This window comes from Bacillus sp. AFS037270 (assembly GCF_002585305.1).
In genome coordinates, this window is record NZ_NUNF01000032.1 from 115,344 (window position 1) to 173,014 (window position 57,671).

The window sequence follows — 57,671 nt, forward strand, 5'->3', positions numbered from 1 at the left end:
GGTGTTCATAACAAATACGGGCCAGGAAATATGCCCTGTTATTCAAGTTGACGAGTATAAAATTGGTAAAGAAACACCTGGAGTCTATACTCGACTGTTACAATCCGCCTTTGAAGCATTGTTAGGTTCTGTAATCTCTATCTAAAAGGTAGATTGACTTAAATAAGTATTTGAAATCGACAACTTACTTTTAGGAGGTATTATTTTGACAACCTTAAAAGAATTTACCTATTCAAAACGATTTCCCAATCTACCTTTAATCGCGGCTGCGTTTGCGGATCAGCACCCTGACTTAATTCCCCTCGCTTTTGGTTTGCCTGCGAAAGAATCTTTTAATCTATCGCTTATGGAGGAGTCTTCTGTTGTGGCCATCCAAAAAGGGGGAGTAAAACCGCTTGAATATGGAGGCGGAAATGGTCCTAAGATGGTTGCCGAATGGATTAAACAAAGATCGCTGTTACGTTCGGTTCGTGCGGAGACGAATGAAATACTCGTTACGGCCGGCTCAAGTCAGGCTATTGATATCGCTACTAGGACATTAACAGACCCTGGAGACCATGTATGGGTGGAAGGGCCATCTTTTTTCGGAGCGATTCGGCAGTTTTTATTGGCGGAAACAAAGTTAACTTCATTTCCGGTCGACGAAGATGGAATAAGGGTAGATTTAGTTGAGGATAAGCTGAAGGAAGCTAGAAAAAATGGCCGTCCAATGCCAAAAGTGCTTTATGTTATGCCAAACTACCATAATCCGACAGGGGTTAGTCTTTCGCTTGAAAGAAGAAAAAAACTGGCCGAGTTGGCCTATGAATATAACTTTTATGTGCTTGAGGATGACGCCTATGTAGAGTTAAGCTTTACGGGAGAATACGTCCCTTCCATTTATTCTTTTGGACCCGAACGTGTGATTTATTTAAGTACCTTTTCTAAAATAGTTGCCCCAGGTATCCGAATGGGCTGGGCTGTTGCGAGCGAACCGTTAATTAATAAAATGCGGATGTTAAAATCGGACGGTTCGACGAGTGTGTATGTTCAAGAAATCGTTTCGCAATTTTTAAAAACGATTGATTTTGATCAGCATGTAGATTTCCTGAATTCTATCTATCGTTCAAGGATGGAAGCCATGGTGGTGGCGATCGAGGAAGCATTTGATAGAGACGTCTCTTATATTGTGCCAGAAGGGGGATTTTTCCTATGGTTAACCTTTCCACAAGGTACTGATACGAGTATGTTTATGCGGCAATCACTACAAAAGGGTGTCAGCTATTTAGACGGGGCACATTTTTATTTGAATGCAGATGAAAAGAATCATATCCGCCTCGGTTTTACCTACTGCAACGAGGAAGAAATTAAACGGGGAATTGAGCGTTTGGCGGAGTCCTATCAAGAACACAAGCAAAAAAACTTCGTCTTAGAGGGGGTAAAAGAATGAAGGTAATGACCCCAAAAGTTTCACCTTCTATATATATCCGCTACAACCTTCCGGAGGTGTACCTTAAACAATTTAAGGAGATTTGCCCTAATATTGTGGTGGAACCATGGAATTTTGATGAACCCGAACCAGAGGTAACCGTCGATTTATCAGAATGTGAGATTCTTTTAACCTTAGGCATGCGAGACAACCTGAATATTCTCAAAAAGGCTAAAAACGTAAAATGGGTTCATTCCATTAGTGCTGGGTTGGATGCGATGCTCACCGATGTGGTGAAAAACAGTGACGTCATCATTACCAATGCTAAAGGATGTACCTCTGTTCCAATCGCAGAACATACAATTGCTTTAATTTCAGCATTTGCTAGGGATATACCGACGATGGTAAAAAAACAAAGAACGCAGGAATGGTGCAAAATGCTGCCAGTTAGAACTCTCGCAGGCTCTACAGTGGGGATTATTGGCTACGGGGAAATCGGCTATGAAATTGCCAAACGTTGTAAAGGTTTAGAAATGAAGGTGATTGGCTGCCGCAGAAACCCTGATAAGAAAAACAAGAAACATGAACCAGCAGATGTAGTGATCGGTATGGACCAAGTAGATGAAGTGCTCGCGAAATCAGATTATGTCGTAGTGGCCCTCCCTTCCACAAAAGATACCATCCATTTTATGAATAAAGAGCGTTTTAGCAAAATGAAAAAAGATAGTTACTTGATCAATGTCGGACGTGGGAATACAGTTGCCGAAAAGGATTTAGTCGATTGCCTGAGAAACGGCAAAATCGCTGGGGCAGGGCTTGATGTGTTTGAGGTCGAGCCGTTACCGAAAGATCATCCGTTTTGGTATATGGACAATGTGATTGTCTCACCGCATAATGCCTATAACTCGAGTAATCATTCAGAACGGGTTATGAAGTTGATTTTAGAAAACCTTACGCGTTTCTATAAGGGGATCCCACTTCTTAACGTCGTTGATAAAAAATTAGGTTACTAAGATAGTTTTTTCTGAACAATAGTATGAGATCAAAGTGCCAGGTTCAAAGTGGAACCTGGTATTTTTAATATATTAAAGAATTTTCAAATAATTATTAACTAATAAGTATTTTTCATGTATAATGTTTCAAACAAGATTGTGAGGTTTAAGATATGAATGCATTTATTAAAGAGCAAATTGAATTATTTCAAGAACAAAATAAAAATCGTGGACGTCTTCTCGTTAGTTGTCCGGACCAACCAGGAATTGTTTCGGCGATATCAAAGTTTTTATTCTCCTATAACGCCAATATTATCGAATCCAGTCAGTATTCTACCAATCCTGAGGGAGGCATCTTTTTCATTCGGATTGAATTTGAATGCCCTGGACTAAAGGATAAAGCAAAAGAAATGGATACACAGTTTTCTGATATTGCTGAGGATTTTTCAATGGAATGGAATTTTACGCATGTTTACAATCTTAAGAAAGCTGCCATCTTTGTCTCTAAAGAACTACACTGCTTGCTCGAACTTTTATGGGAATGGCAAAGCGGAGATTTAATGGCTGATATTGCCCTTGTCATCAGTAACCATGAAAACGCGAGAGAGGTTGTTGAAGGACTTAATATTCCGTTTTACTATATTCCGGCCAATAAGGATATTCGTCAACAAGCAGAAGCCGAGCAGCTTAAGCTTTTAAAAGAGTATGATGTTGATTTCATCGTATTGGCACGTTATATGCAGATTTTAACGCCGAATTTTATTAAGGAAAATCCTAATAAAATTATTAATATTCACCATTCGTTTTTACCTGCCTTTGTGGGGGCAAGACCGTATGAACGTGCCTTTGACCGCGGGGTGAAATTAATCGGTGCGACTTCACATTATGTGACCAATGATCTTGATGAAGGGCCGATTATCGAACAGGATATTAGCAGGGTAGGTCATCATGATAATGTGGATAGTCTTAAAAAGATTGGACGGAGAATTGAACGAAGCGTGTTGGCTCGTGCAGTAAAATGGCATATCCAGGACCGAATTATCGTTCATCAGAATAAGACGATCGTTTTCTAATAGAGCAAAAGAACAGGCACTATTCATAAGTGCCTGTTTTTATGTACTCAAATTCTTTTTATTTAAAAATTGTCACATTATTTTAACAATTCCTATAATTGAGATATTGAATTTTCATTTAATACTTTATATATTTAAGTTAATATTAGCATTCTATCTAATCAAGTTTACCAAACTATTTTTGATGATTATCGTAACTTATTTTTTGAAACTTTTTGAAGAATATCAAAGGGAGGAATTGTTATGATTGCGTTGGAAAATGTTTGTATTTATTGTGGAGAACCACTTTCTGTATGGGAAAGAACCAGATGTTACTGTTGGAACTGTAATGAATTAACGACAGCTGAAGCTTTCAACGAAGATACTGACGATTATTGGATCAACATTATCTTTCAAGAGCCTTAATCACCAGTATCAATAGCCGTAAATCAGGATTCTGATTCGGCTTTTTTCTTTTTAAGATTTAATTAAGATAGTCATACTATACTCTTACTTGTTAGGCATTTAGAATTTCAATGCCAGTCAACCTCAAATTTGAATAGAAGAGAGGGGATACTATGAGTAAGAGATTAGATTGGTTAGATATTGGGAAGGGATTAGGAATGCTGCTAGTCATGTTAGGGCATGCAGATATCCCAACTCCACTTAAAACGTATATCTATACATTTCATATGCCGTTATTCTTTTTCCTATCAGGATATTTATATAATAAAGATAAGTTTCCGAGCCTAAAAGTGTTTTTAACAAAAAGGACAAAGTCACTAATACTCCCGTACTTGTCTTTTTCATTTGTGGCATACCTTTGGTTTTTACTATTAAATTATTTTGGACTGGTCAATTATAAAAACAATCTATTAACCCCGTTATTGGGTTCTGTCATAGCTGAAAGAAAATCGATCTGGACCGTTCATACCGGTGCTTTATGGTTTGTAGCCTGTTTATTCTGTACGGAATTACTTTTTTATTTTATTGCAAAAATAGGACGGACGAAAAAGGCAATCGGATTCTTTTTACTAGTCATCTCGGTTGTTGGATGTTTTTATAACAAGATGGTTGGACAACCGCTGCCTTGGAATATAGACGTGGCCATGATTAGCGTTGGTTTTTATGGAGCAGGTTATTTATTCAAAGAATATAATAAGAATTTGGAACGGTTTAATCATCTAAAATCTCTTGTCCTTTTATTGATCGTTAATCTCTTCACAGGTTACCTAAATTATGTACTTACAGGAGAAAGAGTAGATTTTTATAATAGCAGCCTAGGAAATATTGTTCTTTTCTATCTATCAGCATTTTCTGGAATTGGAGCCTTTGTTATTTTAATTAAACATATGAAGAAAAATAAGGTTCTCCAGTATATTGGAAAGAATTCATTCATCTATTTAGCTTTCCACCAAAAAATCGTGTTCTTTGTCTTTAGTTTACTGATTCAAAAATCTATTTTTAATTTTGAAAGCATAATCAATCATCCCATAGTAGAAGGGGTCCTATACACACTTATAACGGTCGTTATTTTGATACCCGCCGTTTATACCATTAATCATTACTTTCCGTTTATGTTGGGAAAAACAACAAGAAAGAGTATGAGAGAAGTTTCATTGAATGCATATTAATTTAACAATTTGTTCATAATTTGGTCATAATTCATGGGCATCCTACCATCTGTAAAACTAAAACCAATTTTTAGGAGGAAGTTACAAGATGAGAAAGATGCTGATGAATTATTTTTTTAACTTTGCATTACTGATTGGAGTTTTTGGACCAATTCAAGCGTTTGCAGCTGCACAGCCAAATGAACAAAATCAATCCTCAGAGGTCCATGGCTATGGTCATGGTCACTTCAGACAAAATCCTGAATTTATTAAAAAACAGGCGGAATCGCTGGGAATTAAAACAGATGGTAAAGATACAGAGACGCTTGCAAAAGAAGTTAGGGAAGCCATGATTAAAAAGAGAGCGGAGGAACTTGGGATTAGTACGAAAGGGAAAGAGATTGATTCACTAGCGAAAGAGGTCTTTGAAACTACCATGAAAAATGAGGCCAAAAAGTTGGGGATTTCAACAGAAGGAAAAGACCTTCGTGATGTAGCTCGAGAGATTCATGAGACCCAAATAAAAAAAGAGGCGAAAGAGCTGGGAATTTCGACGGATGGGAAGGACCTCCGTGATATAGCCAGAGAAGTCCGTGAGACCCAAATAAAAAAAGATGCTAAAGAACTAGGGATTTCAACTGACAATAAAGATTTTCATCAAATAGCCCATGAAGTCCGTGATAAAAAAATCTTCCAAGCAGCAGAAAAGTTGGGAATAGATACAAAAAATAAGTCTGCGGACGAGCTTTTCAATGAAATCATGACTAAACATGCAGATAAGGTAAAGGAGTTAGATTTCTTTCCTCATAAAGGACGCGGAATGCACTTTTTCTTTAAAGGACCAAAAACAGAATAACACCAGTAAGAAAATCCAAATATAGAGGCTTGTCATTTTGGGAGACAGCCTCTCTTTTGTACGAAAAACATTGATGAAAATTGTGTTTTATTCAAAATTTATTATAGAATTAAGGGACAAACTGGAAGTTAACGTCTTAGATAAGATTAATTATAAAATCGGAGGTAATCATGGGAAGATTAATACATTTCGAAATTCATGTGAATGATATGGATCGGGCAAAAAAGTTTTATGGGGAAGTATTCGGCTGGTCTTTTCAAGATTGGAGTGATTATGCAGGAATGCCTTATTTTGGAGCAGTTACTGGTAATGAAGATGAGCCTGGTATCAATGGTGCTTTAATGCAGCGTCAAAGTGCTCCGCCAGAAACAAATCAACCTTTAAATGCATATTCTTGTACAATGGGTGTGGAAAATTATGATTTAACGGAAGCAAAAATTATTAAAAATGGCGGCAAGGTGGCATTGGCCAAATACGCTCTGCCTGGAATGGCGTGGCAAGGATACTATCAGGATACAGAGGGCAATATTTTCGGAATTCATCAACCTGATGTGAATGCAAAATAGAATCCATGATTAATAATATGAAATCACAAGAGGCGGCAGAAATGCTTGAAAATGTCCGCAATATCTGTCTTGCACTACCCGAGGCTGTTGAACTTATCGACGGTTTTGGGCATCATACTTTTAAAATCAATAGAAAATCCTTCGTAATATCAGGTGAAAGCGAGACAGGATTCAGCTTGTCGTTTAAGTCAGATCGGGAAACTCAAGAATTATTGCTTCAGAAAGAGTATTTTTTAAAAACTCCGTATATAGGACATCACGGCTGGGTGTCCATTCAAAATCCGGCTAAGGAAAATTGGGATGAATTAACCGATCTAATTCAAGAAGCCTATTTACGTGCAGCACCAAAGCGTTTGGTTAAGAAATGGAATGAGGAGTTTATCAATGGAAGAAAGGTGGAATAATCTGCCTTTTTTTATTTAAAGAAAAGAGAGTATAATGAAGGTGATCTTTTCTATAACCAATCAAGTTTCGTATCTATTAATGTTTATTAATATTAAGATAGTTTAATTTATTACAAGAAACTAGGTGTATTTTTTAGGACTTGTGGACTGAAATTCTCACTTTTTACTATATTTTAATACAATTTATAATTATAATATAATAGTAGATATTTTAATTTTATAAATAATTGTAATAGATTTATTATTGAGACAGAAAGGTGTTTGATTAGGTCATCCCTATGTTTGTGTGAGACCTACATCTATTCTGCAAATTTTAGGGGAAAAGGTTGGTAAAAATGAGCAACAGTGAAACTAAAACAGACGTCATTTTAATTGGTGCCGGAATCATGAGTGCGACGTTAGGGACACTCTTGAAGGAATTAGTACCGGAATGGGAAATTACAGTGTTTGAGAAGCTCGAAAGCGCAGGTGAGGAAAGCTCTAACGAATGGAATAATGCGGGGACGGGGCATGCGGCACTGTGCGAGCTTAACTACACAGTCGAAAAACCAGATGGATCTGTAGATATTAGTAAAGCGATAACAATTAATGAACAGTTTCAGCTTTCAATGCAGTTTTGGTCTTATCTTGTAAACAGCAAGCTGATAGATAATCCACAGGATTTTATCATGCCATTACCTCATATGAGCTTAGTACAAGGTGAACAAAATATAACGTTTTTAAAGAAGCGTTTTGAAGCATTGTCAAACAATCCACTATTTCAAGGGATGGAATTTTCCGATGACTCGGAAAAATTGATGGAATGGATTCCACTTATCATGGAAGGCCGTAAATGGAATGAACCAATAGCGGCAACAAAAATAGACTCTGGAACGGATGTCAACTTTGGTGCTTTAACGCGCATGTTGTTTGACCACTTAAAGAGTAAAAACGTCGAGCTAAACTACAAGCATAGTGTTGAGGATGTAAAACGAACAAGCGACGGCTCGTGGGAAGTAAAAGTACGGAATCTAGATAGTGGTACGGTCGAACGCCATACTGCAAAATTCGTCTTCATCGGAGGCGGAGGAGGAAGCTTACATTTACTACAAAAATCCGGTATTCCTGAAGGAAAACATATTGGCGGATTTCCGGTAAGCGGTCTATTTATGGTATGTAATAATCCGGATGTGATAGAGCAGCATAATGCAAAAGTATATGGCAAAGCTAAGGTTGGTGCTCCGCCAATGTCTGTTCCACATCTTGACACAAGATTTATCGACAATAAAAAATCGCTGCTATTTGGACCATTTGCCGGCTTCTCACCTAAGTTCTTAAAAAATGGTTCCATGTTGGATTTAGTAACTTCCGTAAAACCAGATAATCTCGTAACTATGTTGGCGGCAGGTGCAAAAAATATGTCATTGACTAAATACTTGATTGAGCAAGTGATGTTATCGAAAGAACAGCGCATGGAAGAGTTACGTGAATTTATCCCCTACGCAAAAAGTGAGGAATGGGATTTAGTAGTAGCGGGCCAACGTGTGCAAGTGATTAAAGATACGGAAGCGGGCGGAAAAGGTACACTTCAATTTGGTACGGAAGTGATAACTGCAGCTGATGGCTCAATCGCAGCCTTACTAGGTGCTTCTCCTGGTGCTTCTACTGCTGTTCACGTTATGTTAGAGGTATTCAAAAGATGCTTCCCGCAATTTATCAAAGAGTGGGAACCGAAAATTAAGGAAATGATTCCTTCTTATGGTTTGTCACTAATGGAAAACCCAGAGCTTCTGGAGGAAATTCATACTTCAACAGCACAAACGCTTGGTCTACGCGAAAAAGAGCTGGTTTTTAGTTAATTTGTTGGTGTAGTAACCAAGGTATTAGTTGGAAAAACAAGTATATAAAATTTTTTAAGGAATTGAGTAATAATTGAATATGGATGGTAACAAAACACAGAACCTTTGATCTAGCTTTGGATTGAAGGTTCTTTTTTTAAAATTAGCAGAATGATAAAATAGAGCGAGTTAAAATATTTTAAATTTAAGTTAAAGGAAGTAACAAATGGATTGGAAACCTGATCGAATATCAAAAACACCGATTTACAAGCAACTTGCTATATATATCGAGAACGGAATTGCTGATGGGACTTTTCCTCCTGATAAACCTTTACCCTCGGAAAGAGGTTTGGCAAAAGAACTTGGAATCAATAGGAGTACGGTTATTGCTGCATATGACGATTTGGAATCAAATGGGCTCATTAATCGGAATAGAGGCAGCGGAACAACCATCAGTAAAGACATTTGGGGAATTACAAAGAAACGGATACCAAGTTGGAATAGGTATATTGAGGCCGGCTCCTTTTTGCCTAACTTGCCTGTAACACAAAGAATTCATAAAGAAATGGCAGAGCATAAACTCATCAATCTAGCCAGTGGGGAATTGTCTCAGGATTTATTTCCATTGACCTCACTTAGAGAAATTACATCGAATAGGTCTTTTATTGGATCGTTAGGGTATGACCATCCGCAAGGAAATGCGATTCTCCGGGAAACACTTACCAAACATGTTAAACAGTTTCGTGAAATAGAAACGGACTCATCTTCGATTTTAGTAACATCAGGGGCACAGCAGGCATTGCATCTTGTCGTTCAATGTTTGTTAAAACCAGGAGACTCAGTGGCAATTGAAAATCCTTCCTATCATTACAATCTGCCAGTTTTTAAATCTGCAGGAATTAAAACTTATTTTTTACAAGTGGATAAGGACGGAATAAACCCAGAGGAAATTACCGCTTTATATAAAAAACATAGAATTAAAATGATTTTTTTGAGTCCTATTTTTCAAAATCCTACTGGTACTCTATTGGACTTGGACAAGCGGAAAAAGGTACTTGAAATATCATCTGAATATGGCATTCCTATAGTGGAAGACGATCCGTACAGTTTAACATCTTTTAGCGGAGAAAAGATGAAGACGCTTAAATCACTGGATCATAATGGGAATGTTTTATATATTAGCTCATTAACAAAAATAGTGGCTTCCGGATTAAGGATAGGCTGGATTATAGGACCCAGAGCGGTGATTGAAAGGTTATCAGATGCAAAGCAGCAAGTTGATTTTGGACACGCCAGTTATAGTCAATGGATTGCTAATGACTTTTTAGAATCACGTGATTTTACATCACATATCAAGAATTTGGCTAAACAGTTAGAAAGCAGAAGAGATCAAATTGTTGTTAGTCTTCAGACCTTTTTAAAGGAAGAGGTTGATTTTACGATTCCTAATGGCGGCATTCATATTTGGTGCAGGTTAAAAAAAGCGGTGAATGAAATTCAATTATTAGAAGAGTCCATTAAAAGGGGCGTAATTTTTGTCCCGGGTTCTACAATGGGTTCTGAGAAGGGATTTGTACGATTTACCTTTTCTAGGGAGAATGAAGAAAATATTCATGAAGGAATCAAAAGATTTGCAGATGCCCGTTATGCTATAAAAAAATTAAGTTAAAAGGATAGCTGCTATAGGGCAGCTATCCTTTTCTATTAAAACGTTTGAATGATTTTCCTTGCTGAATCTATCCCATTTTGGATACAGTCTGGGATACCGACTCCGTAATAGGAACAACCGGCCAGGATAATTCCTGGATAATCGGCTGCCATTTTGCTTTCAAGCGTCTCTACACTTTTAGGATGGGAAATTAAATAATTGGGCATTTGATCGGGCCATTTCGTGACCTCACTCGCAACTGGGTTGGCGCTAATCCCAAGACTTTTGTGAATATCGCCAAGTGCAATCTCAAGCAGTTCCTCATTTTCCATTTTCTCTAACGAAGCGTAGGAAGGATGGCTGTTTTTATAAAAGAGTCTAACAAGCAGGTTGCCAGATTTTGAAGTATGCTCCCATTTCCGGCTTGTCCAAGTACAGGCGTTGCAGGACAACTCATCTGTATTTGCAGTAATAAACCCCGTTCCATCTGCGGGAAGTACGCTGTCAGGCACGTCAAAGCCCACATAAACACTAATTAGTGAACTATTTTTAAATCTTGAAAATTCGTTTTTAAGGTCCGGATCATCGATTAAGTTTTCGGCAGCTATATTCGGAATACTAAGTACTACGAAATCTGCTTCGATGATTTCCTGATTGTTAAGAAACACTTGATATCGACTGTTGTTTTTTTCAATTTTGGTCACTTTTGTATTTTTTAAGATTTCAGCATCAGCAAGCTTTTCTTCCAACGCATTAATCACTGAGCCTAAGCCATTTTGAAAGGAGAGAAACTTTCTTTCTCCGCCTTTGAATTTCTGTTTATTCGCTTCAAGCCCTTTTATGATGCTTCCATATTGTTCCTTATAATCGATCAAATATGGAAGGGTTGATGCCAATGTTAAGTCACTGAGTTTCCCAGAATAGACGCCGGAAAGGACAGGGGCAATTTGTTTTTCCACCAATTCCGTCCCAAGAAAATGCTCAAGAAAGGAACCGATGGAATCGTTTCTGGTGAACGTTTCATTTTTTGTATAAAAATCCTGCAGTGCCGCCACTTTTCCTTCTGCAGACACGAGTGTACTCTTCGCCAACGATTCAATGCTTGCAGGGATTCCGAAGACAGCATCCTCCGGGATCAGTTTCAATTCACCATCTGTGTAGATAAAGGAACGGCCAGTTGCATTGTAAACAACTTCCTTTTCTAAACTAAGTTCTTCGAATAATGTCATTTCTTCCATTTTACGGGCAACAATCGAATCCGCTCCACTTTCCATGACAAATTCATCTTGAATTATGGTTTGAATTTTCCCTCCGAGTTGATTGGATGCTTCTGCCAGAACCAGCCTGACGTCTATTCCATTGGAATTCTTCCATTTTTGTAACTCATACAGGGCAGATAATCCTGTAATACCGCCACCAATCACTAAAACTGTTTTCAATCTTGCCACCTCTTATGTAATCTCATACTTTGTACCTTCTAGTGTACCATACCAGGGAAGTTGAAAGCATATAGTAAATAAACAGCAAAAAGGCTAGGAAGCCGATATGATGATTTACTATAAAATTTAGGTATAAAAAAAGGCTCAGTAAACTGTACTGAGCCCTAAATTCTTTCATTTTTACAAAAGGAATTGAACTGGTTCATACCATCTTCGGTCTTTCGATTAAATAGAGAACTTTTGAAGACTTTCGGACATGAGACTATACGCAACCAATTTCTTTTTAAACTGCTTTACTACATCAACGCGATCTTTGTATCGGTACACAAATAACTTCACATCTTTTTTGCCTCTTTTAGTTTCAATCACAATAGGACTGTCACTGTTCTCACGATTTAAATATAATTCCTCGGTGCCTGGAAATATATAGTGTTTCTTTAGAAATATTGCTTCGTTAAAGTCATTAATCACCTTCGTTTTATCTTCACCTTCGAGACGTCTTCCGTCAATGCTCAAGGTGATATTCTCGTCACCAAGTTTTGAATGGGTTTCGAATTTCCTGATTAACCATTCTACCGGACCGGTTGGGAGGCAGGTAATTAATATTTTTAATAGACTAATGAGGATTATTGAAATAATTGTCCATGTCATATCTAATCATCTCCGTTTAACATCATAACATATTATTAAATTATTATTCACTAGGTTAACCAAATGTAGATTCCTAGAGAAATTAATGCTAGAAAAATGATGACAACATATATTAAAGTTAAGTTCATCGTATTTCTTTTTGTGGAACTGCTGTAGTTTTCATCTGACTTTCCAGTTAATAGTATAGTAGAAACTACAGCGAAAATTAAAATAAGCGTAACTAAAGCAAGCATTATATTCATGATACACCTCGATACAGTAAATTTATCAAATCCATATAGTTTATAATAATAATAACGCAACTCCATTCTTAAATAACCATCCAATTAACCTAAAATTATACCATCCACTTTGAAGGTTTTTGTTAGGAGGTTGGGTGGACTATATCTTTTTTACGTTTGAATAGGTTATTCAGATTCCTGATTTGATTTTATGTGAATCAATTCACATAATGTTCAAAAATAGGTCGGTCATAGGACTATTTTATCATGTATATTAACACTATATTCATATTGTTTATGTTATCAAGGGGGGATTTACTGATGAAAAAAATATTTCAGATTTTATTAATGTTAGGCCTTATTATGACTCCTTTTTTTGCCGAAGCTCATGTGAAATGGTTCACGAACGTTGAGCCGCATAAGGAGTCAATTGAACATATCGTATCACCGGCGTTTATATTTTTAGCCATAGTGGCAGCCGTTGTGTTAGCTTCTTTGACGTTAATTATTCCGAAAATGGCTGACTGGGGACCAATGAAAAAGTGGGAAGACCGTCTCTCTAGTTTAAGAAAGTATTCTCGTTATATACTAAAATATGGAACCGCCGTAGCACTGATCATCCAGATGGTTAATGGAACATTATTTGCTCCTGAGTTTCATATTCATAACACTTTAGCTGTCGTCTTAACATGGATTACGATTGGACTTTTATTAATCCCTCACCATATCTCGACTAAAATGGGTGCAACTTTATTATTAGGATTATTTATTTATGTAACTATTGACCATGGCATTTTCTATATGTTAGACTACGGCTTCTATGTTGCTATCATTGGTGTTTTATTGGTAGGAAATACAAAGCTGGAAAAAGTAGGTTTTCCGTTTTTATATTTAGGAACTGGTTTATCGCTAAGCTGGGTAGCGGTTGAAAAATGGGTTTACCCAGATATGGCCTTAGATATTGTCATTCACCACCATGTACCTACGTTTGGTTTTGCACCAGATCTATTTGTGGTGATGGCTGCGTTTATAGAATTTGTCGTAGGTTATTTATTAGTTGTCGGTATTTTAAATAGAGTATTAGGATTTGTTGTAACAGGTATTTTTATCTCTACCACCATGTTATTCGGTATGACTGAAGTGATTGGTCATTTTATGATTCATATTGTGTTATTAATCTTTATCATTGAAGGTGTATCTTTCTATAACCCGCCAATTAAAATGCACAAAACAAAAATTGATCAGTTTATCTTTGTTTTCTTGAATTTTATATTTGTCCTTGCGACTTTTTTATTGATTTATTATCGATTCGCTTAAATCATTATTTACTAAAACAATCCACCGATGAATTACGGTGGATTGTTGATGTGTTTTAGATTTAGAACGGATATAGATAATAGGTAACCATACCAATGATGATGCCTGTGATGGCTCCACCAAAAACCTCTATTGGCTGGTGACCTAATAATTCTTTTAACTTCTCTCGAGACTCGGGCATTTTTATATTCGGGTTTTTTAATGCTTCGATTAGTTTATTGAAATCAACTAAAAGCGTGTTTAAAATTTCGGCATGGTAGCCTGCATGTCTGCGAACACCAGTCGCATCATGCATAACAATCGCAGACACAACAACACAAATCGCAAATTCATTTGATTTGAATCCAGAAATTAATCCAATTGCTGTCGTTAGGGAAATTATGGTAGATGTATGGGAGCTCGGCATTCCGCCGGTGCTAAACATCAAATTCCATTTCCATTCCCTTGTTGAAATAAAATGAATCGGTATTTTTACAAATTGCGCAATCAGCATCCCTAAAAGTGCAGCCAAAATGGGACAGGATAAAAACATAAATGATCCTCCTTATCCTCCAATTAAATTTATTACAAGCCCCTTTCACATTCCATACAGAGAAGTGAGCTTACGTATCCACTTATTTTATTACCCTTCATTTTATTAATATAGACCATTTAAAACAAGAAGTGGTATTTTTTTTGAAAAATATGACTTTTAATCATGGTGTTTATGCCATTTGAAATCAAATAATAATTATCTGAAGGACTTCATATAGATAAGAGCAGTGTTTTATTCTTTGGATTTGTTTTTAGTTTTACAAACACAGATATTATAAGATGCCAAAAAAAAACCCCTTATCTCTTCCATAATTAGTGCTATAATAGTCCATATTAATTTGACTATTATGATTGATTACATAACAAATCGAAAAGAAGTGTAACGGTATGAATAAACTTGCAGTGAGAATAAAACCTAGAACTGTTTTTTTGTTGGATAAGTATTTTACTGGAGAATCGATTGATTACAAGAAATTATTTGCGATCATAATGCCTATTTTTGTTGACCAGGCATTCTTGATCATTATGAGTCTGTTAAATACAGCCATGATTAGCTCTGCAGGGGTTGCTGCGGTTAGTGCTGTGAGTATGGTAGATTCATTGAATATCTTCTTAGTTAACGTCTTTATTGCGGTCGCAACAGGAGGTACCGTAATGGTTGCCCAATACAAGGGCAGTGGAAGTGCGGAGATGGTGTCCAAAACAGCCACACAGGCTATAACAGCCGTTACTTTATTTTCAGTTATTCTTAGTGCATTGGTAATTAGTTTTCATACACCAACATTAAACCTTTTATTTGGTAAAGCAGAGGCAGATGTCTTTCATAATGCCCGAATTTATTTAATCGGCAGTTGTCTCTCTTATCCGCTTATTGCCATATTCCAAGCTGTAACGGGGGCATTAAGAGGAGTCGGCGAGACCAAACCATGCTTGAATTTATCTTTATTAATGAATTTAACCAATACCATTCTTAATGTTTTACTCATTACCATTTTTAATATGGGCGTAGAAGGTCTTGTGATTTCCACCATTTTTGCAAGATTATTAGGTGTAGTTGCTTCTTTAATCTATATCATTAAATACAATGATACAATCCGATTTAAGTTGAAGAATGCGGTGCATATTGATGTTGCTATTTTAAAGAAAGTAATGTTTATAGGGCTTCCATTCGCGGCGGAACAGTTATTTTTCAATGGTGGTAAGCTGTTAACTCAAACATTTATTGTGCAATTAGGAACCCTTGCTTTGACGTCTTATGCCATTGGGAATTCGATTGCCTTGCTATTTCAAATAGGACCCAATTCATTAAGTATTGCCATCGTAACGGTTGTGGGACAATGTGTTGGAAGAAGGAACGTCCAGGATGCTAGGAAATTTATTATGTCCATGATTGGACTGGGCACGATTCTGTTTGTGCTGGCGGATGCCGTGTTACTACCTTTGTTTCCATTATTAATCAAACTGTTCAGTCCGCCGGCTGAGATTATCCCAACCATTTTTATACTTATTTTAATCTCTGCAGTCGGTCATCCATTGTTATGGCCAGCAAGCTTCATTATGCCCTCGGCTTTAAGGGCAGCAGGGGATTCCACTTTTACATCGATTGCATCCTTGCTATCGATGTGGCTATTGAGGGTAGTCCTAGGATATTTATTGGGGATTACTTTTGGATTTGGAATTATCGGTGTTTGGGTGGCGATGAATATTGAATGGGGGATGCGGACACTGATCTTTGTTTGGCGATTTAAAGGGAAGAAGTGGTATGCGCATAAGCTCGTGTGACGATAGGGGGATTATTTTGGAAAAAAGCTGCCTAATTTGGGTGTAAGGTTCTATTTGGGTGATTTTTATATAAATCATATAGGAAATGGCGTGTGATGGTCACACGGCATTTTCTATATTTACCAAGGGTTATTAGAGCATCTTAATGGGTTTTAAAATCATTACAATTGATATTATTTTTTAATATGGGAATTTCGAAGTGAGAAAAAGGAAGAAAAAACCATTTCCTTAATTTATAATAAAATAGGGAGGGGGTTAAATGATAAAAAGAACTTTAAAGTTATTTCTTTTTTCAACTATTTTATTAACGGCTTGTTCAGATTCTAAATTGATGAATTTTGTTGGCGAAAGTCAAAATTGGCAAGTCAATTATGAGGTAAATGTACTAGATGAAGATAGCGAAATAACAAATCTTACAATAAAATATATCGGTCAAAAAGCAACTCCTAAAGAGATAAATTATGTAGTTGAAAGTGTATCAGGAAAATCGGCAGGTAATGATTCTTTAAATAATGGAGTATTAAAAATTGGTGGACATTCCTGTAGTGGTTGTGCAGTTACTCAAGAAAACGAAAAAATAACCGCAACTATAACTTGGAACGATAAAACAGAATCCTTAATTTTAAAAAATCGTTAATAGAGAATACTGAAATTCAGCCGAATTCTTACTATCAAGTAGGAAATGACACTCCAGAAGGTGCTGATCAATGGTTGGCGTAAACTAGCATTAGTTATATTTTCAAGGAAGGAAGTGCAAAACGATGGATTTTGAAATGGTTATGCAGGAACTGGAAGCGCTCGGCAAGGAACGAATAAAAAAGACTTACTTAAGTAATGGTGCACATGAGCCGCTTTTTGGGGTGGCTACAGGCGCCATGAAGCCGATTGCAAAGAAAATCAAAAAAAATCAGCCATTAGCCGAGCAGCTTTACTCTACCGGGAACTACGATGCCATGTATTTTGCCGGCATCATTGCGGACCCAATGACAATGACTGAGGATGATTTTGAGCGTTGGATGGATGCGGCGGATTTTTATATGCTGTCCGATTTTGTGGTTGCAGTAACTTTGGCTGAAACCGATATTGCTCAAGATGTTGCTGATAAATGGATTTCAAGCGGTGAAGAACTTAGAATGTCGGCAGGCTGGAGCTGTTACTGCTGGCTTTTGGGTAATCGTCCGGACAGTGAATTTAGTGCAAGCAAGATTTCCGGTATGCTTGATCAGGTAGAAAATACGATACATAATTCTCCTGATCGAACAAAATCCTCTATGAATAATTTTATTTACACTGTTGGGATTTCCTATTTGCCGCTCCATGATAAGGCAGTTGAAACCGCAAAGGCAGTAGGACCAGTTGAGATCAGGCGGGACAAGAAAAAAAACAGTATTCTGCTTGCTTCTGAAAATATACAAAAGGAAATAGATAGAGGGAGGCTTGGTTTCAAACGCAAATATGTCAGGTGTTAGCATCGTTTGTAGTGCCACTAAACTAACTAAAACGAGAGCTCCATACCTCATTCCAAGGTTGCTTACAAGCAATGATTGGTAGATATTCAACAATCGGGTGCTTTAATGGAGTACCGATAAAGAGCCTAATTTCTTTAATTTAATAAAGAGGAATTAGGCTTTTTATATTTCCTAGCGCTATCCAAAAATATTAGGGTAGCTTGTTTTATTTTCATTATGCAACTCTCATAAATTTCTTTCCCTTTACAAAATTAATGAATAAATACCGAACAACTGGTCCCATAATTAAAAGTTGTAGAGGAAAAGCAACTATAAAATTCTTAACTACTATGGATAAGTAGTCTGTAATAACGCTTGAGCTTAGTCCGTTTTCTAGATAGGCAGTTGCTAATCCATATAGGGACATAAACAGAACCATTCCTACTACCATGCAAAATGAGATCGCTAGTAGACAATAGACTTTTTTAGATTTGTCATAAGGAAGCATGAAGGCTACTTTTTTAGCTACTGGACCAACAATAAATAGATCTAACAGCAAGGCAATGACAAATCCAATGATCCCTTCGACAACCATTTCACCTACTGGTATCTCACCAAACAATCCATTTAGTAATAAATTATAAACCGTCATAACCAAAACCATTCCAAAACACATCATTGTACCAAATAAAATACTTTCTTTCCTAGTTGATGCAATACACTTCATCCTTTCCATTTTATCTTTCGTATTATAGCGGTAGTGTTTATTTTCTCGTAAGTGAAAATATTGTGAACATTGCTTCGTATCTCGTATTTTTATTGTTGATATATTTATTATTTATGTAATAATTAAGAATAATCAGCAAGTTTTGTATAACAAGGAGAGATTCATATGACTAATATCAAATCAGCCATGATAGTTGGCGGTGGTATTGGCGGGCTTGTGACCGCCTTGAAACTTCACCGCGTGGGCGTGTCAGTGCGTGTCTTTGAAAGCGTAGAAACGATTAAAGCTCTAGGTGTTGGGATTAATCTTTTACCACATGCAGTAAGAGTATTAACCGAACTAGGTTTAGCGGATGAGCTAGAAAAGATTGGCTTGCCTACAGCCGAACTTATTTATGTTAACAAATTCGGTCAAAATATTTGGCGGGAGCCGCGAGGAGTAGAAGCGGGGTACCACTGGGCGCAATATTCCATCCATCGAGGAAAGCTGCAAATGCTGTTATTAGAAGCGGTCAAAAAAGAACTTGGAGAGAAGTCGGTGTTTACTGGACACCATTTAAAATCTTTCCAAACCTTTGGTGACATAGTAGTAGCTCAGTTTGAAAATCGAAAGACGGGCGAGAGTCTTGGGACGCACCATGCAGACATCATGATCGCTGCGGATGGTATTCATTCCGTTGTGAGGAAATTTTATTATCCGGATGAAGGCTTACCTAAATTTAGCGGCCGTATACTATGGCGCGGTATTACAGAATCTACACCTTTCCTTACGGGAAAGTCGATGATTATGGCGGGCTACCAGGATCAAAAATTTGTTGCCTATCCCGTTTGCCCTGATACAGCTGCGAAAGGAAAATCGCTTGTTAACTGGATTGCGGAACTAGCTGTCGGTGACGAAATGCCTTCAAGGGCAGATTGGAATCGGAAAATTGACAAGGAGATCTTTGCACCAGCTTTTGAGTCATGGGATTTTGGCTGGCTGAATGTACCAAAGCTGATCGAAGAAACAGATGCTGTTTATGAATTCCCAATGGTTGACCGTGATCCCCTGCCGCAATGGACCTTTGGGCGGGTAACCTTATTAGGTGATGCGGCACACCCAATGTACCCAATTGGATCGAATGGTGCTTCACAAGCGATCCTTGATGCTGATGCACTGGGAGAAGCGATTTTGGAATATCGGGATGCTGAGCTAGCATTGAAGGTCTATGAAGAAACTAGGTTAGAAGCAACAGCAAATATTGTTCTATTAAATCGGAAGAATGGTCCAGAAGTGGTGATGCAAATTGTCGAAGAACGTGCCCCTCATGGTTTTAACGATTTAGAAGATGTGGTTTCCTATGAGGAATTGGAGGAAATTTCTAATCGATACAAGCAAATTGCCGGTTTTGATAAGGAAAAGTTGAATAGTAAACTAGGAGTCACATCATGATTGAGCATATTGTCTTACTAAAGTTTTCACCAAAAACGACCGAAAAACAAAAACAAGAATTAATTCGCAGGACGTTATTATTAAAATATGTGATACCTGGGATTGTAGACATTCAGCAGGGGACCAATTTGTCAAACCGGAGTCAAGGCTATGAAATGGGCTTGACGGTCCGCTTTGAAGACAAAACTTCCTTAGCAAACTATGGGCCGCATCCAGCACATCAAGAAGTTTTTAGCTACTTGAAGGAGATTGGCTTGGAAGATAGTATTATTGTTGATTTTGAAATATAGTTATATTTTTTTTTGTTATAGACTTTAATGATGTAACGCGTTTTAGCTTTTCTGTATTGGCGTTAATATGATCTTTTATGGTTTAAAAAGGGAAAGGATGAAACTCCTTTCCCATTTTGATTTATGGATTTGTCGACCATAATCCAGCGGACTTAAGGAAAACTCTTGGGTGAAGTTTTAAACCGGCTACTAACAGGTCGGCTAAGTCTTCCGGCTGAATCGCATTTTCAGGATTTCCAGAGATAAGATTAGTTTCGATTGCTAAATCGGTAGCAACAGTACTAGGTGTTAAGGCAGTAACACGGATATTATGCTTTCTTACCTCAAGAGCAAGTGATTCTGTAAGTCCCAGTACCGCAAATTTTGAAGCGCTGTAAGCACTTGTTACAGGTGCTCCTTTTTGCCCGGCAGTAGAAGAGATGTTTACGATATCTCCTGAATTCCGCTCAATCATCCCAGGCAAAACCATTCTTGTGACATTATAAACACCCATCAAGTTTACACGAATAATATTCTCCCATTCCTCGGGTGATAAATCGAGGAATCCTCCAAATTTGGCTACACCGGCATTATTAATTAGGAAATCAATGTTTCCTAAATCTGATTTAATATGTTCAACAGCATGGGTGACCGATTCTAGGTCCGATACATTGGCTGTAGCGGCTGAAATTTGTACATTATATTGTTCAAGTTCAGATGTTACTTTTTCAAGATTAGCCATGTTTAATCCGATTAAACCAAGATTAACACCTTCCTTCGCTAAGGCTATGGCCACAGCACGGCCTATACCTCTTCCTCCTCCAGTAACAAGAGCGGTCTTTCCATTAAGTGAAATCATTACAATCAATCCTTACTTTATTTTTTAGAACAACTATAAATTGAGCAATTAAGAGAGGTAATATACTTAGTAATTGATATAGTAAATAAAACAGAACCTCATCAATAAATAACTGAGGTTCTGTTAACTATTAACTTACCAAATCATTCGAGGTCTTTTTAGGTTCCATGGTTTTAACGTTTTTCCTAGAGATTTTATTTACAAAGAAAGTTATCAGGAACGAACAAACTAAACTTCCAACCATGGCAATTATAAACCCTGTTGCATTATTTGATAATAGAGGGGCCATAAAAGATGGAACATAAGCCGTACCACGGACATCAAAGAAGCCAACAAGCAAACCGCCTAAACCTGATGAAATGATTGCACCGGCAAAGATCATTTTGTTGGAAAACATAAATGGATAGGCCGCTTCAACAAAAGTACCAAAGCCCATGTTTATAGCAAAACCGGGAGCTGCTACGGCTGCCTCACCTTTGTCTCGTGGTGAAATAATATTGGCAAGTGTAATCCCAGCTGATACCATTACTAATCCAACCATATCAACTGCTCCTAAAAAGCTGTTTCCCGTCTTCTCCATTTCCAACAGGACAATTGGTAAAATCGCAGCATGATAAACACCGCCAATAATGGCTGGCCAAATTAACAGTCCTGCAATTAATCCGGCTAGTACACCATTAGTAGAAACTAAGAAATCTATTAAAGAACGAATTTCGCCGCCAAGCCATAAGGCAATCGGAGCGATGAGGAAGTAAACGGCTAAACCGGCAATCAATCCGGCGATTCCTCCTGCTGCAATATTAACCGTTGTAGCAGGAAACCTCCATTCGACGCATTTCCTAAATATGTATTGAACCAAAAGCCCGGCGAGAATACCTGCAACAATTCCGCCTATGATTCCGCCTTTAACAGATAATACCCCTGCAACAATTCCTGCCACTATCGAGACCTCGTCAAGTTCAGCCACTTGCTTAGCCGCAACAACTGCTAATATAACCGGAAGAGCGTTAATCATCAGATCAAACACTTCGCTCAGTCCGGACAATCCAGGTATCTTGCTAATCGCTAAGATTAGTGCCATCGCAATAAAACCAGGAAGAGAGGAGAGCATCATTCCGCGCAGGTTAATACGTTTATATGCTGAAGTCGATGATTGTTCTAATTGGTTATTTGTAGCTGCCTTACCGATGATTGGGCGGTAAGATAGGCCAAAATGCTTACTTAAAGATGTAATGAAAGTGACGGCTCGTGTTCGATTCGTTGTCCCAGTTGTTCCGGAAGTAGAGATGACGTTTACTCCTTTTGCTGCAATTGTTGCCATTGAGGTACCGCCAGTTCCGGTTGCAGGCAATTTTTTCTTAGCCGCTGCTTCCACAGTATGTAAATTTGCTCCGTTTGGATCTGCACTCATAAAAATTAGAGCATCGACTTCTCCGTCATTAATTTTTTCCGCTATCTCCTTATCAACTAGGGCTGCTGCCTTGTTGACCTCGGCAATGGTTCCTACTACTGTTACAGCAGGGCTCTTTGTTTGTTCATCCCAACTATATAACTCGGCCTGTGTATCATCCTTTATGTTATCCATGCTAGCTTTTGCTGCAATAAATTGTAACGATGTACAAACCATGCCAGCAGCTTCAATCTGTAAGAGAAGCTCATCTAATAGTTTTGCGGGATCTTTACCCCCTAAGAAATATAGATTACCTCCACTGCTGGCGATAATAGCAACTTTCTTTTTTGTAAAAAACTCCTCCATCTTATTCAACTTCCCCCTTTGCAATTCCTAAAATTATTTGTATATATCATCCACGTAAGAGGATTTACCACAATAATACAGTAAAATTTTAATTTGTTAAAGTTTTAGAATGAATATTCTTACTATTTTAAAAGGTGAAAGAGGCTGTTAAATCAATAATCTATAAAGGAATATCAAATATCTAGTTAATACATCCTACGATTAAGTGAACTTCGATGTTAAATAATTTACATTCAAATTCAAAGTGGTATTATAGTATGTATATAATTTTTAAAGGCTTGTACTATTACTAGGTACTAATTCTCAAAATGCACAAAATTTTTAATTAACAATATGTGTGTTTTAATTTAACTGATTGGAGATTGACAACCGTGGATTTAAAATCATTAATTGCACCAGAACACTTTAATTTAGCAAGTGAAATCTCAAAGCATGTATCCGAGAAAATTGCTTTGAAATGGGTAAATGAATCCGGTGAAACTCAAACAATTACTTATGATGAACTCAATAAGAAAGCGAATAAGCTTGCAAATGGATTAACGAAATTAGGACTAGAGAAAGGCGATCGTGTAGTTGTCATGACGACTCGTTTAATTGAGTCATATGTGATTTATTTAGCCTGTTTAAAAGCAGGGATTGTCATAAGTCCATCTTCTGAATTGCTTCGGGCAAAGGATTTATTATATCGCTTGAATCACTCAGAGGCAAAAGCTGTTATTTCTTATTACAATTTGGTCAAAGAATTTGAAAATATAACAGAGGAAACACCATTCCTTCAATTTAAGATTGCCTTCGGTCAGGAGGTACCTAACTGGCTTTCTATGGAAGCACTAGCTGAGGTTGAATCAGAAACCTTCACCGATGCGGATACCTTGAAAGAAGATGTAGCCTTCCTGGCATATACATCTGGTACAACCGGGCAGCCAAAAGGTGTTGTTCACAGTCATGGATGGGGTTATGCACATTTACGAATTGCTGCCTCAAAATGGCTGAATATTAGTGGGTATGATCTTGTTTGGGCAACAGCTGCACCAGGCTGGCAAAAATGGGTTTGGAGTCCGTTTTTATCGATTTTGGGTTCCGGTGCTACTGGATTTGTCTATAATGGAAGATTCCAGCCTCATAAATATTTACAGCTGCTTCAGGACAATAAGGTCAATGTATTATGCTGTACACCTACCGAATATCGGATGATGGCAAAATTAGATGATCTTTCAACCTTCGATTTAGCAGCTTTACATACTGCTGTTTCCGCTGGTGAGGCACTGAACCGTGAAGTTATTGACGTTTTTAAAAATGAGTTTAACATCCTTATCCGTGACGGGTATGGTCAGACCGAAAGTACTTTATTGATCGCTAATTTAAATATTGATGAGAGTAAATTAGGTTCAATGGGCCAGCCATTAATGCCAGAATATATTGAAGTTGTTAACGAAAAAGGCCAGCCTGCTCCCGTAAAGGAAGTTGGGACGATTGCGATTAAAAAGGATTTCCCAGCCTTATTTCAACACTATTATAAAAATCCAGAATCCACTGCCGCATCCTATCTTGGTGAATATTTTCTAACAGGAGATAGAGCATATAGAGATGAGGAAAACTATTATTGGTTCCAAGGAAGAAAAGATGATGTCATCATCAGTTCCGGCTATACGATTGGACCTTTTGAAGTGGAAGATGCGTTAATGAAACATAAAGCGGTAAAAGAGTGCGCTGTCGTCCCATCTCCGGATCCTGTTAGAGGAAATGTCGTAAAAGCCTGTGTGGTATTAAAAGATGGGATTGACGGTACATCTGAGTTAACAAAAGAATTGCAAAGCTTTGTAAAAAACTTAACTGCACCTTACAAGTATCCTCGTGTTATTGAATATATGGAAGCACTGCCCAAAACCGATTCAGGAAAAATTCGCCGTGTGGCATTAAGAGCGCAACAATAGAGTTATAAATATGATAAAGGATGCTATAGCCCTATTGGGTTATAGCATTTTTTGCTTTATAAACTTTTAAAACACTTCACATCAAACGAGCTTTAATAAGAAATATTTAAAAAATTCTGTGACATAAGTAATTTGGATGTTGCTTATTTAAAAAAAGAATTGTATAATATTAAATTAATCCTACCTGAATAGTATGAATTGAAGTTTCGGAACATTGCGAGATTTATTCTGCTAGATAGATAGACATACATAAGGAGAGATTGATATGTTTTGGACGTATTTAGCTTATATCATAGCATTCTTCTTCGCGATGAACATTGGAGCAAGCGGAACAGCTGCATCAATGGGGTCGGCCTATGGTGCAGATGCGATCAAGAATAAATGGCTTGCTATGGTGTTAGTAGCCATCGCCGCTTTTTTAGGTGCCGTTCTTGGAGGCGGAGAGGTCGTAAAGACGATTGGAAGTGGAATAATTCCTTCAAAAATACTTACAATTGAACTAGTGGTTCTTATTCTGGCAGGGGCAACCCTAACATTGTTTATAGCAAATCTAATGGGAATTCCATTATCGACTAGTGAAGTTACCGTTGGTGCTATTGTAGGTGCGGGTATTGCTTTTAAAAGTTTATTCATTAATAGTCTATTAGTTATTATTGCGTTTTGGGTCATAGTTCCAGTTGTCTCATTTATCATTACATTTATTTTTGGAAAGCTGATTGCCAAATCCGAAAAGCGCTGGCCAAGTTTGACAAAGCAAGGAAAATGGAAAAAATGGCTGGGGCGAATCCTTGTCTTGGGTGGGTGCTTTGAAGCCTTTTCTGCAGGGATGAATAATGTGGCCAATGCGGTTGGACCGTTAGTTGGAGCAGGAATGCTTTCTACATCTAAAGGGATTTGGATCGGCGGACTATTTGTTGCGTTAGGTGCGATTCTCTTGGGGGGCAGAGTGATCGAAACCAATGGGAAGAAAATCACGAAACTATCCTTATTAGAGGGTAGTGCTGTTTCTTTTACTGGTGGAGCATTAGTTACGATTGCCTCTATTTTTGGACTGCCGATTCCTTTAACTCAAGTCACCACATGTGGGATCTTAGGAATTGGGGCATCACAAAAAGGGATTGGTTTTTGGCAAAAAGCGGTAATTAGAAAGATTTTGAAGGTATGGCTGATTTCACCATTAGCGTCACTGGTGATTTCTTATACTTTAATTAATCTATTGATCAAAACTAATTTTTACAATATTATCGTTATCTTAAGTACTTTAATCGCTGCTTTAGGGACATTAAGCCTATATGCCAATATCCGTAAAGAAAAGAGCACCATTCATGACGAGGGTGGCGGGATATAAACAGTTCCAATTACACGAAAAAAATGCTCCAGACTTCATCCAATTAATGATGATGTCTGGAGCTTCTTCATTTAATAGGACTTGGTGGGATTCAAACCCACAAGATACGTTACAGTCTTCATAGGATGACTGCAAGTTGCTCTATCATTGAGCTACAAGTCCTATCTATAAAATGCCCTTAATAAGATATTTTATACAGTACCCACGCTCGCGCTTCTATTTTTTTCTTTCATATTCATAAATCGTTCTTAAATTAAAAAAGTGAGCAAATATTACTATTATATAATGTTATATAATAGAAATATATGTAATCATTTTTTACAAATCTAAAATCAACTACTTTAAATAAAAATACAAGATCGTATCTATTTTGAGGAGGGTATAGATGAACGTTCAGTCTAATCAGCAAGCAATGGAATTAGAAAAGCTGCGTTCACAAGTCGCGGAACTTGAACAACAAAACCAGGAGCTCTCAAAGCAAATTCGCGTAAATGAATCCTTATATCTTAGTATACTGGATGCATTACCCATTAATATCTTTTTAGAAGATCCGGAAGGGCGCACCATCTATGCTAATAAGCAAGTTTGCCTTTCGAATGGGGTAAGTTTGGATAAAATCGTTGGAAAAACGATCTTTGATTACTTTCCCCTTGAAATTGCCAAACTTAATCGAGCTTATGACCTTGAAGTTTGGAAAAAGCGGCAGCTGATCACCAGAGAATTTCCAAGTGGATACAAAGGTGAGGAACATCATATGTTTTCTGGTAAAACGATCATCCACATCGATGAATCTGAAGAGGACTTTTTGCTGGGTTTTGCTTTAGAGATAACCGATCGTGTCAGAGCTGAAAATCGCTTAAAAGAAAGTGAAGAGAAGTTCAGAAGCTTAACTGAGCAAGCCGCGGATAGTTTTTTCTTAATCGGAACTGATGGAATGTTTACGGAAGTCAATCCAACTGCTTGCGAAGTATTAAACTTTTCCAAGGAAGAATTACTTAGGATGAGTACTGAAATGGTTTTTTCCAAACTTCCTGAAAAAATAAAACATTTAAAAATTGATTCTAAAGAGAAGGCCTCCAGCAATTTCGAGGATTTAATGACGGGGAAAGACCATACTCAAATTCCGGTTGATATCAATATTCGCCTGATTCATATTGGTGAAAATCAAATGTATTTTGCTTTATGCCGAGATATTCGTGATAAAAAAAGAGCTGAAGCACAAATCAAACATATGGCCTTTCATGATGCCTTAACGGATTTGCCTAATCGATGGGCAATCCAGTCCATTTTAGAGGAGAATATCACCCAAAAGAACGTACCCTCTAGCATATTGGGTTTTATTTTACTGGACTTAGACTATTTCAAGGTCGTAAATGATAGCTTGGGACACGAAGCGGGCGATTTACTGCTAAAGGAAGTTTCAAAAAGGCTGCAAGCCGCGACAGATCATAGAGAGGTTAAACTGGCCCGGTTTGGCGGGGATGAATTTATCATTCTTATTCCTCAATTATCTAGTGAAAAGGAAATTACTGAAATCTGCGATCGAATTATGGAAGTGATGGCAGCCCCTTTCTTGATAAAGGGACAAAAGCTCAATATCTCAACAAGCATGGGGATTAGTTTTTATCCAAAAGATGGGACAGACCTTAATTCTCTTATTAAAAATGCTGACCTCGCGATGTATGGTTCGAAGGAGATGGGAAGAAACTGCTATAGTTTATACCATCCTGATATGAAACATCATGCTAATAAACGGATGGACCTAGAGATTCTGTTAAGAAAAGCATTAGATGATAATGAATTTATCCTTTATTATCAACCCAAAGTAAACTTACATACAGGTGAAATAAACGGGATGGAGGCTTTAATTCGATGGAAAAATAAACTGGATCAAATTATTCTTCCAGATGCCTTTATCCCTATCGCCGAAGAAACGGGCCTCATTAATCCAATTGGTGAGTGGGTATTACGGGAGGCTTGTAGGCAGTGTAAAGAATGGCAGGATTTAGGCTTCGGTGAGTTAACGATTAGTGTTAATTTGTCACCAAAACAATTTCAAAGACAGAACTTGGTTGGAATGGTCATCTCTGTTCTTGAAGAGACAGGGTTGTCACCTAACTCGCTGGAATTGGAAGTGACAGAGGGAATTGTCATGAAGAATCCGGAAGAAGCAGTGATTGTTTTACAAGAATTAAAACAACTAGGGATAAAAATATCGATTGACGATTTTGGAACCGGGTTTTCTTCACTTAGCTATTTAAAATTTTTCCCAATTGATACACTAAAGATTGACCGCTCCTTTATCGCTAATATCGAGAGGGACGACGCAGATGCAAAGATTGCCTCCGCTGTTATCTCCTTGGCCCATAGTTTAAAAATTGATGTCGTTGCCGAGGGCGTGGAAAATTGGGAACAGTATGATTTCCTTGTCAATAGATCTTGCGACTATGCTCAAGGAAACTTTATTAGTAAACCTGTTGACCCAAAGGAAGTAAAAAGTCTGCTTGTGAACGATGAAACCTTTATTATCACTTAAATTGGAAAAGGAGAGTGGCTTTTTTGACCACTCTCCTTTTGGGTGTATAAAATTAATCCTCCCTTGTATTTTGATGAACACTTTCTGCAAAGTCTAAGACGCCCCAATTCATCGGACTTTTCTTTTTAATATCATCTAACGTTTTTTTTTGCTGTCCCGTTGTATTGTCATCAATACTTTGATTATTTTTTTCTTTTACCATCAGTAAACACCCCATTTTTAGTTATGATTTAGTTTTTACTCCATTAATCGAACTTATCCCAGTCCATTTTTCATCCTCAAAAAGCTCATTTGGTGTTATGATGATAGATAATCCAATACATATTTTTTACTATTTACGAAGAAACAACTTTTTGGGGGAACCATTATGGCAGTAGTTAAATCAGTGAAAATTGATGGGGAAAACATCCGCGTATTTAAAAGTGCGATCTATGTTTTTGCAGCAAGCTCAGGATTCACTTTAGAGTTGGACCTCATCGTCAGTGAGGTTGTCGTAAAGAAATATAAAAAGGAAGATAATCTCATTATTGAAATAGAATTAGAAGATGGCAGAGTGCTTCATTCGATTATGCATGTAAAAGTCTTAGCAGGGGGCTTGCCGCAGCTTAATTTATTTAGTGAACTTGATGACCCTAATGACTATTATTTTTTGGACCAGGTGAATGAGAATGATGCTTGGTTTCCGAATATCGAAGAAGGCATCACTATAGAAGAAATTAGAAAAGTAGAGATGCCGGATGAAAATATTCAATTAAAACTAAAATTGCCGATTGATCAGGTGGAATGGTTGAAAAATCAAAAAAAGGCAAGACTCAATGAATTGTTTAAGGAATTCATTTATAATCATTGGAAAAAAGTAGATGATTGATGGGAGGGACAAGATGAAAATTGTTATTGCTGGCGGTTCAGGATTTATCGGCCAAAAATTGACAAACTTCCTTTTAAAAAAAGGGCATGAAATAGTTATATTAACAAGAACGGAACATATGCCAACTGAAAAAATTACATATGTGAATTGGCTGACCGAAGGGGCATCACCTGAGAATGAAATAAGAATTGCAGATGCATTTATTAATTTAGCAGGGGTTTCGATCAATCAGGGAAGATGGAATATGAATCATCAAAAGCAAATATATGACAGCCGGATGATAGCTACAAAGGAACTGATTCGGATTATCAACAGATTGGAAAAAAGGCCCAGTGTTCTTGTCAATGCAAGTGCCATCGGAGTATACTCAGCTTCCCAAAATACTGTTTATACGGAAGAATCTAGAGAAATCGCCGATGATTTTTTAGGTAGAACGGTTCATGACTGGGAAAAGCTAGCGGAGCAAGTTGAAGAAGCTGGTATTCGGGCAGTTTTAATGAGATTTGGAGTCGTGCTTGGCCGAGAAGGCGGGGCACTTCCATTGATGGTAATGCCATATAAATTGTTTGCTGGAGGGACCGTTGGTTCTGGTGAGCAATGGGTTTCTTGGGTCCATGTGATGGATGTTATTCGGGCGATTCATTTTGTTTTAGAAAAACCATTACATGGGCCGGTCAATGTAACAGCACCTGCTCCAGTTAGAATGAAGGAGTTTGGTAAAACGATTGGATCCGTATTACACCGCCCGCATTGGCTGCCGGTACCAACCTTAGCAATGAAATGGGTACTTGGGCAAAAGAGTGCACTTGTATTAGAAGGACAGCATGTTGTTCCGGAAGTTTTGAAGGGAGAAGGCTTTGAATTCTCCTACCCCTTACTCCAACACGCTTTAGAGGATTTATTAGTAAAATAATCATAATAAAAGCATCCAATAACTAAGACTTATTGGATGCTAAATCGGATCGATCGGCCGCTTTCGGAGGCTCCTCCATCCAGCCATTCTCAATCAATATATTGGCTCCATCTTCAACGTAAACCAACATTTCTGCCAGTGAGCGCATATACATGGACCCAATATCTCTTCTTCCATTTACCGCTATTGAATTTCCAAACGACCTTATCTTCATCGAGAACATATCCACCTTGTGAAAGACCATTAATTTATCGGAAAATGGTGAAAAGGTAGATTCCGTTACTAAATGGTCTAGCTGAGTGGGGAAAGGTAAATTATCCTTTTGTAATTTTTCACTATATTGCTTGACGGATCGGTCAGTTATTTCATTGCCGCGAATGAGAAATTGTCGGACTTCTTCATCTTTTGCAACCTGGCTAAATGCAATTAATAGGGCTTTGCTGGTCGTGTTATTTTCAATGTTATCGTAAAGATGTGTGATTTCCAGTGCGTGGAGTGAGCGAACATCTCCCAAAAAACCTTTTAAGTAGTTTTGTTTTTTAATAAAATCTACTTTTTCGGGTATAGGCAGTATAGGAGGTTTTATATTTAGACCTTTTATCATCAAAACATCGTTCAACTGACCGAGAAAAGTAATCGTAGAGACATTACAATAAATAAAAAAGTCTCTGATATCTTCTCTTAACACTAACGGAATTGCCACATTATATAAACTTAGAGCTGCTTTTGCTGCATACTTTAAATAGTGAACGTAAAATTCATCTTGGAATAAACGAGGAGCTCCAAGATTTACATCGTCTTTTGTAAAGCCAATGGGAATAGGATAGTTCTCTTTTGAAAGGATTTGCTCGATTCTCTGCATAAAATCCTCAGATAAACTTAAGCCGTTTTCCAATAATAATCTAATATCCTCATCGTCCACATGTTTAAGAAAGTACCTTAATATCCAGGATGACATACTATTGCCAACATAAGTTGCCCAGAGTTTTCCCATTTCAGGTGCGGTTAATTTTGCATCCGGCTTTAAATTATTTGGGCTTAATTTTAGCGGTTTAAGGACCTTATTGGTTTGCATCTGAAACTACCCCTTAACTCATTTTTTCTTATTTTTTTCTAACTATAGAAATTTATTCAATTGACGATATTTCGTTAAGTGTGTATATTAACTATTTTTCTGAAGAAAATAGCTTTGTACTTTACAGAATAGGAGTGAATATTCATGGAACAAAGTCTTTATGAAAAAATTGGCGGGCAAGAGGCAATTGGAAAAGTGGTCGACTATTTTTATAATGAACTAGTGTTAAAGGATGAGACTGTCAATCAATTTTTTGAAAACACCGATATGGAAAAACAAAAGAGTCACCAAACCAAATTTATCAGCTTTGCTCTCGGTGGTCCAAAACAATATTCTGGTCAATCCATGGCGAAAGCGCATCAAGGGATGAATTTGCAGCCTGAACATTTTAATGCAATTGTCAACCATTTACATAAAGCACTTGCTCATTATGGTGTGAGTGAAGCTGACATTGATCAAGCTTTAACAAGAGTTGCATCCTTAAGAGATGATATCCTTTACCAGTAAGATCAAAAAAGGGACCTATTAGGTCCCTTCAATCATTTTATTAGAGTTTTAAAGAACATCAAACCATACCGGTGTATCATTTTCAGGATCACCATTGTAATTAATCATGATTTCTTCGCCTTCTTTTATATCGGTATGGGCATAAAAGTCAATCGTTTTCTGAGTTAAGTTGAGCTTATATAATCCATTTGGTGTATAGGAATGGTTAAATAGCGAACCATAGCCTAATGCCAGTGCACATTCCTCTAAATTTTCGCCCCACCAAAATACATACTCTATAAATATCGTCTTTTTCAAATATTTGTATTCGTCGCTAGGAGAAATAATAATTGGGGCCTCATGAATGAGTTCACCCTTGCTTATATTTCTAGTTGCAAAGATTCCTCTGCCGTATTTACACTCTTTTACTTCAAACAATTTCATTCACCGCCCATTTTTATCATTTGATCAGACTTTTTATTACTCTATGCGAGGCGGGGGCATTTTGACTAGGTCTCTTCCTATTAAAAAATTCATACACGATTGTAGTGGTTTATCATAAAATAATTCAAATTGGTATTCTGAGGGTGGGAGTAATCAAGGTGCCTAAACAAATGAATGATACGAAAAGCGAGCATAATGAAAACGAATACGAACAAAAAATTTTACAATTTGAAAAAGAGGTTGCCCTAGGGCTCTGGATTCAAGTGATCGGACAATTAATTGAGTTAAAAGGATTATCCGGATTATTCCATTTAGAAGAAGACGCCAATCGATTAGGTGAACAGCAAATATTATCTGGTGCTTGGATTCGGACAATCGGACAGCTATTAGAAGCTTTATCTGTACAAAGCCAAATTGGTGAAACCGATAAAATCAAACTGATCCAAGAACAAAAGATTGCCATTACAGGTGATTTCCTTGTGTCGATTGGTTCTGCGTATGAAGTAATTGGAGGTCTTCGTGTGCTTGAGGAGGAGACCGTCCAACCACCGCGGATTGTTCCGTAGGCAACCAGTTAATCTTTGCAGAAGTATAGATTGCTTATCCAAGCACATCCTAACAATAAGAAAGTGGGATGTAGGAGGTTTTGTATTTGATAACCCTAGATGATATTATCCTTGCTCGTGAAAAAATGAAGGGAATTGTCCACACAACTCCACTTGATTTTTCACAAACCTTTAGCAGTATTTCAGCTAATAATAAGGTCTATCTAAAGTTGGAAAACCTGCAGAAAACAGGTTCTTTTAAAGTAAGAGGATCCTATAATAAAATGATTTCTTTAACGGAGGCGGAATTGCAAAAGGGGGTTGTGGCTGCCTCCGCCGGAAATCACGCCCAAGGTGTCGCGTATTCTAGTCAAATGTTAGGAATTCCTTGTACGATTGTTATGCCGAAGGGAGCGCCGCTAAGTAAGGTGTCCGCGACCAGACAGTATGGAGCGGAGGTTGTGCTGCAGGGACATACGTTTGATGATGCCCTTGCGTACGCTTTGGAATTAAAGGATCAGATGGGGGCAACTTTTGTCCATGCCTTTGATGATGACGCGGTTATTGCTGGACAGGGGACGGTTGGTTTAGAAATACTAGAGCAACTTCCAGATGTAGAAGCAATTATGGTTCCAGTTGGGGGAGGTGGACTCATTGGCGGCATCGCATTGGCTGTTAAGGAGAAAAATCCTCATGTTCGTGTTTATGGCGTTCAAGCGATGGCTTGCCCGAGTATGAGACAATCGTTAGTTGAACATGAGCCTGTAAGGGTGGAGTCTACGCCGACAATGGCAGATGGAATTGCTGTTAAGAAACCAGGGTTACATAATTTCGCATTGGTTGAAAAGTATGTTGATGATATTATTTGTGTGGATGAAATGGAAATTGCCAGAACCATGTTGCTTCTGTTAGAACGAAATAAGCTGCTCGTAGAAGGGTCAGGGGCTGTATCGTTAGCTTCACTTTTATATCAGAAGGTGAATTTTAAAGAGAAGAATGTGGTTGCGGTTATCAGCGGTGGGAATGTTGATGTAAATTTTATCTCACGGATTATTGAGCGTGGTATGGTGGAGTCGGGACGGTATGCTAATTTTTCTATGATTGTAAAAGATAAGCCAGGTGAAATGCAAAGGGTGTTGAGCTCGATCGCTGAGTTGGATGCGAATATTCAATCTGTTCATCTTGATCATGTTGGCAAGGATATTTATCCTGGCTATGCCCAGTTAGAGCTCGCGTTAGAAACGAAAAATCAGGATCATATTGAGGAAATTAGGGGAGTTTTAAAAAACAAGGGATATGTGGTTAAGGATTCGGACTAGCAAGTTTGAAATTCTGTTGGTTGAGTCCGAATCAGGGTCTAGTTCAGACAAGGGGAGCTCGATATCCAGGAGGGATCATGTCCGAGTGAGATCCGGGTTCGAACAAGGCCGTTTAATTTTCAGTAGGTGTTGTCCGAATGAGCCCCGCATTCGGACAATCGTAACCGAATTTCATCTGATTCTGTCTGAATCACCTTCGCATTATCTTTGAATCAAATAAAACCCAAATCGTGTTGTTATTGTCGTTTTCATCACAGAAAGTAATCATCTATTTTCTCGGGGAAAGTAATCTTTCATCAAGATAACCTCTTTTCTTATGAAAGCAGGTGTTCATTTGGGAATTGTAGCCGCTTCAATGTTCTCAGATTTTAAAAATGAAATCTATCATTTATCTCTGCCGATAGAGGATAAAGAAATTCTTAATAAAAAGTTCTTGCTCGACAAGGACAAAGAGAAAAAATTGGAGATTTATTACACACCATTTGATTATATCAATGACCAAGCCAGAGTGGTAATTGTCGGCATTACACCAGGATTGCACCAAATGAAAAAGGCCTATTCAACCGTAGTAGAATGTAAGGACCGCGGTTGGAATGATGAAGAACTTCTTCATGAAGTAAAAAAGAAAGCGAGCTTTGAAGGACCGATGCGCAAAAATCTGGTCACGATGCTGGATGAACTAGGACTCGCTGGACATTTAGGTATCCCCTCCACGATAGACTTATTTGGGTCATCGAGTCACTTAGTATATAATACCTCGCTGCTTCCTTATGCAGTCTTTTTTGATCAAAAGAACTATAATGGTTCCAGACCTGATATCATAAAAACTGAACTTTTACTGTCATATGTACGGAAGTACTTTGTTAATGATATTACTCGACTGCATAACCCCCTTATCATTCCATTAGGTGTTAATATTACCAGGGTTTTGAGATTCTTAATGGAGCAGAGATTGATTGAGAGCCACTATGTTCTCGGCGGATTCCCACATCCATCAGGAGGAAATGGCCATCGACATCGGCAATTTCGAGAGAATAAAGAAGAAATGAAACGGCAGCTGGATGAATTTTTTTAAAAATAAATTTTCAAACGAAAAAGTCTTTCAATCTCAAAAATTTTAACAATCAAGTAATGACCGAAGTGTATAAAGCATTCCGGTCTTTTTTTTTAGAAAAGACCAGAGAAATCTTTTAGTTTAGGCTAGTTGAATGAAATCCATAAACATGTTAAGTTTAAAATAATTAGTTTGTTTGGTGAACTTACAAAAAACATCCAACCTAAAAAAATCACAAATTATCCTAAAAAAACAACATTTTAAAACATTCGTAAGGTCCGTAAAATGAAAGACAAGAAAACGTTTTCAAGTTGGAGGAAGGCTTATGAATGTAATCAAGAAGATAGGTCTAGTAATCGATGGAATTTTTGAAAAATTCACTTTACTGTCGTTAGTTGCCCTAATCTTGGTCGTAACCACCCAGGTTATGACACGGAAATTATTTAATTTTGTTTTCTTTTGGTCAGAGGAAATTACGCTTCTGCTGCTCGCCTGGTTTGCCTTTATGGCCATCGCAATTGGATTTCGCGAGTATATCCATATGGGAATCGATTCGTTTACCAATCTATTTCCAAAGAAATTCAATAAGATTCTCGATAAGATTATCAGTGCATCCACGTTTGCCTTTGGTTTATATCTAGTCATTCAAGGATGGGATTTTACGGTATTGATGCTGGATTCTACCCTGCCGGCAACAAAGCTGCCAAGCAGTATAACCTACGCTGTCATGCCGGTTACTGGAGTGATGATTTGTGTCTATTCTCTTCTCCAATTCTTTAACATTAATACCAATCGTCATAAAGACATAGAGGAGGGATTGTAACTTGGACACAAATACAATTGGCATCATTATCTTACTTTCAAGTTTTGTTCTTTTAATCTTATTTCGATTTCCGATTGCCCTGACACTTATTGCTTCATCCTTACTAACCGTTATTTACCTAAAGATACCTCTTCCTGTTGTGGGGCAGCAAATGATCCAAGGGATGAACTCTTTTTCCTTGCTAGCGATTCCTTTCTTTATCCTGACAGGACAAATCATGAGTGAAGGTGGACTGGCTACAAGGATTGTGAATTTTGCCAGTTTAATGGTGGGAAGAATCCGTGGGGGACTAGCGATGGTCAACAGTGTGGCCGCCTTGTTCTTTGGAAATATCTCCGGTTCTGCTGTCGCCGATGTATCTTCCGTTGGTTCTGTAATGATTCCAATGATGAAAAAGAAGGGTTATGAAGCAGACTATGCAGTTGGTGTTACCATCGCTTCTGCTATTCAAGGGGTAGTCGTTCCGCCGAGTCATAATCTAGTTCTATACTCCTTAGCAGCAGGCGGCGTTTCGATTGCTAGCTTATTTATGGCAGGGATTGTTCCTGGATTTATTATGCTAATTTCCTTGATGATTACAGGTTATATTATTGCTAGGAAACGAGGCTATCAAAAAGCAGACCCTGTTCCTAGGGCTGAAATAGGCGGTATTCTTTTACACGGCTTATTATCACTAAGCCCTGCGGTTATTATCTTAGGCGGGATCTTGACTGGATGGTTTACCGCAACGGAGTCTGGTGCTCTTGCTTGTTTATATTCTTTTATTCTAGCGTTTGTCGTTTATCGCGAAGCAAAATTAGCGAATCTATGGAAAATCTTAACCCGGACGATGCGAACAGTATCGATGGTCTTTTTCTTAATTGCGGCTTCCGCTTCATTTGGCTGGATCTTAGCCTATTTAAAGGTTCCTGCTATGGTAACCAATTTATTCTTAAGTATTTCGGATAATCCACTTATTATTCTCTTAATTATTAATATTTTGTTGCTGCTGCTTGGGGCACCAATGGACATGGCACCCATGATTTTAATTATGACGCCTATCCTGCTTCCAGTGGTTACGAATTTTGGAATGGATCCAGTACACTTTGGTATTGTCCTCATTTTAAATGCAGGGATTGGTCTATTGACACCACCGGTAGGAACCGTGCTGTTTGTCGGCTGTGCGATCGGCAAGGTCTCGATCCAGCAAGGGACAAAAGCGATGATGCCATTTTTCTATGCGTTACTTGTTGTTCTTTTAATTATTACCTATATTCCTGAGGTTGTGTTGTGGCTGCCACATTTGTTAGTCAAGTAACCGAAGGAAAGGTAACAATAAATTTTTATAAAAATATCAAGGGGGTTATTAGATGAAGAAAAGAAAGATTACTGGGGTTTTAGCAGCAACTTTATTGATGGGGACCATCCTCGCAGCTTGTGGAAAAGAAGAAGCATCAAGCACAAAAAGCGGAGGGGCTAAGCAAGAGGGGCCAAAATACACCTTCCGTTTGGCAGACAATCAGCCGCCTGATTATCCAACAGTTGTTGGTGACAAAAAGTTTGCTGAATTAGTAGAGGAAAGAACGAATGGCCGAATTAAAATTGAGGTTTTTCCATCTGCACAATTAGGGGATGAAAAATCCGTACTAGAACAGGTTCAGCTTGGCGCGATTGAATTTACTAGAATCAACTCCAGTCCGCTTGCTGAGTTTAATGATCAGTTTACCGCACTTGGACTTCCATATGTTTTTGAAAGCGAAGAGCATTTATGGAATTTCCTTAACGGTGAGATGGGAACCAAATTGTTAGATGGATTAGAAAAGTCAAAAATGAAAGGGCTTGCTTACTACGATTCCGGTTCACGCAGCTTTTACTCTACTAAACCATTAAAGAGCGTGAAAGACCTAAAAGGTCAAAAGATTCGTGTACAACAAAGTAAAATTAATATTGATTTCATGGAAGCTTTAGGTGCAAGTGCAACACCAATGCCATATGGAGAGGTTTTCAGTGCCCTGCAAACAGGAATTATTGATGGTGCAGAAAATAATCTTCCAAGCTTAGACTCGTCCAATCATTATCAGGAGGCCAAAAACCTTATTTTAGACCATCACCAGCGGATTCCTGAAGTATTGCTTATTAGTAAGACTGCATGGGATAAGCTCTCAGAAAAGGATCAAAAATTGATTAAACAAGCAGCGCTTGATTCTGTTAAAACACAAAGAGAAGAGTGGGATAAATGGGAAGAGCGTTCCACTAAGAAGCTTAAAGATGCGGGTGTAGTCTTTACAGAGGTCGATGATATTCAACCATGGAAAGATGCCGTTAAATCGATGGTAGATTCCTATTCAAAAGATTATAAAGAGGTCATGGATGCAATTGAAAAAGCCCGTCCATAAACTATAGCAGCACGCAGTAAACCTAGTTGGTAAATATTTCCTTTACCAACTGGGTCTTTTCTGTTTAAAAAATATTACCGGTGGGGAATGAAAACTAATGAGGAAAATGGCAGAATTTATTAAACGGTTTATTCTTTTAAAAAATCAATCCTTAATGATAAAACTCTGCGTTTTTTCTAGTTTTCTCGTTGTTTTTCCTGTCCTTTCAGTAGGAATTTTCTCGTATAAACGTTCATCTGCTGAGCTTGAGAATGAACTTAGACAATCAAGCAGACAAGTCATTGATCAAGTACAAACACATATTGAATATTATTTACAGGATTTTGAAATCACCAGTCTCAAAATCATTAATTCTCCAGAATTATCCAGTCTTTTAAAATCAACAATATCCGATCATAGACAAAGTATGATTGATGCTACTCGAAATACCTTAAAGGCGGCAGAGTATTCAAGGGCAGATATCAGTAATATCACGATCCTATTAGATAACGAACAAGTCATTGATACCCTTGGGGCAAGAAATTTTTATCCCGCGACTAAAATCAAAGAGGAGTATTGGTATCGGTTAGTGCCACTAAACGGGATGAGTATGTTAGTAACGAGAAAATTGACATTAGCAAATAATGAGCAGCCTGTTATTTCACTTGTCAGGCGTCTTTATAATCCACGAACACTTCTGCCTGTCGGAATGCTCATCATTGATATAAATTTTAGACGAATTGAAGAAATCTCAAATAAGGTAACGATTAGCAAAAACGGCTATTTCTTTATCTTGGATGCAAATGGGCATTACATCTACCATCCTGATTATACGAAGCTTGGAAAAAAGGTAGAATACAAGCAGCTTGTTTCCTTAAAAACAGAGGGAAGCCATACGGAGATATTAGATAATCAGCGAAAAGATTTTGTTACGTTTACTTTTTCGCAAAACCTTGGCTGGCGGTTTCTAACCGCTGTTCCCTACCGTGATTTAACCGGCGGGATTATCCAGATTGAGAAAACCATTTCTACCACGATTATCGTTTCGTTAATTTTGGCTTATCTAATCGGTTTCGGCTTTGCAACTAGCATTATACGGCCGATTCGAAGATTGCAGCATTTTATGAAGGAAGTAGAGACGGGCCATCTTGAAGGCAGGGTCCGTGTGGATTCAAATGATGAAATCGGTCAATTAACGGCAGGTTTTAATAATACGGTTGAAAAACTAGCTAATTTACTTGAGGAGGCATACGTATCTAAATTAAGAGAAGCTGAAATGTCGCTCAAGCAAAAAGAAGTAGAATTAAAAATGCTTCAATCACAAATGAATCCTCACTTCCTCTATAATTCACTAGAGACGATTAGGGGAATGGCGTTGGAGGAAGAACAGGAAAATATTGCTGTTATGTCCTATTCGCTTGGAAAATTGCTCCGCTATAATTTAAATAATCAATCTTCCACGGTTAGTCTGCGTGAGGAAATAAATTTTTGCGAAATGTACCTTAAGATTCAAAAGTTTCGCTTTGAGGACCGTTTTGATTATCAGTTTGATATTCCCGAATGGGCAATGGTACTTAAGGCCATTAAGTTTTCCCTACAGCCATTGGTTGAAAATTGCTTTGTACACGGTCACGATGCCGGAGTTAGAAAAATCAAAATTGTAATTTCTGTTTACCGTTATTCTGAATCATCATATGTCATCAGTATTTGTGATAATGGGAAGGGAATAGAGGAAAGGAATTTAGAAGAAATCAGGAAAAGAATAAACCTATTAACACCAGCCAAAGACGGGAAGAATATCGGAATTTTAAATGTGCACCAAAGGATTCATTATTTGTTTGGTTCGGAATATGGTATCACAGTTAGAAGTAAATTTGGTTCCGGGACAAAGGTATTGATCCATTTACCGATTTTGGACCAGCATATGGAGGGGGAGAAACCATGAGAAAAACGATTTTGTTGGTTGATGACGAGAGATGGGTTCGTACAGCCCTTAAATGGACCATTAATAAGTTGAATCTTCCATTGCAAGTCGTACACGAATGTCAAAATGGCTTGGAGGCACTCGATTGGATAAAGCAAAATAATGTAGATCTAATTATATCAGATATCCGAATGCCCATCATGGATGGACTTTCATTTGTTAAAGAGTTGAGCCATTTGAAAAAGAAGCAGGATGTGGTTGTGATCAGTGTGCATGACGAGTTTCAATTTGTCCAGCAGGCTCTGAGAACAGGAGTGACCGATTATCTGCTCAAACCAGTCGAAGAAACGGAACTAAAAGCATGCCTGGAAAAGTGGCTGAAAAAATTAGCTGAGGACTTGGATATCCAAACGGTAGATGAAAGTCTTCCTTCTTCAACGATCGAAAGAGTGTTACAGTATTTAGAAAAAACACCATTAGACCAAATCACACTAAAAGATGCAGCCGAAAGTGTACATATGAATCCTAGTTACCTTAGTCAATTGTTCAAGCAGCAATTAAATAAAAAATTCGTTGATTATCTTACGGAGCTGCGGATTGAGGAAAGCAAACGGTTGTTACTAAATACATCTTTACGAATGTCAGAAATTGCCGAGAGAGTGGGCTACGCTGATTTAGCGTATTTTAGTAACAATTTTAAGAGAATTACAGGCTGTTCACCATCGGAATTCCGGAAATCAGCGATTTGAAAATTTAGTCATTGAAGCTAGAGCTGCCAAGATAGGCAGCTTATCTTTTTAGTGCTAGGCGTTATTGATTTAGTTGATAGATTTCACGGGCCATCGATTCAAGAATATAAACAACTGGCACTTGTGTGGTAATATTCGCTTCTTCGATGAATTCTTCCGTTACATAGTAAGAAATATTGAGGTCAGAAATTTTTGCCACGGTTGAGAGTTTATTGTTGGTAATACTAATAATTTTACTACCTTCTTGTTTAAGTTGATGGAGATGTGTGATAGTGAAATTTGTTTCTCCTGAGACTGATAGTGCAATAATGACACTGTTCGTCCGGAGCTTAGAGTGAATTGGAAAGTGGGGGTCTTTTATATACATTGAAAATTTACCTAAACTTGAGAAGTATCGTGCCCCATATTCCGCCAGAATCCCTGAGCTTCCAATCCCAATAAAAATTACATTGTCCGCATGAGTAACTAGATTTGCAGCATTCTTGATTTTTTCCTCTAATTCCCCTTTTAATGTCCGCTCAAAAAATTCGACTAACGAATGTTGGGGACTTTTTATAATTGTTTTTTTCTTCTCTTCTAAATGAATTTTAAGTTTTACTTTAAATTCAGAAAAACCCTCGCAATTTACTTTTCGACAAAAACGTAAAATGGTCGCAGTTGAGACATGGGTTTCATCTGCAAGTTCACGAATTCGCATGTAGGCCACTTTATCACTGTTTTGAATGATGTAGTTGTATAAAGAAGTTTCTAATTCATTGAAAGACGCAATTATTTCATTTGAAAACATTTAAGTTGGTTACCCCTTTTTTTAAAAGATCGTAATTCATTTTAACATAATAATTCGAGTGTCACACAGTGTTACATCTTTGTCACAAGTGACTTCCAGTGTGATTAAGAACTAGATCACGTTAACTTATTTACTATTTTGCAAAATATCGTTACGATTCCTAATGAAGAAAAGAGATTAAATTCAAACAACTTAACAAATATTAACTACTATGGAAAAAATATCAGGGGGTAACCAAATGGAAAATTATCAATTCCCAAAAGGTTTTTTATGGGGAGGAGCCACAGCAGCCAACCAAATGGAAGGCGGATATAAAGAAGGAAATAAAGGATTAAATATTGCCGACGTCCTACCGGGAGGAAAAGAGAGATATAACATTCTATTAAATCCAGGGTTTGATTTTGAAATCCACCCGGAAAAATACAGCTATCCCAATCATGAAGCGATTGATTTTTATCATCGCTATAAAGAAGATATTGCCTTGTTTGCGGAAATGGGCTTCAAGGCATTTCGGATGTCGATTGCCTGGACACGAATTTTCCCAAATGGTGATGAATTAGAGGCAAATGAAGAAGGTTTAGCTTTTTATGATCGGGTGTTTGATGAATTGCACAAGTATGGGATTGAGCCTGTTGTCACCATCTCACACTATGAAATGCCTCTTCACCTTGTAAAGGACTATGGCGGCTGGAGAAACCGCCAAGTGGTTACTTTCTTTGAAAGATATGTAAAAGCCATTTTCAATCGTTATAAAAATAAAGTGAAGTACTGGATGACTTTTAATGAAATCAATAGCGGCTTGGTGATGCCCATTCAAGGTCTTGGTTTTTCGATTCAAAAAGAAGAAGATAAATTCCAGCCAACCTTCCAGGCGTACCATCATCAATTTCTTGCTAGTGCGATTGCCGTTAAAGCGTGCCATGAGATCATTCCAAATTCGCAAATCGGCTGTATGATCCTCTATGCCCCTGTCTATGCTTTTGATAGTAATCCGGAAAACGTACTGTATTCCCTTCAGGAAGAACAGCTGTTCAATTATTTTTGTGGAGATGTCCAAGTGCGTGGGGAGTATCCAGCTTTCATTAAACGCTATTTTAAGGAGCATCAAATTGAACTAGAGATTCAAGATGGCGACTTAGATATAATTAAGAAAGGTAAGGTTGATTATATCGGCTTTAGTTATTACATGTCGAGGACAGAAAAAAAAGTGAAGACAGATGAAGAAGCTTCACAAGGAAATATTATTGGTGGAGTGAAAAATCCATTCCTAAAAGCAAGTGATTGGGGCTGGGAAATTGACCCTGTAGGGTTACGGATTTCTCTCAATAAACTTTATGACCGTTACCAAATTCCACTCTTTATTGTGGAAAATGGTTTAGGGGCATATGACAAGATAGAAGAAGACGGTTCGATTAATGATGACTACCGAATTGATTATCTTCGTGAACATGTCAGGGCAATGGGTGAAGCCATTGAAGATGGAGTCGAGCTGATGGGCTATACGACATGGGGATGTATCGATATGGTGAGCATGTCTTCAGGCGAGTTCTCCAAACGGTATGGTTTCATTTACGTGGACAAACATGATGATGGCAGCGGGACATTGGAACGAAAAAAGAAAAAGTCTTTCTACTGGTATAAAGACGTTATTTCGACAAACGGTGAAAATATCCGTAGCTAATCATTTTTCCTTTACTACTACCACGACTTTTTCCTTTAAAACAAGGTTTGGATTAATTTTCAGTTGGACACTTTTTTATACGTATTAATCTAATAGGAACCCTTAATGGGTTCTTTTCTAATTTAATGTGAAGGTAATGTGAAGATTTACATAAAAGACTTTACTATTTTTTTATGTGGTCTATAATACCCTTATAGGTATAAACCCCTAAGGGTATATCTAAAAGTAAATTACAATTATAAGTATTAAAACAAAACATAAAAATTTGGAGGGGAAAGTATGACACAGAAAATTATCATCATAGGAGGAGTGGCAGGGGGTGCTACTGCTGCAGCAAGGTTAAGAAGAATTAGTGAAGATGTTGAAATCATTCTTGTAGAACGCGGTGAACATATTTCATTTGCAAATTGCGGATTACCCTATTACATTGGCGAAACAATCAAGGATAGAAACAAATTATTAGTACAAACCGTAAAAGGTATGTCAGACCGCTTTAATCTAGATATTCGTAATTTAAGTGAAGTATTAAGCATTGATCCTGAAAACAAAAGCGTAATTATTAAGGATTTAAAAACAGGGGAAGCGTACGAAGAATCGTATGACAAGTTATTATTATCTCCAGGAGCCAGACCTATCGTACCACCGATTCTAGGGTTAAGTGAAAACCAAACACTATTTACTTTAAGAAATATTCCTGATACTGATAAAATTAAAACCTTTGTTGATACCCAAAATCCCCAAAAAGCTATTGTTGTAGGTGGAGGCTTCATTGGGATAGAAATGGCTGAAAACTTAGTAGATAGAGGCTTAGAAGTTACAATTATTGAAATGGCAAATCAAATTATGGCGCCTATTGATTTTGAAATGGCTAGTATTTTACACACACATTTAAAAGAAAAAGGTGTGAAATTAATTTTAGAAAATGGTGTCCAATCCTTTACTGAACAAGGGAAGAGGGTACTTCTTTCAGATGGAACTGAGATTGCAACAGATATGACGATTCTTTCTATCGGTGTCAGACCGGAAAATGAATTAGCAAAAATAGCTGGATTAGAGTTAGGGAATAGGGGAGGAATTGTTGTTAACGAATACCTCCAAACTTCGAATAAAGATATATATGCTGTTGGAGATGCGGTGGAGGTTGTGGATTATATAAGCGGTACAAAGTCGATGATTCCGCTTGCAGGACCAGCCAATAGACAAGGACGAATTGCTGCCAATAATATGATGGGGAAAAATGAAAAGTATCAAGGTACCATGGGTACTTCCATTGCGAAAGTGTTTGACTTAACTGTCGCTGCAACAGGTAACAATGAGAAAATTTTAAAACGCTTAGGGGTTTCTTATGAAGTAATTCATATTCATCCAAGTTCACATGCTGGATACTATCCAGGTGCGGCACCAATAGCGTTAAAATTAATTTTTGATAAAGAAACAGGAAAAATCTTCGGGGCACAAGCGGTTGGTTCTGATGGCGTAGATAAGCGTATTGACGTAATTGCTACTGCAATTAAGGGTGGATTAACCGTAGAAGATTTAACTAACTTGGAATTGTCTTACGCACCACCTTATTCATCAGCAAAAGACCCAGTAAATATGGCTGGTTATGTCGCTTTTAATATCATCGAAGGTGAAGTAGAAACGATCCAGTGGCATGAAGTTGACAATATAGTTTCAGATGGAGGACTACTTATCGACGTTCGTGAGCCAATGGAGCGTGAATTTGGATTTATTAAAGGCTCAATTAATATTTCTTTAAATGACTTGAGGAATCGATTAGAGGAACTGCCAAAGGACCAGACGATTTATGTCAGCTGTCAAGTTGGCTTAAGGGGATATATTGCAAGCCGGATACTAAAAAATAACGGGTATGACGTTAAAAATGTTGATGGTGGTTGGAAAACATATTCTTCAGTATTTGGAAGTAACCTAAATGAAAATTTTGAAGCCAACACAAACAACCTTGGGGAAACAGATATAGAAAACAGCGTTGCATTAAAGGTTGATTCAGTTTTAGATGTTAGTGGTTTAGTATGTCCTATGCCGATTGTGAATTTAAAAAAGGGGATTGCGCAATTGGAAAGCGGGCAAATATTAGAGCTTCATGTGACAGACAGAGGTGCCTTAAACGACCTTCCTTCATGGACAAAAAATGCAGGACACACCATCTTAAAGACCGAGCAAACTGAGCAGCTGATTAAATTTTGGATTGAAAAGAACTAAAAAATTGAAATTTATCAATTAACGGGTATTTATCATTGATGTAATGTCCATAAAGAAAACGGACAAAAAATAAAAGGTAGCTTATGAAAGCTACCTTCTTTGTTATTGTATCTTAAGAAACCTTATTACTTTCAATATATGTTTCAAAAGCTGGATGAAATTCTTTTTGATAATGTAGTTCCGGACATGATTTAATAACAATTGATTTTAAAATATTCGAGTTTTTTGTCTCTAATACTTTATTGCATTTTGGACAATGTTCAATAAAAAGGTTTTTAAATAAACGCATATCCAGCCTCCTATCCCACTAATTCCTATAGTTATACTGTGAATTATACAGTATTAACGTGAATTTACAATAGATATCGATAATTTTTATAGTATTGTTGGAAAAAATAAAGGTGACAATATATGCATTTTCAATTGATATAAAATACGGCGAGAGGAAGATGATAATGTTTGATTATACGGTTACTACGAATAAAAATATAGAAGAATCGATTCAAAGTCTGGAGGAAAGCTTAAAAGAAGAAAAGTTTGGTGTTTTGTGGAAATTTGACATTAAGGAAAAGCTTCAGGAAAAGGGGCTCGAATTTCTTAAAGAGTTTAAAGTGCTCGAAGTATGCAATCCCCATGAAGCACAAAGAGTGTTAAGTGAAAACAAAATGGCGGGTTATTTTCTTCCATGTAAAATGGTTGTTTATGAGGATAATGGGCAAACGAAAATTGGGATGCCTAAACCTACTGCTCTTATAAGCCTTCTGAATGATGAAAGGATGAAGGAATTTGCAAGAGATATCGAAGATCGTTTAATCAAGTGTATTGATAAAAGTCTTTGATGTAGGTCTTTAAATCTAAATAATAAAATTCTCGACCGCCATATTAATCGCGGTCTTTTTTACTTTTTAGCGATTTAAGTAATTTTTAAAGTTATTCTATTGACAATATACCTATAGGGGTATATTATAGAACTTGTCAATGAGATTTGTTCATTGAAGGAGGGGTTACATGATACTTTTTTTCTTGATTGGAATAGTTATAACGTTTATCTTTTTCTTATATGAAAGATATTTCCCGGTATTTGGTGTAAATTGTATCAATTGCAAAGACCTTGATTTGGACAAAATAAACATAATAGACATAAGGGATTTTAATGATTCATATAAGAACCTAATTGAAGGAGCAACTAATATGCCTTTCGCTTATCTAAAAAGGAATCTAAACCAAGTCCCAAATAGTGATGTGCATTTGATTGTTTCAAGTACTCTTGAAAAGAATATTGGAACACGCTATTTGAGAAGAATGGGTTTTCCCGTTGTGGGATATACAATTATTAATCATTCTAAGGTATTATTAAAGGAAAATGGTCTAAATATAGAAACTTATTGCTAAAGGAGTCAAAAAATATGGAATATAATGATCAAATTAAAAATAGAGCCAAACGGATTGAAGGACAGCTTAGAGGAATTTTAAAAATGATGGAAGAAAATAAGGATTGTAAAGAAGTTATTACCCAATTATCTGCAGCTAGAACTGCCATTGATCGAACCATTGGTGTGATTGTAAGCTCCAATTTAGTAGAATGTGTTCAAAAAGCGGAACATCAAGGGGAAAAAAGTATGGAAGAATTAGTTAAAGAAGCTGTTAATTTGTTGGTGAAAAGTCGATAAAAAAGGGTTGACACCCTCTTTTATTTTGATTAGCATTATACCCATAGGGGTAAAGGTAAATGAAAAACAGGAGGAAAATAAACAATGAATATAGCAAAAGTATTAGATGCCAAAGGTTTAGCTTGTCCTATGCCAATTGTTAAAACAAAAAAGGCGATAAATGAACTTCAATCTGGTGAAGTTTTAGAAATTCACACAACCGATAAAGAAATGATCTTGCTGCTTGGGCAATATCAGGAGGTCATGAATTATTAAAGTATGACGAGGAAAATGACATTTTAAAGTTTTGGATTAAAAAAGGATAATTTTTTTAAAATCCCGAATACCTGTACTGGTATAGGTTTTATTTTATTCAATTACATTCAGGAGGTTACAACATGACAGATAAGAAAAAGACGACAATAGTCTTATTTAGTGGAGATTACGATAAAGCCATGGCAGCTTATATCATTGCAAATGGTGCTGCTGCATATGATCATGAAGTTACTATTTTTCATACATTTTGGGGATTAAACGCCCTTCGTAAGGATGAGAATATTTCGGTGAAAAAAAGTTTTATGGAAAAAATGTTTGGAAAGATGATGCCTAGAGGCGCAGAAAAAATGGGTCTTTCAAAAATGAATTTTGCTGGATTCGGCCCAAAAATGATTAAGGATATTATGAAAAAACATAACGCGCTGCCTTTACCACAACTAATCGAGATGGCTCAAGAGCAGGATGTAAAACTCGTAGCATGTACCATGACAATGGATTTATTAGGTCTCAAACAAGAGGAGTTATTAGATTCAATCGAATATGCAGGTGTGGCAGCTTATTTAGGAGATGCAGAGGAAGGTAATGTTAATTTGTTTATTTAATTACAGATAAGGATTCTTTCCTTAGAATGAGGAGGTAAACGGAATGGATTATATAAATTATCTTCTAATTGCCATATTTCTATTCTTAATAATCAAGAGATTTATACCAACAAAAGGCGTTAACAATATTTCAACAACTGAGTTGAAAAATGAATTAAATGATAAGAATAAGCAATTTGTCGATGTTCGGACACCAGTAGAATTTAAAGGAAACCATATTAGAGGTTTTAAAAATATACCTCTACAAAATCTTGCTCAAAAAGCAGAGAAAGAACTTAAAAAGGAAAAAGAAGTAATTGTTATTTGTCAAAGTGGAATGAGAAGTCTTCAGGCTACTAAAATTCTAAAAAAATTAGGATTTACAAAAGTGACGAATGTCAAAGGCGGTATGAGCGCTTGGATTTAAAGAAAAATCTTAGGAGGGCGTTAACATGAAACAAATGACTGCAAAAGAAGTAGACGCTTTATTAAACGATGGAAAGCAAATAAACATTATTGATGTTCGCGAAGTGGACGAAGTAGCAGCGGGTAAAATTCCATGCGCTGTAAATATTCCTTTAGGTTTAGTTGAGTTTCGCATGCATGAATTAGATAAATCAAAAGAATATATTATGGTATGCCGATCTGGTGCAAGAAGCGGCCGTGCCACGCAATTCCTTGAAAGCTATGGATTTGACGTGATAAACATGTCAGGTGGAATGCTTGCATGGGAAGGTAAAATAAAATAATTTTTTTTAGGTTAAAATGTACCCACATAGGTATTAAACAGGAGGTTTTATAAATGGAAAACATGAAAGCAAACGTTACATTAGATGCAAAAGGATTAGCATGCCCGATGCCGATTGTTAAAACAAAAAAGGCAATGAATACTCTTGAGGCAGGTAATGTTTTAGAAGTTCAAGCGACAGATAAAGGGTCTAAAGCTGATTTAAAAGCTTGGGCAGAAAGTACGGGTCATCAATACCTTGGTACAATCGAAGAAGGAGTTGTACTGAAGCATTATCTTCGTAAGTCTTCCAATGATGAAACCAATGAAAAAAAGTACCCAAATGTGACAAGTAATGAGATTCTCGAAAAGAAAATGGAAAACAATGAGGATATTATAGTTCTTGACGTAAGAGAAGCGGCGGAATATGCCTTTAACCATATCCCAGATGCTGTCTCTATTCCTTTAGGTGAATTAGAGGATCGAATGGACGAGCTAAATAAAGATATAGAAATTTATGTAGTTTGTCGTACAGGTAATCGCAGTGATTTAGCAGCACAAAAATTAGCGCAAAAAGGATTTACAAATGTAATTAATGTGGAACCGGGTATGAGCCAATGGAAGGGTAAAACAACAGGTATCAACAAATAAACAATTTGGAGGAAGTAACAATGAATAAAAAGGTAGCAATTATTGCAAGTAATGGTAGCTTATTTGATGCTTATAAAGTTTTTAATATCGCAACAGCAGCTGCAGCAACCGATCAGGAAGTAGCCATTTTCTTCACCTTTGAAGGTTTAAACTTAATTCACAAATACGCAAGCAATCAACTTCCGATGCCAGAAGGCAAAGAGCATTTCGCAGAAGGTTTTGCAAAAGCAAACGTACCATCTATTACTGAACTATCAGCAATGGCGCAAGAAATGGGTGTGAAATTCATCGGATGCCAAATGACAATGGATGTAATGGGATTAGTAAAAGAAGATTTTGTTGATGGAATTGAAGTAGGTGGAGCTGTCACATTTTTAGAATTTGCTAAAGATGCGGATGTAACCTTAACTTTTTAATCATGCATATTTTTTTAAAATCAATAATACCATAGGGGGTATTTGTAAAATGTCTGTAAATATTATGACTTCAAAAGAAGTAACAAAAAAAGTTTTTAATAAGGAAGATCTATTTATTTTTGATGTTCGAAATGAAAGTGATTTTCAAGATTGGAAAATCGAGGGTGAAAACTTTCGCTATTTAAATATTCCTTATTTCGAATTGCTTGATGGTGTTGATGAAATTATCGGAAAAATTCCTACTGATAAAGATGTATTAGTAGTTTGTGCGAAAGAAGGTTCTTCGGTAATGGTAGCAGAGATGCTTTCAGAAGCTGGATTAAACGTGTCATACCTTAGGGGTGGAATGAAAGCATGGAGTGAACATTTAGAACCGGTTAAAGTTGGAGACTTAAATGATGGAGGCGAAATTTATCAGTTTGTACGAGTTGGTAAAGGCTGCTTATCCTACATGGTTGTTTCAAACGGAGAGGCAGCACTGATTGATGCAACACGAATGACTGACACCTATCTTAATTTTGCTGAAAGCATCGGTGCAAAAATCACGAATGTATTTGATACTCACCTTCATGCAGACCATATTTCAGGAGGACGTACAATAGCTGAAAAAACTGGTGCAATTTACTGGTTACCGCCTAAGGATGCTACAGAAGTATCATTTGAGTACCAGCCATTAGAAGACGGAAATAATGTCAAAATTGGTGATACCATCATTAATATTCAAGCATTATATTCTCCAGGTCACACAATCGGGTCTACTTCCTTTGTAGTAGATGGAAAGTTTTTACTTTCAGGTGATATCTTATTCATTGATTCGATCGGAAGACCAGACCTAGTAGGTATGGCAGAAGACTGGGTGGGCCATTTAAGAGAAACTCTTTATAAACGTTATAGAGAATTATCAGAAGATCTTATTGTTCTCCCTGCACATTTTATGATTATTGAAGAATTAAACGGTGATGGCAGTGTGTCAGAGAAATTAAGTATCTTGTTTGCAAAAAATCATGGTCTAAATATTGAAGATGAAAATGATTTCAGAAAAATGGTAACCGAAAACTTACCGCCACAGCCAAATGCTTATCAAGAAATTCGTGAAACGAATATGGGGAAAATAAATCCTGACATAGAGAAACAACGAGAAATGGAAATCGGACCAAACCGTTGTGCAGTTCGATAAATCCGAAATGGGGGGATTAAGAATGGAAGCTGCAAAAGTACTAGATGCAAAAGGATTTGCTTGTCCAATGCCAATTGTAAAAACGAAAAAAGCAATCAGTGAACTACAATCAGGGCAAGTATTAGAAGTTCATACAACAGATAAAGGGGCAAAAAATGACCTTACAGCTTGGGCTAAATCCTGCGGTCATGAGTTACTAAAACACGAGGAAGAAAATGATGTGTTAAAGTTCTGGATTAAAAAAGGGTAAATAAAAGGGAACCAAGTAAGGTTCCCTTTTAAAAGGAGGACAACATGGATATTAGCTTTATAATCACGATCTTCCTAATTGGATTTATAGGCTCATTTATTTCTGGGATGCTAGGTATAGGTGGTGCCATTATCAACTTTCCAATGTTGTTATATATTCCCGTTATTCTGGGTGTCGGTCATTTTACAGCTCATGAAGTTTCAGGAATTACTGCTATCCAGGTTTTCTTTGCGACAATTGGCGGCGTTTTGGCTTACCGTAAAGGAGGATTTTTAAATAAAACACTAATCGCCTACATGGGAATTAGTATCCTTTTGGGAAGTTTTATTGGAGGTTTCGGTTCGACTCATATGCCGGAGAGTGGAATTAATCTCGTTTATGGAATTTTAGCGCTTATTGCTGTAGTCATGATTTTTGTTCCCAAAAAGGGGGTTGATGATATTCCCTTAGAACAAGTCAAATTTAACAAATGGCTTGCCGCATTATTTGCTTTCTTTGTAGGAATTGGAGCTGGCATTGTAGGAGCGGGAGGTGCGTTTTTGTTAGTACCAATTATGTTGGTAGTTTTAAAGATTCCAACAAGAATGACCATTGCCTCTTCTTTAGCCATTACATTTATTTCATCAATTGGAGCTGTTTCTGGGAAAATAACAACAGGACAAGTGGCAATTCTACCTTCGCTCATTATGGTTGTTGCCAGTTTAATTGCTTCACCGATCGGAGCAAATGCTGGGAAAAAAGTAAATACAAAGATTTTACAAATCATTATGGGGATTTTAATCTTAGCTACAGCTGTGAAGACATGGATGACCATATTGTAAGTAAAGTGGGAATAAGAATGAACATTAAGCGCCTGAAAAAGTGTGGTAACGGTACTTGAGGGATTAATAATAAAGAACCCCGTTCGAAATTTTTACCACCAATATGACCTGGGGTTTTAGTTTGGCTCCTGGTAGGAGTCATCGTTCTAATTAATAAAATATTTTAAAACTAGGGGCAAAATTGCCTCTATTTTTATACGAGAGGTCGATCGGGGAGCTAAATAAAACTCTTCGAGGAGTAGGCTATCGTTTTATTACGTTCTAACTTCTTGTTTAAAAAAACAAAACAGACGAAATTAGTCGTCTGTTTTGAAAGAGCTTTATTTTTATTAATTATTTAACATACAATTCGCATTTGATACTTTTTTCATTTGGGAAACACAATCTTTATGCATTTCTTTTAATTCTTTTTCACTTAATTCAGGGTGCTTTTCTTGCATGAAAGATAGCATTTCTTTAAAATCTCCCACTTTGCAATCAATCTTGTTACTTGCAGCCATAACTCCAGTTCCTAATCCAAGTAATAAGATTAAGGTTAATGCGCTTATGACTAATTTCTTCATTTTAAGTTCCTCCAAATGTCAAATTTCTTACTTTCACTCTAATTGTATAATGAATTATTATATACGGTATGGGGTAATTGTGACGAGTTATAAAACTTTTCCCTAACAAGGCCTGCTTTAGTTGGCAGTCCTTTTTCTATTTTTTAATTAGAATTGTTTAGCTCAAGTCCTGTCTGAACGCTAAACTTTGCGCTTCCGCTTTTCTATTTTTTGAAATATTAAAAAAACACAAATTCTCCTAAAAAAATTCTCTACTAGATATGAAATGAAAGATTATAAAATGAATATGAAATGGAAGCGTTTTCTTGTTTAGTGGGGGTGAATGAAGGTTGTAGCTTATTTAGGTCTATTTTTTTAAAAAATTTTATCAGGTAAAAGGGGGAGGAAGAAATTTGAAGCGATTCTCAAAAAAGACAGCATCTTTAACACTTGCCGCCTTGATGTTATCATCAACTGTCATTCCTTATGCAAGTGCGGAGCAGGGAAAATCAAATGGTAATAAACAAAATGCTGAGATTACAGCGACTACCAAAAACATCCTAATACAGGGTGAGAAGAAATTCAAAGACCTAAATAATAATGGCAGGCTCGATCCATATGAAAACTGGCAGCTTCCAACAGATGTACGTGTAAAGGATCTTGTCAAAAAGATGACACTTGAGGAAAAAGCGGGGATGATGCTGATTACAGAGTTTCCGAAATTTACGAATAACAAGTTAGTCTTGCCAAATAAATTAATTGATCAAAATACACGATACTACATTTTCCGGCAAACCCCAACTGCTGATGTTATCGCTGATTATAATAATCAGCTTCAAGAAGCAGCAGAAGGATCAAGATTAGGGATTCCAATTCTCATCACATCAAATCCAAGAAATCATGCATCAACGGATTATACGAATAGCAGCGAAGGGGCAGGCTTGCATTCATTTTGGCCAGGTCCATTAGGACTTGCGGCAACCCGTGATACCAGTCTAGTCAAGGATTTTGCTGAAACCGCGGCGAAGGAATGGAGAGCGGCAGGGATTCGCAAGGTATATGGATATACAGCAGATATTGCGACCGATCCGCTTTGGGCAAGAATTGAAGATACATTTGGCGAGCAGCCTGCACTTGCTTCAGGCATGATTTATAACGTCATCAAAGGTTTCCAAGGGGATGAACTTGGGAAAGACAGTGTTGCGATTACCGTTAAGCATTTTCCGGGCGGCGGAGCACGAGACAATGGCTTAGATCCACATTTTCCAGAAGGAAAATTCAATCCATATCCAACTGATGGAAGCTTGTTAAAATATCATATTCCAAGCTTTAGAGCCGCTATTACGGCTGGCGTGTCTTCCGTGATGCCTTATTATGCTTATCCAAGCAATACGAGTGCTGACCAAGGGTTACCATGGTTTAGTCCTACGCAGCAATTTGAGGAAGTAGGCTTTGCATTAAACAAAGCGATTATTACCGATCTCCTCCGAGGACAGCTTGGTTTCAAGGGTTATGTTAACTCTGATACAGGCGCAGTCGGCAATAATGCTTGGGGTGCAGAAGCATTAACGCCTGAACAAAAATTTGCAAAAGCTATTAATGCTGGGACAAATATTATCTCTGGCGCTTCCGATCCAGCTCCTATCATCGATGCGGTAAAAAATGGCCTACTTAAAGAAGAAAAAGTAGATCAATCTGTTTCATTTTTACTGTCAGAGATGATGAAATTGGGTCTTTTTGAAAACCCTTATGTAGATAGACAGCATGCCCTAGATGTAGTTAATAATCCTGAATCAAAGAAAAAGGCGGATGCAGCACACAGGAAGTCCCTTGTTCTTATGCGTAACGATAAAATCAATGGTGAGAATGTCCTTCCATTGAGTGATGGAAAAATAAACAATGTTAAGCTTTATGTTGAAATGTTCCCAGGTGGAAATGACGCGGCGGCGACGAAGAAATTAAGAGAAACAATTCAGAAATATGACCCATCGATCACAGTAACAGATAAACTTGCTGAATCCACACATGCATTTGTATGGGTTCGACCTGTTCAATCGAACTGGGACAATAACCCACGGATTTCAGTAGGTCCTGAAACAGGCATCACGAATGTCGACCGGATTATCGAAATTCAGAAAACTGTACCGACCATTACGGCCATTAATTTCACGAATCCATGGTTAATAGACCAAATTGAACCGAATTCAGCAGCAGTGGTTGCGACGTTTGGAACGAAGGCTGAGGCAATTGTTGATGTCATTCGCGGCAAATTCAATCCGACAGGAAAACTTCCATTCACCATTCCAGCTAATAAGGCAGCAGTCGATAACGAAGTTGGAGATATTCCTGGATATGAAGAAGATCCTTCGTATGTTTACACAAATAAGAGTGGGGACAAGTACGGATTTGATTTTGGATTGAGTTTTAAATAATCATTAAAAATGTTTCAAGAGGCAGGGATGTGATCTCTGTCTTTTTTTGTTGCAATAAGATTTTTTTAAAAATGCCCTTAGCTTGATCCTTTTTGTTATAATTCTACAAGGGGAAATAGATAGAAGATAGCTAAAAGGGGGATTTGAATGAGTTCAGTACCTACGAATCAAGTCATACGGGAAGTTACATATATACAACTGTTTAAAAAGTCTCAACATTTTACCGCCTTACTGTTAGGTCAGTTTTTTTCTTTATTAGGCAGCTCTATTACCAACGTGATCTTGCCCATTGTCGTTCTCCAAATCTCTAATTCTACGGCGGTAATGGGGACGGTAATGGCCATTTATATGGTGCCATTTGTCATCTTGCTTCCATTTTCAGGTGTGTTGGTTGATAAACTGAACAAGGTCAAAATTATGTTTTTAGTTGATATTGTCCGATTTATTCTCATGTTGACCTTGTCGATATTTGCTTTTATGGATCAACTTAATATGTCACTTCTTTTTGTGTTTATGTTTTTTATGGGGACGATGGATAGTTTCTTTCAGCCCGCCCATTCCGGGGTGCGAGCGAAAATATTCACACCGGATATCCGTATTGCGGCGAATTCTTTGAATCAAGTAACAGTACAGGCATTAAGGATCTTTGGCCCGATTATTGGGGGTATTATTATTTCGGCTGTTTCGGCGGGATGGGGATTTGGCATCAATGCGGCTACCTACATCATCTCGTTATTCTTTTTATTTAGTTTACGAACACTGACCTTTCACAGACCTACTATGAATTCTGATCAAAAGTCGACGATAAAACAGGATTTCATGGAGGGAATTGAGGTCCTAAAAGGGCATTCATGGCTTTGGATTACCATTTTAGTTTTTTCTTTCATTAATATATTTTCAAATGGAATTATCCAGATCATCCTTCCTTGGTTAATCAAGAACTATTATCAATTTGAACCATATGTGTATGGCCTCGTCCTTGGCTCATCAGGGGCTGGGGCAATTGTGTGCGGTATTATATTCGGCTCCCGTCCTGAATGGAAGAAGAGAGGTATCCTCGCTTATGGCGGTGTTATTTTAAGTGGAATAGGCCTTTTCTTGCTGGCATTTATCTCGAGTGTACCCTTATTGATGACCTGTATGTTTTTAGAAGGAGCCGGAATAATGCTTTTTGGTCTGATATGGGAAACTAGTTTACAAGAACTGGTGCCTGAAGAAAAATTTGGCCGAGTGGTTAGTTTAGATATGCTCGGTTCGTTTGCACTGCTCCCGGTTGGCTATTTGCTTACTGGCTGGCTCGCTGAGGGAATCGGAGAAATTTTAACACTTATGATCTTTAGTATTGTGATTGTGTTGATTTCGGGATTGTCTGTGATGATTAAAGGAATCCGTGAATTTAATTAAGGCAAATAACATGAAAGAGGGACTCCATTTAACCAATATGGAGTCCCTCTTTTGATTGGATTACTCTTAAAACTGATCTTTTTTAATATACATCTCGCAGGTAACGTCCTTGCTCTTTCATAGCATTTAGATAGACTTCAGCTTCTTCAGAGGTCTTTGAGCCTTCTTTTTCAATAACCGTTAATAGGGCGCTATGAACATCTTTCGCCATATATTGTTTATCTCCGCAAACATAGAAGTATGCTCCATTTTCGAGCCATTCGAATAATTCTTTACTGTTTTCAAGCATTTTATGCTGTACATATACCTTTTTCTCGCTATCACGGGAGAACGCAGTTTCTAATCTCGTCAATACGCCCTCTTGCTGATATTTTTCTAGCTCATCTTGATAAAGGAAGTCTGACGCTGCATGCTGATCCCCAAAAAATAACCATGTGCGACCGTCTGCTTTTGTAACTGCTCGTTCTTCGATAAAGGAACGGAATGGTGCAATCCCTGTTCCAGGACCAACCATGATGATATCTTTCTCTTGCGATTCTGGCAGATGAAAGTGTTTATTTGGCTGTACAAATACTGGAAGTGTTTCGCCTTCTTGAGTACGTTCCGCAACTAAAACAGAACAAACACCTTTACGATCGCGTCCGTGCGCATTGTAACGAACTGCACCGATGGTTAGATGAACTTCATTAGGATGGGCTGCCATGCTGCTAGCAATTGAGTAAAGCCGCGGTGTCATTTTTCTTAATAGAGAAACAAACTCTTGGGCAGAAGCCTTCCAAGGACCGAAATCACGTAACATATCAAGTAAATCACGTCCGTTGGTATATTCTTTTAGCTTTGTTGCATTTTCAACTAATACAAGGTTTTTTAACTCTTCATTTTCTGTGAATTC

Annotated in this window: 58 protein-coding genes, 1 tRNA gene and 1 pseudogene (2 of these 60 cut by a window edge); 46 read left to right on the forward strand and 14 right to left on the reverse strand. The window is 37.4% G+C overall.

The genetic code is table 11. From position 1 onward, the window contains the following. From dat to pdxR, 10 genes are all read left to right on the forward strand, one after another. Positions 1 to 145: the 3' end of a D-amino-acid transaminase gene (gene dat / locus COD92_RS16260; RefSeq protein ID WP_098531492.1), read on the forward strand. It extends 701 nt beyond the left edge of the window; 145 of the gene's 846 nt are visible here — the last part of the coding sequence; its start codon lies beyond the left edge, outside the window; the stop codon is at positions 143 to 145. A 60-nt stretch (positions 146 to 205) separates the two neighbouring features. Continuing rightward, complete coding sequence (locus COD92_RS16265) at positions 206 to 1,429, forward strand: aminotransferase-like domain-containing protein (protein WP_098531493.1); 1,224 nt, start codon at positions 206 to 208, stop codon at positions 1,427 to 1,429. Beyond that, positions 1,426 to 2,421, forward strand: coding sequence for a D-2-hydroxyacid dehydrogenase (locus tag COD92_RS16270; protein ID WP_255286710.1), 996 nt, complete (start codon positions 1,426 to 1,428; stop codon positions 2,419 to 2,421). The genes COD92_RS16265 and COD92_RS16270 overlap by 4 nt, the downstream gene beginning before the upstream one ends. A gap of 152 nt (positions 2,422 to 2,573) precedes the next feature. After that, positions 2,574 to 3,473 carry a formyltetrahydrofolate deformylase gene (gene purU / locus COD92_RS16275; RefSeq protein WP_098531494.1) on the forward strand — a complete coding sequence of 300 codons (900 nt, stop codon included), beginning with the start codon at positions 2,574 to 2,576 and terminating at the stop codon, positions 3,471 to 3,473. 557 nt (positions 3,474 to 4,030) lie between these two features. Next, positions 4,031 to 5,086, forward strand: a complete 1,056-nt coding sequence (locus COD92_RS16280; protein WP_098531495.1) for an acyltransferase family protein — start codon at positions 4,031 to 4,033, stop codon at positions 5,084 to 5,086. A gap of 88 nt (positions 5,087 to 5,174) precedes the next feature. Beyond that, entirely contained in the window at positions 5,175 to 5,921 is a 747-nt protein-coding gene (locus tag COD92_RS16285) for a hypothetical protein (protein ID WP_098531496.1), read from the forward strand. Positions 5,922 to 6,091: 170 nt separating this feature from the next. Then, positions 6,092 to 6,487: a VOC family protein gene (locus tag COD92_RS16290; RefSeq protein WP_098531497.1), complete on the forward strand. Its 396-nt coding sequence runs from the start codon at positions 6,092 to 6,094 to the stop codon at positions 6,485 to 6,487. Positions 6,488 to 6,504: 17 nt separating this feature from the next. Continuing rightward, a complete protein-coding gene (locus COD92_RS16295; RefSeq protein WP_255295280.1) occupies positions 6,505 to 6,891 on the forward strand; it encodes an MmcQ/YjbR family DNA-binding protein in 387 nt (128 codons plus the stop codon). A gap of 335 nt (positions 6,892 to 7,226) precedes the next feature. Then, positions 7,227 to 8,729: a malate:quinone oxidoreductase gene (locus COD92_RS16300; RefSeq protein ID WP_098531550.1), complete on the forward strand. Its 1,503-nt coding sequence runs from the start codon at positions 7,227 to 7,229 to the stop codon at positions 8,727 to 8,729. Between the two features lie 205 nt (positions 8,730 to 8,934). Continuing rightward, the gene (gene pdxR / locus COD92_RS16305) at positions 8,935 to 10,377 is read left to right on the forward strand and encodes a MocR-like pyridoxine biosynthesis transcription factor PdxR (RefSeq protein ID WP_098531499.1); all 1,443 of its coding nucleotides are present in this window, start codon (positions 8,935 to 8,937) and stop codon (positions 10,375 to 10,377) included. 35 nt (positions 10,378 to 10,412) lie between these two features. Here the strand turns inward: pdxR and hemG are convergent, their stop codons facing one another. Beyond that, positions 10,413 to 11,795, reverse strand: coding sequence for a protoporphyrinogen oxidase (gene hemG, locus COD92_RS16310; RefSeq protein WP_098531500.1), 1,383 nt, complete (start codon positions 11,793 to 11,795; stop codon positions 10,413 to 10,415). A gap of 225 nt (positions 11,796 to 12,020) precedes the next feature. Next, positions 12,021 to 12,446 carry a YfmQ family protein gene (locus COD92_RS16315; protein ID WP_098531501.1) on the reverse strand — a complete coding sequence of 142 codons (426 nt, stop codon included), beginning with the start codon at positions 12,444 to 12,446 and terminating at the stop codon, positions 12,021 to 12,023. 542 nt (positions 12,447 to 12,988) lie between these two features. On the opposite strand from COD92_RS16315, the gene COD92_RS16325 reads away from it, so the two are divergent. After that, positions 12,989 to 13,984, forward strand: a complete 996-nt coding sequence (locus COD92_RS16325; protein ID WP_098531503.1) for a DoxX family membrane protein — start codon at positions 12,989 to 12,991, stop codon at positions 13,982 to 13,984. A gap of 61 nt (positions 13,985 to 14,045) precedes the next feature. Here the strand turns inward: COD92_RS16325 and COD92_RS16330 are convergent, their stop codons facing one another. Continuing rightward, positions 14,046 to 14,516: a divergent PAP2 family protein gene (locus tag COD92_RS16330; RefSeq protein WP_098531504.1), complete on the reverse strand. Its 471-nt coding sequence runs from the start codon at positions 14,514 to 14,516 to the stop codon at positions 14,046 to 14,048. Between the two features lie 389 nt (positions 14,517 to 14,905). On the opposite strand from COD92_RS16330, the gene COD92_RS16335 reads away from it, so the two are divergent. The 3 genes from COD92_RS16335 (at position 14,906) to COD92_RS16345 (ending at position 17,769) form a co-directional block, all read left to right on the forward strand. Continuing rightward, positions 14,906 to 16,300, forward strand: coding sequence for an MATE family efflux transporter (locus COD92_RS16335; protein ID WP_098531505.1), 1,395 nt, complete (start codon positions 14,906 to 14,908; stop codon positions 16,298 to 16,300). 259 nt (positions 16,301 to 16,559) lie between these two features. Then, entirely contained in the window at positions 16,560 to 16,937 is a 378-nt protein-coding gene (locus COD92_RS16340) for a hypothetical protein (RefSeq protein WP_098531506.1), read from the forward strand. Between the two features lie 124 nt (positions 16,938 to 17,061). Beyond that, entirely contained in the window at positions 17,062 to 17,769 is a 708-nt protein-coding gene (locus COD92_RS16345) for a DNA alkylation repair protein (RefSeq protein ID WP_098531507.1), read from the forward strand. A 214-nt stretch (positions 17,770 to 17,983) separates the two neighbouring features. Here COD92_RS16345 and COD92_RS16350 read toward each other — a convergent pair whose 3' ends face one another. Beyond that, a complete protein-coding gene (locus COD92_RS16350; RefSeq protein WP_098531551.1) occupies positions 17,984 to 18,466 on the reverse strand; it encodes a DUF2798 domain-containing protein in 483 nt (160 codons plus the stop codon). A 174-nt stretch (positions 18,467 to 18,640) separates the two neighbouring features. Between COD92_RS16350 and COD92_RS16355 the strand changes: the two genes are divergently transcribed. Continuing rightward, on the forward strand, positions 18,641 to 19,906 hold the full coding sequence (locus COD92_RS16355) for a flavin-dependent oxidoreductase (protein ID WP_098531508.1): 1,266 nt from the start codon (positions 18,641 to 18,643) through the stop codon (positions 19,904 to 19,906). Next, positions 19,903 to 20,196, forward strand: a complete 294-nt coding sequence (locus COD92_RS16360) for a Dabb family protein (protein WP_098531509.1) — start codon at positions 19,903 to 19,905, stop codon at positions 20,194 to 20,196. The genes COD92_RS16355 and COD92_RS16360 overlap by 4 nt, the downstream gene beginning before the upstream one ends. A gap of 121 nt (positions 20,197 to 20,317) precedes the next feature. Here the strand turns inward: COD92_RS16360 and COD92_RS16365 are convergent, their stop codons facing one another. Next, on the reverse strand, positions 20,318 to 21,034 hold the full coding sequence (locus COD92_RS16365; protein ID WP_098531510.1) for a 3-ketoacyl-ACP reductase: 717 nt from the start codon (positions 21,032 to 21,034) through the stop codon (positions 20,318 to 20,320). 130 nt (positions 21,035 to 21,164) lie between these two features. Continuing rightward, positions 21,165 to 22,790: a PTS sugar transporter gene (locus COD92_RS16370; protein ID WP_098531511.1), complete on the reverse strand. Its 1,626-nt coding sequence runs from the start codon at positions 22,788 to 22,790 to the stop codon at positions 21,165 to 21,167. Positions 22,791 to 23,161: 371 nt separating this feature from the next. Here COD92_RS16370 and COD92_RS16375 point away from each other — a divergent pair, with 371 nt between their 5' ends. Continuing rightward, complete coding sequence (locus tag COD92_RS16375; RefSeq protein ID WP_098531512.1) at positions 23,162 to 24,724, forward strand: acetate--CoA ligase; 1,563 nt, start codon at positions 23,162 to 23,164, stop codon at positions 24,722 to 24,724. 265 nt (positions 24,725 to 24,989) lie between these two features. After that, positions 24,990 to 26,072 carry a sulfate permease gene (locus tag COD92_RS16380; RefSeq protein WP_098531513.1) on the forward strand — a complete coding sequence of 361 codons (1,083 nt, stop codon included), beginning with the start codon at positions 24,990 to 24,992 and terminating at the stop codon, positions 26,070 to 26,072. 76 nt (positions 26,073 to 26,148) lie between these two features. On the opposite strand, the gene COD92_RS32040 is transcribed toward COD92_RS16380, so the two are convergent. Next, a tRNA-OTHER gene (locus COD92_RS32040) sits at positions 26,149 to 26,234 on the reverse strand. A gap of 223 nt (positions 26,235 to 26,457) precedes the next feature. Between COD92_RS32040 and COD92_RS16385 the strand changes: the two genes are divergently transcribed. Then, complete coding sequence (locus COD92_RS16385; protein WP_098531514.1) at positions 26,458 to 28,608, forward strand: sensor domain-containing protein; 2,151 nt, start codon at positions 26,458 to 26,460, stop codon at positions 28,606 to 28,608. Positions 28,609 to 28,660: 52 nt separating this feature from the next. Here COD92_RS16385 and COD92_RS32045 read toward each other — a convergent pair whose 3' ends face one another. Then, positions 28,661 to 28,810 carry a hypothetical protein gene (locus COD92_RS32045; protein ID WP_176541280.1) on the reverse strand — a complete coding sequence of 50 codons (150 nt, stop codon included), beginning with the start codon at positions 28,808 to 28,810 and terminating at the stop codon, positions 28,661 to 28,663. Positions 28,811 to 28,975: 165 nt separating this feature from the next. Here COD92_RS32045 and COD92_RS16390 point away from each other — a divergent pair, with 165 nt between their 5' ends. Then, the gene (locus tag COD92_RS16390; RefSeq protein WP_098531515.1) at positions 28,976 to 29,476 is read left to right on the forward strand and encodes a hypothetical protein; all 501 of its coding nucleotides are present in this window, start codon (positions 28,976 to 28,978) and stop codon (positions 29,474 to 29,476) included. Between the two features lie 13 nt (positions 29,477 to 29,489). Further along, complete coding sequence (locus tag COD92_RS16395) at positions 29,490 to 30,389, forward strand: TIGR01777 family oxidoreductase (protein WP_098531516.1); 900 nt, start codon at positions 29,490 to 29,492, stop codon at positions 30,387 to 30,389. Between the two features lie 22 nt (positions 30,390 to 30,411). Here COD92_RS16395 and COD92_RS16400 read toward each other — a convergent pair whose 3' ends face one another. Continuing rightward, on the reverse strand, positions 30,412 to 31,464 hold the full coding sequence (locus tag COD92_RS16400; protein ID WP_098531517.1) for a DUF3231 family protein: 1,053 nt from the start codon (positions 31,462 to 31,464) through the stop codon (positions 30,412 to 30,414). Between the two features lie 144 nt (positions 31,465 to 31,608). Here COD92_RS16400 and COD92_RS16405 point away from each other — a divergent pair, with 144 nt between their 5' ends. Further along, complete coding sequence (locus tag COD92_RS16405; RefSeq protein WP_098531518.1) at positions 31,609 to 31,971, forward strand: group I truncated hemoglobin; 363 nt, start codon at positions 31,609 to 31,611, stop codon at positions 31,969 to 31,971. Positions 31,972 to 32,019: 48 nt separating this feature from the next. Here the strand turns inward: COD92_RS16405 and COD92_RS16410 are convergent, their stop codons facing one another. Then, on the reverse strand, positions 32,020 to 32,394 hold the full coding sequence (locus COD92_RS16410; RefSeq protein WP_098531519.1) for an SET domain-containing protein: 375 nt from the start codon (positions 32,392 to 32,394) through the stop codon (positions 32,020 to 32,022). A gap of 158 nt (positions 32,395 to 32,552) precedes the next feature. Between COD92_RS16410 and COD92_RS16415 the strand changes: the two genes are divergently transcribed. The 8 genes from COD92_RS16415 (at position 32,553) to COD92_RS16450 (ending at position 41,162) form a co-directional block, all read left to right on the forward strand. After that, entirely contained in the window at positions 32,553 to 32,960 is a 408-nt protein-coding gene (locus tag COD92_RS16415; RefSeq protein ID WP_098531520.1) for a hypothetical protein, read from the forward strand. 86 nt (positions 32,961 to 33,046) lie between these two features. After that, on the forward strand, positions 33,047 to 34,258 hold the full coding sequence (gene ilvA, locus COD92_RS16420) for a threonine ammonia-lyase (protein ID WP_098531521.1): 1,212 nt from the start codon (positions 33,047 to 33,049) through the stop codon (positions 34,256 to 34,258). A gap of 334 nt (positions 34,259 to 34,592) precedes the next feature. Continuing rightward, entirely contained in the window at positions 34,593 to 35,333 is a 741-nt protein-coding gene (locus COD92_RS16425; protein WP_255286712.1) for a uracil-DNA glycosylase family protein, read from the forward strand. A gap of 304 nt (positions 35,334 to 35,637) precedes the next feature. Beyond that, entirely contained in the window at positions 35,638 to 36,135 is a 498-nt protein-coding gene (locus tag COD92_RS16430; RefSeq protein WP_098531522.1) for a TRAP transporter small permease, read from the forward strand. 1 nt (position 36,136) lies between these two features. Further along, positions 36,137 to 37,432 (forward strand): TRAP transporter large permease, encoded by a 1,296-nt coding sequence (locus tag COD92_RS16435; protein WP_098531523.1) that lies wholly within the window; start codon positions 36,137 to 36,139, stop codon positions 37,430 to 37,432. Positions 37,433 to 37,484: 52 nt separating this feature from the next. Continuing rightward, positions 37,485 to 38,510: a TRAP transporter substrate-binding protein gene (locus COD92_RS16440; RefSeq protein ID WP_098531524.1), complete on the forward strand. Its 1,026-nt coding sequence runs from the start codon at positions 37,485 to 37,487 to the stop codon at positions 38,508 to 38,510. A gap of 97 nt (positions 38,511 to 38,607) precedes the next feature. Continuing rightward, positions 38,608 to 40,434 (forward strand): sensor histidine kinase, encoded by a 1,827-nt coding sequence (locus COD92_RS16445; RefSeq protein WP_098531525.1) that lies wholly within the window; start codon positions 38,608 to 38,610, stop codon positions 40,432 to 40,434. Beyond that, on the forward strand, positions 40,431 to 41,162 hold the full coding sequence (locus tag COD92_RS16450) for a response regulator transcription factor (RefSeq protein ID WP_098531526.1): 732 nt from the start codon (positions 40,431 to 40,433) through the stop codon (positions 41,160 to 41,162). Before COD92_RS16445 ends, COD92_RS16450 begins: the two co-directional genes overlap by 4 nt. 61 nt (positions 41,163 to 41,223) lie before the next feature. On the opposite strand, the gene COD92_RS16455 is transcribed toward COD92_RS16450, so the two are convergent. Next, positions 41,224 to 41,949 carry a MurR/RpiR family transcriptional regulator gene (locus COD92_RS16455; protein WP_098531527.1) on the reverse strand — a complete coding sequence of 242 codons (726 nt, stop codon included), beginning with the start codon at positions 41,947 to 41,949 and terminating at the stop codon, positions 41,224 to 41,226. Between the two features lie 238 nt (positions 41,950 to 42,187). On the opposite strand from COD92_RS16455, the gene COD92_RS16460 reads away from it, so the two are divergent. Both COD92_RS16460 and COD92_RS16465 read left to right on the forward strand, forming a co-directional pair. After that, complete coding sequence (locus COD92_RS16460) at positions 42,188 to 43,630, forward strand: glycoside hydrolase family 1 protein (protein WP_098531528.1); 1,443 nt, start codon at positions 42,188 to 42,190, stop codon at positions 43,628 to 43,630. A 279-nt stretch (positions 43,631 to 43,909) separates the two neighbouring features. After that, the gene (locus COD92_RS16465; RefSeq protein ID WP_098531529.1) at positions 43,910 to 45,853 is read left to right on the forward strand and encodes a CoA-disulfide reductase; all 1,944 of its coding nucleotides are present in this window, start codon (positions 43,910 to 43,912) and stop codon (positions 45,851 to 45,853) included. 112 nt (positions 45,854 to 45,965) lie between these two features. Here COD92_RS16465 and COD92_RS32050 read toward each other — a convergent pair whose 3' ends face one another. Further along, the gene (locus COD92_RS32050) at positions 45,966 to 46,142 is read right to left on the reverse strand and encodes a hypothetical protein (RefSeq protein ID WP_176550449.1); all 177 of its coding nucleotides are present in this window, start codon (positions 46,140 to 46,142) and stop codon (positions 45,966 to 45,968) included. Between the two features lie 166 nt (positions 46,143 to 46,308). On the opposite strand from COD92_RS32050, the gene COD92_RS16470 reads away from it, so the two are divergent. The 12 genes and pseudogenes from COD92_RS16470 (at position 46,309) to COD92_RS16525 (ending at position 52,401) form a co-directional block, all read left to right on the forward strand. Next, positions 46,309 to 46,692 carry a DUF302 domain-containing protein gene (locus tag COD92_RS16470; protein ID WP_098531530.1) on the forward strand — a complete coding sequence of 128 codons (384 nt, stop codon included), beginning with the start codon at positions 46,309 to 46,311 and terminating at the stop codon, positions 46,690 to 46,692. 169 nt (positions 46,693 to 46,861) lie between these two features. Beyond that, positions 46,862 to 47,245, forward strand: a complete 384-nt coding sequence (locus tag COD92_RS16475) for a rhodanese-like domain-containing protein (RefSeq protein ID WP_098531531.1) — start codon at positions 46,862 to 46,864, stop codon at positions 47,243 to 47,245. Positions 47,246 to 47,259: 14 nt separating this feature from the next. After that, entirely contained in the window at positions 47,260 to 47,523 is a 264-nt protein-coding gene (locus tag COD92_RS16480; protein WP_098531532.1) for a metal-sensitive transcriptional regulator, read from the forward strand. Positions 47,524 to 47,607: 84 nt separating this feature from the next. Next, positions 47,608 to 47,828: pseudogene (locus COD92_RS16485) on the forward strand (sulfurtransferase TusA family protein). A 72-nt stretch (positions 47,829 to 47,900) separates the two neighbouring features. Beyond that, complete coding sequence (locus COD92_RS16490) at positions 47,901 to 48,380, forward strand: DsrE/DsrF/DrsH-like family protein (protein ID WP_098531533.1); 480 nt, start codon at positions 47,901 to 47,903, stop codon at positions 48,378 to 48,380. A 43-nt stretch (positions 48,381 to 48,423) separates the two neighbouring features. Continuing rightward, positions 48,424 to 48,786: a rhodanese-like domain-containing protein gene (locus COD92_RS16495; RefSeq protein WP_098531534.1), complete on the forward strand. Its 363-nt coding sequence runs from the start codon at positions 48,424 to 48,426 to the stop codon at positions 48,784 to 48,786. A gap of 25 nt (positions 48,787 to 48,811) precedes the next feature. Further along, positions 48,812 to 49,108 (forward strand): rhodanese-like domain-containing protein, encoded by a 297-nt coding sequence (locus COD92_RS16500; protein ID WP_098531535.1) that lies wholly within the window; start codon positions 48,812 to 48,814, stop codon positions 49,106 to 49,108. A gap of 53 nt (positions 49,109 to 49,161) precedes the next feature. Beyond that, the gene (locus tag COD92_RS16505) at positions 49,162 to 49,737 is read left to right on the forward strand and encodes a sulfurtransferase TusA family protein (protein ID WP_098531536.1); all 576 of its coding nucleotides are present in this window, start codon (positions 49,162 to 49,164) and stop codon (positions 49,735 to 49,737) included. A 20-nt stretch (positions 49,738 to 49,757) separates the two neighbouring features. Then, positions 49,758 to 50,153, forward strand: a complete 396-nt coding sequence (locus COD92_RS16510; protein ID WP_098531537.1) for a DsrE/DsrF/DrsH-like family protein — start codon at positions 49,758 to 49,760, stop codon at positions 50,151 to 50,153. A 49-nt stretch (positions 50,154 to 50,202) separates the two neighbouring features. Beyond that, positions 50,203 to 51,330, forward strand: coding sequence for an MBL fold metallo-hydrolase (locus COD92_RS16515; protein WP_098531538.1), 1,128 nt, complete (start codon positions 50,203 to 50,205; stop codon positions 51,328 to 51,330). Positions 51,331 to 51,352: 22 nt separating this feature from the next. After that, positions 51,353 to 51,580, forward strand: coding sequence for a sulfurtransferase TusA family protein (locus COD92_RS16520; RefSeq protein WP_098531539.1), 228 nt, complete (start codon positions 51,353 to 51,355; stop codon positions 51,578 to 51,580). A gap of 44 nt (positions 51,581 to 51,624) precedes the next feature. Continuing rightward, positions 51,625 to 52,401, forward strand: a complete 777-nt coding sequence (locus COD92_RS16525; RefSeq protein WP_098531540.1) for a sulfite exporter TauE/SafE family protein — start codon at positions 51,625 to 51,627, stop codon at positions 52,399 to 52,401. Positions 52,402 to 52,730: 329 nt separating this feature from the next. Here COD92_RS16525 and COD92_RS16530 read toward each other — a convergent pair whose 3' ends face one another. After that, complete coding sequence (locus tag COD92_RS16530) at positions 52,731 to 52,964, reverse strand: hypothetical protein (RefSeq protein WP_098531541.1); 234 nt, start codon at positions 52,962 to 52,964, stop codon at positions 52,731 to 52,733. Positions 52,965 to 53,356: 392 nt separating this feature from the next. Between COD92_RS16530 and COD92_RS16535 the strand changes: the two genes are divergently transcribed. Together COD92_RS16535 and COD92_RS16540 are read left to right on the forward strand one after the other, a co-directional pair. Continuing rightward, the gene (locus COD92_RS16535; RefSeq protein WP_098531542.1) at positions 53,357 to 55,375 is read left to right on the forward strand and encodes a glycoside hydrolase family 3 protein; all 2,019 of its coding nucleotides are present in this window, start codon (positions 53,357 to 53,359) and stop codon (positions 55,373 to 55,375) included. 147 nt (positions 55,376 to 55,522) lie between these two features. Beyond that, entirely contained in the window at positions 55,523 to 56,779 is a 1,257-nt protein-coding gene (locus COD92_RS16540) for an MFS transporter (RefSeq protein WP_098531543.1), read from the forward strand. 82 nt (positions 56,780 to 56,861) lie between these two features. Here the strand turns inward: COD92_RS16540 and COD92_RS16545 are convergent, their stop codons facing one another. Then, positions 56,862 to 57,671: the 3' portion of a sulfite reductase subunit alpha gene (locus tag COD92_RS16545; protein WP_098531553.1), read on the reverse strand. 363 nt of this gene lie beyond the right edge of the window; 810 of the gene's 1,173 nt are visible here — the last part of the coding sequence; its start codon lies beyond the right edge, outside the window; its stop codon occupies positions 56,862 to 56,864.

Bases quoted from the DNA above. Each gene is read 5' to 3' on its own strand.
- COD92_RS16270 (WP_255286710.1), top strand. From the start codon at position 1,426: ATGAAGGTAATGACCCCAAAAGTTTCACCTTCTATATATATCCGCTAC.
- purU (WP_098531494.1), top strand. From the start codon at position 2,574: ATGAATGCATTTATTAAAGAGCAAATTGAATTATTTCAAGAACAAAAT.
- COD92_RS16280 (WP_098531495.1), top strand. From the start codon at position 4,031: ATGAGTAAGAGATTAGATTGGTTAGATATTGGGAAGGGATTAGGAATG.
- COD92_RS16285 (WP_098531496.1), top strand. From the start codon at position 5,175: ATGAGAAAGATGCTGATGAATTATTTTTTTAACTTTGCATTACTGATT.
- COD92_RS16290 (WP_098531497.1), top strand. From the start codon at position 6,092: ATGGGAAGATTAATACATTTCGAAATTCATGTGAATGATATGGATCGG.
- COD92_RS16295 (WP_255295280.1), top strand. From the start codon at position 6,505: ATGAAATCACAAGAGGCGGCAGAAATGCTTGAAAATGTCCGCAATATC.
- COD92_RS16300 (WP_098531550.1), top strand. From the start codon at position 7,227: ATGAGCAACAGTGAAACTAAAACAGACGTCATTTTAATTGGTGCCGGA.
- pdxR (WP_098531499.1), top strand. From the start codon at position 8,935: ATGGATTGGAAACCTGATCGAATATCAAAAACACCGATTTACAAGCAA.
- COD92_RS16315 (WP_098531501.1), bottom strand. From the start codon at position 12,446: ATGACATGGACAATTATTTCAATAATCCTCATTAGTCTATTAAAAATA.
- COD92_RS16325 (WP_098531503.1), top strand. From the start codon at position 12,989: ATGAAAAAAATATTTCAGATTTTATTAATGTTAGGCCTTATTATGACT.
- COD92_RS16330 (WP_098531504.1), bottom strand. From the start codon at position 14,516: ATGTTTTTATCCTGTCCCATTTTGGCTGCACTTTTAGGGATGCTGATT.
- COD92_RS16335 (WP_098531505.1), top strand. From the start codon at position 14,906: ATGAATAAACTTGCAGTGAGAATAAAACCTAGAACTGTTTTTTTGTTG.
- COD92_RS16340 (WP_098531506.1), top strand. From the start codon at position 16,560: ATGATAAAAAGAACTTTAAAGTTATTTCTTTTTTCAACTATTTTATTA.
- COD92_RS16345 (WP_098531507.1), top strand. From the start codon at position 17,062: ATGGATTTTGAAATGGTTATGCAGGAACTGGAAGCGCTCGGCAAGGAA.
- COD92_RS16355 (WP_098531508.1), top strand. From the start codon at position 18,641: ATGACTAATATCAAATCAGCCATGATAGTTGGCGGTGGTATTGGCGGG.
- COD92_RS16360 (WP_098531509.1), top strand. From the start codon at position 19,903: ATGATTGAGCATATTGTCTTACTAAAGTTTTCACCAAAAACGACCGAA.
- COD92_RS16365 (WP_098531510.1), bottom strand. From the start codon at position 21,034: ATGATTTCACTTAATGGAAAGACCGCTCTTGTTACTGGAGGAGGAAGA.
- COD92_RS16370 (WP_098531511.1), bottom strand. From the start codon at position 22,790: ATGGAGGAGTTTTTTACAAAAAAGAAAGTTGCTATTATCGCCAGCAGT.
- COD92_RS16380 (WP_098531513.1), top strand. From the start codon at position 24,990: ATGTTTTGGACGTATTTAGCTTATATCATAGCATTCTTCTTCGCGATG.
- COD92_RS16385 (WP_098531514.1), top strand. From the start codon at position 26,458: ATGAACGTTCAGTCTAATCAGCAAGCAATGGAATTAGAAAAGCTGCGT.
- COD92_RS32045 (WP_176541280.1), bottom strand. From the start codon at position 28,810: ATGGTAAAAGAAAAAAATAATCAAAGTATTGATGACAATACAACGGGA.
- COD92_RS16390 (WP_098531515.1), top strand. From the start codon at position 28,976: ATGGCAGTAGTTAAATCAGTGAAAATTGATGGGGAAAACATCCGCGTA.
- COD92_RS16395 (WP_098531516.1), top strand. From the start codon at position 29,490: ATGAAAATTGTTATTGCTGGCGGTTCAGGATTTATCGGCCAAAAATTG.
- COD92_RS16400 (WP_098531517.1), bottom strand. From the start codon at position 31,464: ATGCAAACCAATAAGGTCCTTAAACCGCTAAAATTAAGCCCAAATAAT.
- COD92_RS16405 (WP_098531518.1), top strand. From the start codon at position 31,609: ATGGAACAAAGTCTTTATGAAAAAATTGGCGGGCAAGAGGCAATTGGA.
- COD92_RS16410 (WP_098531519.1), bottom strand. From the start codon at position 32,394: ATGAAATTGTTTGAAGTAAAAGAGTGTAAATACGGCAGAGGAATCTTT.
- COD92_RS16430 (WP_098531522.1), top strand. From the start codon at position 35,638: ATGAATGTAATCAAGAAGATAGGTCTAGTAATCGATGGAATTTTTGAA.
- COD92_RS16440 (WP_098531524.1), top strand. From the start codon at position 37,485: ATGAAGAAAAGAAAGATTACTGGGGTTTTAGCAGCAACTTTATTGATG.
- COD92_RS16445 (WP_098531525.1), top strand. From the start codon at position 38,608: ATGAGGAAAATGGCAGAATTTATTAAACGGTTTATTCTTTTAAAAAAT.
- COD92_RS16450 (WP_098531526.1), top strand. From the start codon at position 40,431: ATGAGAAAAACGATTTTGTTGGTTGATGACGAGAGATGGGTTCGTACA.
- COD92_RS16455 (WP_098531527.1), bottom strand. From the start codon at position 41,949: ATGTTTTCAAATGAAATAATTGCGTCTTTCAATGAATTAGAAACTTCT.
- COD92_RS16460 (WP_098531528.1), top strand. From the start codon at position 42,188: ATGGAAAATTATCAATTCCCAAAAGGTTTTTTATGGGGAGGAGCCACA.
- COD92_RS16465 (WP_098531529.1), top strand. From the start codon at position 43,910: ATGACACAGAAAATTATCATCATAGGAGGAGTGGCAGGGGGTGCTACT.
- COD92_RS32050 (WP_176550449.1), bottom strand. From the start codon at position 46,142: ATGCGTTTATTTAAAAACCTTTTTATTGAACATTGTCCAAAATGCAAT.
- COD92_RS16470 (WP_098531530.1), top strand. From the start codon at position 46,309: ATGTTTGATTATACGGTTACTACGAATAAAAATATAGAAGAATCGATT.
- COD92_RS16475 (WP_098531531.1), top strand. From the start codon at position 46,862: ATGATACTTTTTTTCTTGATTGGAATAGTTATAACGTTTATCTTTTTC.
- COD92_RS16480 (WP_098531532.1), top strand. From the start codon at position 47,260: ATGGAATATAATGATCAAATTAAAAATAGAGCCAAACGGATTGAAGGA.
- COD92_RS16490 (WP_098531533.1), top strand. From the start codon at position 47,901: ATGACAGATAAGAAAAAGACGACAATAGTCTTATTTAGTGGAGATTAC.
- COD92_RS16495 (WP_098531534.1), top strand. From the start codon at position 48,424: ATGGATTATATAAATTATCTTCTAATTGCCATATTTCTATTCTTAATA.
- COD92_RS16500 (WP_098531535.1), top strand. From the start codon at position 48,812: ATGAAACAAATGACTGCAAAAGAAGTAGACGCTTTATTAAACGATGGA.
- COD92_RS16505 (WP_098531536.1), top strand. From the start codon at position 49,162: ATGGAAAACATGAAAGCAAACGTTACATTAGATGCAAAAGGATTAGCA.
- COD92_RS16510 (WP_098531537.1), top strand. From the start codon at position 49,758: ATGAATAAAAAGGTAGCAATTATTGCAAGTAATGGTAGCTTATTTGAT.
- COD92_RS16515 (WP_098531538.1), top strand. From the start codon at position 50,203: ATGTCTGTAAATATTATGACTTCAAAAGAAGTAACAAAAAAAGTTTTT.
- COD92_RS16520 (WP_098531539.1), top strand. From the start codon at position 51,353: ATGGAAGCTGCAAAAGTACTAGATGCAAAAGGATTTGCTTGTCCAATG.
- COD92_RS16525 (WP_098531540.1), top strand. From the start codon at position 51,625: ATGGATATTAGCTTTATAATCACGATCTTCCTAATTGGATTTATAGGC.
- COD92_RS16530 (WP_098531541.1), bottom strand. From the start codon at position 52,964: ATGAAGAAATTAGTCATAAGCGCATTAACCTTAATCTTATTACTTGGA.
- COD92_RS16540 (WP_098531543.1), top strand. From the start codon at position 55,523: ATGAGTTCAGTACCTACGAATCAAGTCATACGGGAAGTTACATATATA.